We start from the raw sequence: 57,671 nt of genomic DNA on the forward strand, positions 1-57,671 counted from the left end.
CGTAGGTGTTCCCGGCCTTGGTGATCGGACCCTGGTGCCGGGACTGGCCCGAGGAGTTCTCGCTGGGCACCAGCCCGAGGTAGGAGCCGATGGACGAACCGGTGAACCGGGTCCAGTCCCCGATCTCCACGGCCAGCCCGAACGCGGTCGTCATCTGGATGCCGCGCAGGCACATCAACGCCTCAATCACCGGGGAGTAGCCGGACGCCGCGGCCGTGGCCGCGACCTGCTTATCGATGCGCGCAAGGTGCCCGGCGAGCAGCTCGGCCTGCTCGAGATCGGCCTGATAGGTGAACTGCAGCGCCGGTTCCCCGAAGTGCTGGCGGTGCAGCCACAGGCTGTGTTCCTTCGTCCACCGGGTGTCCTTGGGGTAGCGGATGCCGTGGCGCAGCAGGACGGCGTTCACGTGCTGGCGGGCGTGCGCGAGGTCGCTGGCCGTGCCCGAGCGCAGCCGGGACAGGTCCCGCAACGCTTCTTCCTCCACGTCCGGGATCCGCACCTCGGTCACCGAGCCCACCGCGAGCATCTCGGCCAGCACCCGGGCATCCCGCCGATCGGTTTTAATGCGGTCCCCGGGAGCGCGCAGCAGTTTCGAGGACGCCGCGACCACACAGTTGATGCCCGCTGCCCGCAGGTACCGGGCAAGGACGAACCCGGTAGGGCCGGACTCGTAGACGACCTTGACGCCCGGGCCGAACCGGCGGACCCATTGCAGCACCATCGCAGGGTCAGCAGCCATGGTGTGGGTGTTGATCTCACCCGTGCCCGGGTTCAGCGCGTGGCCCACCACGTTGACCGCGTGAACATCCAGACCAATGAAAGTATGCTCGAACATAGCCGGGACCTCCCAAACCTCACATGTGGCACTACCATTGCACTCCCCGGGGAGCCGTCAGGCCAAGGGAGCCGTCAATGGCAACCCACGGCCCTGTGAAACAGAAGGCCCCGGCCCCCATACCCGCTTGCCCTCACGTTCCCCGTCCGGGATAGAGGACATCACCGCCGGGGTTCCAGGCCCCCGCAGCGCCGCCCTCCTCGCGGGAGTCAACGCATCACACCAAGCCGGCGCTGCGGGACCGCCCCGGCGATAATGGCCCCGGCCCGGACGGGCAGGATCTGCCTTCACTTCATATCCTCTAGCCCTTGCGGCTGCGCATCGCCACTACCTCTTCGGCCACCGCCAACAATTGACGGGCCGATTCGTCCCAGTTGAATTCGGCCGCGCGTTCCACTGAACGGCGGGAGCGCGCTTGCCACAGCTCCTCGTCTTCAAGGGCCCTGACGGCCGCAGCAAATTCGGCGGGCGAATCCGGGTGCACATAGCTCACGGCATCCGCACCGACCTCGCGGAAGATGGGAATGTCGCTGGCGATCACGGGAGTGCCAAGTGCCATGGCCTCAACCAGGGGCAGCCCATAACCTTCCGCCTTGGATAGGCTGACCAGGGCAGTGGCGCGGATCAACAGGGAATCGTACTCGGCATCCGTGACGCCGTTGTGGAATTCGACCCGGGCACCCGGCGGCACCAGGGGCTCGAGCTCGGCACGGCGCTGGGGGGTGATCCTGCTCAGAAGATGCAGCGTGAATCCGGGCAAGTCAGACATGCCCTGGATCATTGTCTCCACGTTTTTGTACGGCATGAACGAGCCCATGTAGAGCAGGGACTTCTCGGCGCCGCCCTCCGGATCGCGCGGCGTCTGGCCTGGTTGTGGTGCGTTGCCCACGATCCGCACAGGCCGGCGGGTCAAATTGAACTTCGCCATGAGCGACTCAGTGGTGTGGCTGATGGTGGCTACGACGTCCGCCCGATTAAGCAGCAGGCGCTGCGGCCAGTAGGCCTTGTGGTAGAGCCGCCACAGCAACCGGACGGGTGCCGGCAGGAAGCCCGGAGGGGCCGGGTGCTCATAGTAGATGAGGTCGTGCAGGGTCAGGACCAAGCCATACTTCCGGCCCAGGGTTCCCATGGTCTGCATAGGGCAAACCACCACGTCGGCGCCGAGCTTGTTCACTTCGCGCGCCACGAATAGTTCGCGCGGCGACAGCGGGCTGCTGATGAGCACGTAGCGGACGTCCGGAAGGAGCGCCAACTGGCGTTTGTCGCTGATCAGCATGGTGACATCCGCGATCTTGGACGTCGCCGCTATGAGGCTCGAACCGTAGCGGCTGATGCCGTCGTGATGGTCCGTGCGGGTGAAGCGGGCGTCGATGACGATTTTCACGCGGGGTGTTCCTCCAGGAAGCTGCGGATGGCGGCGGCGGCCGGCGCCGGTGTCTCGTAATGGATCAAATGCCCGACGTCGGGAATCACTACCAGCGCGCCGTCGGGCAAGAGCTCCAGCAGTTTGTGCTGGTCCCGGAGCAGCGCGATCTCATCCTTTTCGCCGGCGACCAGCAACACCGGAAGGTCCAGTTGGCTGGCGACCTCGGCTACATGGCTGGACACGGAGGCCCGGAAGGACTCCAGAAGGCTGGCGCGGTCGGCGAAGGCGGAGAAGTACGCATCGTGCTGCCCATGGACGAAGGCACGGAGTTCCTTGTCGCGGGTCTTGGCCATGGTGGCGCTCATGACGCGAACAATCAGGCGGCTGCGCAAGACGGCGAGTCCCAGCCTGCGCGGGAGCTTGGCAGAGACCTGGTAGTACATGACTGCCAGCTTGGTCATGAGGCCCTTTGGCCCCTCGAGCGCGGGGGCCGCGATGGGATTAACCAGGATCAGTGGACGGATCGCACCCGGGTTCGAGGCGGCGAAGTGGCTGGCGACGATGGATCCGAAGGAATGACCGAGCAAAACCGTGTCCGGCCCCAGACCCAGGGCCGCCATGAAGCCGGTGATGAATTTTCCATAGCGTTCCACCGTGTGGGGGTCTCCGGCAAAAGGTTCCGAATTGCCGAAGCCTGGAAGGTCCGGCATGATGATCCGCATCTCGGGCAAATGGTCTGCCACCCGGAGCAGGCCGTGGTGGTCGCCGCGGAAACCATGGATGACCAGGATGGTTCGTGTGGTCGCTGTCGCGGCGACCGGTTCGTAGCACCAATACGCGACGTTGCTGCCGTCAAGATCGATGTCCGAGGCGCTGGTCCGGGACGCCAGGGCCTTGCTGAAGAACTCCCGTGGGGAGGCTGGGGTGGGTTCGGGGGAGTGGGTGTCCACTTGTTCCATTCGAGGGGTCCTAGTTGACATTGTCCGGGTGTGACCCGGTGCGGTGGTGGCGTTCGAGGGTGGCAAGGCCGTCCATGTCTTCGGTGTCAAGCTCGAAGGCGAAGACATTGAAGTTCTCCTGGATGCGTGCCGGGGTGCTCGCTTTGGGAATCACGATGTTCCCCAGCTGGAGGTGCCAGCGGATGATGATTTGTGCTGGCGTCTTGCCATACTTGTCCGCCAGCGCGCGCACGGCTGGATCCTGGAGGACCTGTCCGCGCCCCAACGGGCTCCAGGCCTCGGTGCGGATACGCAATTGCTCGTGCAGGATCCGGAGCTTTGGCTGCTGCAGCCATGGGTGCAGTTCAATCTGGTTCACAGCGGGAACCACTTCGGCTTTCTGCATCAGCGATTCGAGGTGGGCCGGCTGGAAATTGGAAACTCCGATCGCGCGCACGCGGCCTTCACGGTACAGGGTCTCCATGGCCCGGTAGCTCTCCTGGAACAGGCCGCGGCCGGCGCAAGGCCAGTGGATCAGGTACAGATCGACGTAGTCCAGGCCGAGATTGGCCATGGAGTTATCGAAAGCCCGGAGAGTGGAGTCATAGCCGTGATCGTCGTTCCAGAGCTTCGTCGTGACAAAGACGTCTTCGCGCGAGAGCGAGTGCGTGCCCTCCCCGGAGCCTCCGGTGGTGCCTTCCACACCGGCCGGGGGTATCACGGCGCTGCCTATGCCGCGGCCTACCCCGGTCTCGTTGCCGTACATTGCGGCGGTGTCGAAGTGCCTGTAGCCGGCGCCTAGCGCGGTGGCGACCACAGAAGTGGCGTCCGCCGGTGGCACCTTATAGAGCCCGAACCCCAACTGGTCAATCAAGACACCGTTGTTGAGACTGAGCCTAGGCGAGGGTTTCATAGCCAAGACTCTACCTACCTCGATGCCGGGAATGATTCAGGACCAGCCAAATATTCAGGACAGGCCCCCGAAGCTCACCAAGCGCTTTGCGGTGGCCTCATCCAGGATCAGATCCGTAGCCAGCCTAGCCGCCAATGCACCCCGCAGGCCGCTGATCTTGGATGCGCCCGAAACGACGCAGATGCGGCGCCGGACCTGCCTCAGTTGCTCGTGGCTTGGACCGGTGGAACGTTCGTTGAGGGTGATCCCGTCGGAAGAGCCGTCGGCACGGAAGAAGACGGTGGCAACGTCCCCCACGACGTCGGAGCTGGCCAGCAGATTCAAGTCGGATTCATCGAGGTAGCCGCCCGCGTAGACGTGGCTGGGATAGTCCGAATGGACCGACCCGACACCGAAGATCGCGATACTCATCCTCGCTTGGAGGTCGAGCACGCGTTGGACGCTGCGCTCATTCCACATGGCGGTCTTGGTGGAAGCGTGGTCGAAGAAGGCGGGCACGGGGAACTGTTCCACCCGCGCGCCATAGGCAATGCCGAAACGGCGCATGATGTCACTCGCGTAGGTGATGCCGGTAGTCTGCATGTTCCCGGCGCCATTGAGCTGCACGATAGTGCTGCCGTGTGTGATCTTGCGGGTCAAGTGCCTGCTGACGGCGCTGATGGTCGCACCCCAGGCCACGCCGATAATGGCGTTGGAATCGACAAGTGGACCGATAGTGCGTGCTGCCTGCATCGCCACCCGGTCAAGGGTTTCCGCCTCGTTCAAGGTGTCCAGGACAGGGACCACGTGTACGTCGACGCCGTAGTGGCTGCGGATCATCCGTTCCAGTTCGGGGGCGGAGTCAAGTGGACTCCGGATTTGGATCTGCACCAGTCCCGACTCGCGGGCCGAGGACAACAACCGGGAAACCGTTGAACGCGAAGTCCTAAGTTCGCGGGCGATGGCGTCCATCGTGAGGTCCTGGAGGTAGTACATCTGCGCTGCCCGGAGGGCCTCTGAATGTCGTACGCGTGGCATCTGGATTCCGTTCTGCACGTTTGTGCAAATAGCTTGATTTCATTTTCCACTCTTTCGAAGAATAGTTGTGCAAGGTGCGCCGTCAAGTGATGCAGCGCTCATACCAAAGCCCAAGGGAGCAGTTTTGGGACACACCAGCATTTCCGGTTCCGCAGCAGGATCACCACGTCGAACCTCCGCTTCGGCACTTCGCGAACGGCCGAAAGCCCAGGTGCTGATCATCGGAGGCGGGATCAACGGCGTCGGCACTTTCCGTGATCTGGCGCTGCAGGGAGTGGATGTCGCACTCGTGGAGCGCGGTGACTACTGCCAGGGCGCCAGCGGGGCTTCGTCCCACATGATCCACGGCGGTATCCGCTACCTCGAGAATGGGGAATTCCGCCTCGTGCAGGAATCCGTGGTCGAGCGCAACCGCCTCCTGAAGATCGCCCCGCACTACGTGAAGCCGTTGCAGACAACCATCCCCATCTTCAGCACCTTTTCCGGGATACTGTCCGCCCCCGCACGCTTCCTCACGCACAAGCAAGGCAAGCCGACGGAACGTGGCGCCTTCCTCATCAAGCTCGGACTGAGCATGTACGACTTCTTCTCCCGCGACGGCGGCAGCGTGCCGCGCCATCAGTTCCGCGGCAGGGGAAAGGCACTTGCGGAGTTGCCGCGGCTGCACCCCGGCATCAAATACGCAGCCACCTACTTTGACGCCTCCGTGCACAATCCAGAGCGCTTGACGCTCGATGTGCTCCAGGACGGCGAAAAGGCCGGCATCGGAAGTGACCTGCCCGGTGGCAGCGCACGCGCCAGCAACTACGTCTCCCTCGTCTCGATGGACTCTGCCTCGATGGACTCCGCCGCCGGCGCGGCCAGCGCCGTTTTGCTGCGCGATGAACTTACCGGCGAAGAATTCAGCTTCCAGGCCGACGTCATCGTCAACACCACCGGTGCCTGGGTGGACCTCACCAACAAGGCCATGGGGGCCGCGAGCCGTTTCATGGGCGGAACCAAAGGCTCCCACATTGTGCTGGATCACCCGGAACTGCTTGCGGCCTGTGGGGGCAGGGAGATCTTCTTTGAGCACACTGACGGACGGATCGTCCTGATCTATCCGCTGGGTGACCGCGTCCTGGTGGGCACCACCGACGTCGACGCCGACATGGCCCAGGACGCCGTGTGCACCGAAGCCGAGATTGACTACTTCTTCGACCTGGTGGGGCACGTCTTCCCATCTATCACGGTGGACCGCAGCCACATCGTCTACAGCTTCGCCGGGGTCCGCCCGCTGCCGCGCCACGATGATACCCAACCGGGTTTCGTGTCACGCGATTACCGCATCGAACGGAGCGAGCGTCCGGCCTCCGGTGCCGCAGCCACCCAAGGCGGCAAGCCCGGCGTCGTCCTCTCATTGATCGGCGGAAAATGGACCACCTTCCGCGCCCTCGCCGAACACCTGAGTAACGATGTCCTCCGCGAGCTGGGCATGGAACGCAAGGTGTCGACGGCGAAGCTCGCCATCGGCGGCGGCTCCGGCTTCCCGGACAGCGAGGACGGCATCCAGGACTGGGTCAAGAAGCACATGGCTCCCGGCCTCGACGCCGATCGCGTCAGCGGCTTGCTGACCCGCTACGGTACCCGTGCCGAGGATGTCATCGCGTTCCTCAAGGCGGGCGAGGACCGGAAACTGCGTTCCACGAACGAACTCAGCGTCCGGGAGTTGGAATTCATGGCTGCCAACGAACAGATCGGGCACCTCGTGGATGTCCTTATTCGCCGCACCTCGTTGGCCTTCCGCGGACTCGTGACAGGGGAGCTGCTCAACGAAATCGCCGCGGTCCTCTCCGGGCCGCTTGGCTGGGATTCGGCGCAGCATGACGCGGAAATCCAACGCGCACAGGAGGTGCTTCAACGTTTTCATGGGGTGACTGTTCACAGCCTCGTCGCATGAACGTAATGTACGTCACATCAGCTTGATTGTCCGGCCATGAAGCCGCGACACAAGGGTTGCGGTGCTCCGCTCCGCCAGGGATCACCGCAACCGGGACGGCGCTAACAGACGCCGGACCAACGGCCCCCAACAAATCTGCGGGGGCTGACAACAGAAGAAAATGAGGAGTCAAAGATGTCTCTCGGAATTGTTTTCCTTTCCGAAGTGTTCGGAACCGGAATGCTTACCCTGCTCGGTTGTGGCGTTGTGGCAAACGTCGCGCTGAAAGGCACAAAGGGTAACAACGGCGGGTTCCTGATGGTGAATTTTGGCTGGGGCATCGCTGTATTTGCTGGCGTATACGTGGCGGCTATGTCCGGCGCGCACCTGAACCCGGCCGTCACGCTTGGCCTCTTGGTTGACGGCAAGGCCGAGTTCGCCCCAGGGGTAGCCGTGAGCGCGGCGTCCACGTTCACCTACTTCGGCGGAGAACTGACCGGCGCCTTCCTCGGCGCCATCTTCGCGTGGCTCGCCCACAAGCAGCACTTCGACGCCGAGCCGCTGGCAGCAAGCAAACTCGCGGTGTTCTCCACGGGTCCGGCTATCCGCTCATACCCCTGGAACCTCGTAACAGAAATCATCGGCACTTTTGTGCTTGTCTTCGTGATCCTGACATTCGGCGGCACTCCGTCCGGCCTCGGACCGCTCGCAGTGGCCCTGCTCGTCGTAGGTATCGGCGCGTCCCTTGGCGGGCCCACGGGCTATGCCATCAACCCGGCCCGTGACCTCGGTCCGCGCATCGCCCACGCCATCCTGCCAATCAAGGGCAAGGGCTCCAGCGACTGGGCATACTCGTGGGTTCCCGTGGTCGGACCGCTCCTGGGCGGAACCATCGCGGGCCTGGTTGCCCACTCAGTGCCGATCATGGCGACCATCGCCAAGTAGTACTCCGCTCAACACCTATCCCGCATCCACACCCAAGCAATCAGACAAGGACGTCAAAATGTCGCAATACGTCATCGCCATTGACCAGGGAACCACCAGCTCGCGCGCCATCGTTTTCGACCACTCGGGAAACATCGTTTCCTCCGGCCAGATGGAACACGAACAGATCTTCCCCCAGGCCGGATGGGTGGAGCACAACCCGGTCGAAATCTGGGACAACACCCGTGAGGTCATTGGCTCGGCGCTCTCCAAAGCGAACCTGACCCGGCATGACATCGCCGCCGTCGGCATCACGAACCAGCGCGAAACCGCCGTCGTGTGGGATAAGAACACGGGCGAACCCATCTACAACGCGATCGTCTGGCAGGACACGCGTACGCAGTCGATCGTGGACGAACTGGCCAAGGACGGTGGACCCGAGCGCTTCAAGCAGAAGGTCGGCCTGCCTTTGGCAACCTACTTCTCCGGGACCAAGATCAAGTGGATCCTGGACAACGTTGAAGGCGCGCGAGCCAAGGCTGAAGCCGGGGACCTCATCTTCGGCAACACCGACTGCTGGGTCCTGTGGAACCTGACCGGCGGCGTCGACGGCGGCGTGCACGCCACGGACGTCACCAACGCCTCGCGCACCATGTTCATGGACCTCGACACCTTGCAATGGGACCAGGACATTCTGGACGCGTTCGGCGTGCCGGCATCGATGATGCCTGCCATCAAGTCCTCTTCCGAGGTCTACGGCACCGTGCACACGTCCCAACTGCTGCGCGAGGTGCCCGTCGCGGGCATCCTCGGTGACCAACAAGCGGCAACCTTTGGCCAGGCGGCGTTCCAGGCCGGCGAAGCCAAGAACACCTACGGCACCGGCTGCTTCCTGATCTTCAACACGGGCGAGGAGATCGTCCACTCGAAGAACGGCCTCCTGACCACATTGGGCTACAAGCTGGGCGATGCCAAACCGCACTACGCGTTGGAAGGTTCCATCGCCGTCACGGGTTCGCTGATCCAGTGGCTGCGCGACAACCTTGGCATGATCAGCTCAGCTCCCGAGGTGGAGACGCTTGCGGCCGGCGTCGAGGACAACGGCGGCGTGTACATTGTTCCGGCGTTCTCCGGCCTGTTCGCCCCGTACTGGCGCGCCGACGCCCGCGGAGCCATCGTGGGACTGACCCGTTTCGCCAACAAGGGCCATATCGCCCGCGCAGCGTTGGAGGCTACTGCGTTCCAGACCCGCGAAGTGCTCGACGCCGTCAACGCGGACTCGGGCGTTCCACTGACCGAGTTGAAGGTCGACGGCGGTATGGTCGCCAATGAGGCGCTCATGCAGTTCCAGGCGGACATCCTGGGCGTCCCCGTGGTCCGTCCGAAAGTCGTGGAAACCACGGCCCTGGGTGCGGCGTACGCGGCCGGGCTCGCGGTCGGTTTCTGGAAGGACCTCGGCGAACTCAGCGCCAACTGGGGCGAGGACAAGCGCTGGGAGCCGCAGCTTCCGGCCGAAGAGCAGGAGCGGCAGATGCGCCTGTGGAAGAAGGCTGTCACGAAGTCCATGGATTGGGTAGACGAGGACGTTAAGTAAGTTCAACCGTCGGTTGAAGGAGGCCGCACTTGCCCCGCCCGTCCCCAGCTGCTCCCAACGCTCGCAAGCTCGCGTCGGGGCCCTCGCAGCTGTGGGCCCATCGCGGTGCCCACCACACCCGGGCGAAGTGCGGCCTCCCTCAACCTTCCCCTCCTTGCCGCGTCTGTTCCGTGTTTGCACACAACACATGACAAAGCGGTAAGGTGGCTTTATGCGTGCGATCCTTCTGCTTAGCTAGCCGCCCGGTAAACGTCGATTCTTAGACAACGCGAACCGAGCGGCCGCCCCTCCTTGCCGAGGGGCTTTTGTGTGTCCGGGACCTTCCGGGGCCGGAGCAGGAGGCAAAACCGTCATGGAAGAACAGAAGAGGGCAGCAGTGAGCGTTCAGCCGGAGACAGAAACCGGAGCACAGTCAACAGTGGCAGGCGAGACGCCCGAGGAGGGTGTCTACAGCTTCGCCTCGATGGAGGCCAAGTGGCCGCAGGTCTGGGAAGACCTAAAAGTCTTCACCCCTGTTGATGACGGATCCCGTGAGCGGCGCTATGTCCTGGACATGTTCCCCTACCCTTCAGGCGACCTCCACATGGGCCACGCCGAGGCTTTTGCCATGGGCGATGTGGTGGCACGCTACCTCCGGCAGAAGGGCTTCGACGTCCTGCACCCCATCGGCTGGGACTCCTTCGGCCTGCCGGCAGAAAACGCCGCCATCAAGCGCAATGCCCACCCCAGCGAGTGGACCTACGCCAACATCGACACGCAGGCTGCATCGTTCAAACGATACGCCATCTCTGCGGACTGGTCCCGCCGGCTGCATACTTCGGACCCGGAGTACTACCGCTGGACACAGTGGCTGTTCAAGCGTTTCTACGAGCGCGGTCTGGCCTACCGTAAGGATTCCCCGGTCAACTGGTGCCCGAAGGACTTGACCGTCCTGGCCAACGAACAAGTGGTCAACGGTGCTTGCGAACGCTGCGGAACCCCCGTGACCAAGAAGTCGCTCAACCAGTGGTATTTTAAGATCACTGAATACGCTGACCGCTTGCTGGATGACATGTCCGAGCTCCAGGGGCACTGGCCCGAGCGAGTGCTGGCGATGCAGCGCAACTGGATAGGCCGCTCCGAGGGTGCACACGTGCGATTCGCCATCGAAGCCACGGACGGCCGCGCCGAGCGCGGGGTCACCGTCTTCACCACCCGCCCGGACACCCTGTATGGGGCAACGTTCTTCGTTGTCGCCGCAGACGCCCACCTGGCGCTGGACCTGGTCACACCCGAACACCACGACGCCCTCATGGCCTACCGCGAAAAGGTCAAGGCCTTGTCGGACATTGAGCGCCAGTCCACTGAGCGCGAGAAGACCGGTGTGTTCACCGGCCGCTACGCAATCAACCCCCTCAACGGCGAAAAGCTGCCGGTCTGGGCCGCTGACTACGTGCTTGCCGACTACGGCACGGGCGCCATCATGGCAGTCCCTGCCCACGACCAGCGCGACCTCGATTTCGCCCGGGCCTTTAACCTGCCGGTGCGTCCGGTGCTGAACACCGGTGGGGAAGATCCCGTGGAAACCGGCATTGCGACCGCCGGCGAAGGCACCCTGATGAACTCCGGCGAACTGGACGGTCTGTCCAAGGCCGAGGCCATCCCTGCAGCCATCGACATCCTGGAAAAGCTGGGCACGGGGGAGAAGTTCGTCAACTTCCGCCTGCGAGACTGGCTCCTGAGCCGGCAGCGCTTCTGGGGTACTCCGATCCCCATCATCCACTGCGCGGAATGTGGCGAGGTGCCGGTACCGGACGATCAGCTGCCTGTGACCCTGCCTGAAAACCTGCGCGGAGAAGCGCTGTCGCCGAGGGGCACGTCTCCTCTCGCTGCGGCACTGGAATGGGTCAACGTCGAGTGCCCGAACTGCGGACGGGCCGCCGAGCGCGACACGGACACCATGGACACGTTCGTTGACTCGTCCTGGTACTTCTTGCGCTTCGTCTCCCCGCATTACACCGAGGGCCCTTTTGATCCGGCCAAGATCAACGCCTGGATGCCCGTCGGGCAATATGTCGGCGGCGTGGAGCACGCCATCCTGCACCTGCTTTACGCCCGCTTCTTCACCAAGGTCATCCACGACATGGGTTTGCTTGAAGCGGACGAGCCCTTCAGCGCCCTGCTCAACCAGGGACAGGTCCTCAACGGCGGCAAGGCCATGAGCAAGTCCCTCGGCAATGGCGTGGATCTTGGCGAGCAGCTGGACAAGTTCGGCGTCGACGCCGTTCGCCTGACCATGGTCTTCGCGTCGCCGCCCGAGGACGACGTCGACTGGGCCGACGTCTCGCCGTCGGGCTCGGCGAAGTTCCTCGCCCGTGCGTGGCGCCTTGGCAAGGACGTCGCGAGCGAACCGGGTGTCGATGTCTCCACCGGTGACCGCACCCTCCGCACCGTCACCCACCGGACCATCGCCGACGCCGCAGAGCTGTTGGACAACAACAAGTTCAACGTCGTGGTGGCCAAGCTGATGGAGCTGGTCAATGCGACCCGCAAGACCATCGATGCCGGTGCCGGTGGTGCAGATCCCGCGGTCCGTGAAGCCGCCGAGGCGGTAGCGATCATCCTGAGCCTCTTCGCGCCGTACACGGCCGAGGACCTGTGGAACCAGTTGGGCCACCCGGCCTCCGTGGCGAATGCTGGCTGGCCGTCCCATGATGCCTCCCTTCTTGTCCAGGACACTGTGACGGCTGTCGTGCAGGTTCAAGGAAAGGTCCGCGACCGCCTCGAGGTGTCGCCTGACATCAGCGAAGACGCGCTTCGCGAGCTCGCCTTGGCGAGCGAAAACGTACAGCGGGCACTCGATGGCCGTGGCATCCGCACGGTGATCGTGCGCGCGCCTAAACTGGTCAACATCGTCCCGGCCTAGCCGGGAATACGGCCGCCGGTGTTCGCCGGCGGCCGGCCAGCAGCCCAGGAGGCACCGTTGACGGACCGCGAACCACCCGCATGGTTGTGGCTCAAGGAACGTTTGGCCCGCCTGCGTCAGTCCACGACGCCGGGTCGCGCCGGAGCTGAACCGCCGCCTGCCGCCGTGCGGACCGCCGTCGTCACTGACTCGGCAGCCGCGCTGCCGGCCGAATGGGTCAAGGCGTTCGTTGCGGACGGGCGTCTCGCCGTCGTACCGATGCCTGTCATGGTGGGCGAAGAAATCTACGGCGAGGGCGAAGACGACATCACCGAGACACTGGCGCTGGCTTTAGCGGCCGGATCGTCGGTGAAGACTTCACGTCCTTCACCCGGGCAATTCGAACAGGCTTACCTCGCCGCGCAGTCTCGCGGCTTCGAGGCTGTCGTCTCCATCCATATTTCCGCCGAGTTGTCCGGCACCGTCGATGCCGCCCGGTTGGCTGCACAGCGGGTTGCAATCCCGGTGGAGGTCATTGACTCGCGCACCGTGGGAATGGCGCTAGGCATGGGTGTCCAGAGTGCTCTCGTTGCCGCAGCAGACGGCCGTTCGGCCACGGAAGTCCGTCGCTTTGCCGAGGAGCGATTGGACCACACCAAGGTCTATTTCTACGTGCCGAGCCTTGAGCAGCTAAGGCGCGGCGGACGAATCGGCACTGCTGCGTCCTTGCTCGGAACAATGCTGTCCATCAAACCGATCCTGTCGGTCGACGACGGCAAGATCGTGCCGCTTGAGAGGGTGCGTTCGGCGGCTAAGGCCGTCGCTCGGCTTGAAGAAATCGTTGCTGCGGATGTCAATTCCCGGCCTTCGGGACAATCCCGGCTGGCCGTGCACCATTTTGGAAACCTTGCAGAGGCCGAACGGCTGGCGTCGCGGCTGGGGGAGAACTGCTTGGGATGCCCGCCTGCACAGATCAGTGCCCTGCCTGCCGTTCTGGCAGCTCACGCAGGCCTCGGCGTTTTGGTGGTGGTCGTTGGGGAAAGCAGTACACCTGGCGTCGCGGCAGCCGGTTCCAGCGCGAGCAGTTCCGCGGCAGGCGAAGACCTCGCGAAGCCGTCCGCCGGCGGCGACTGAAAAGTACTGCCAACTCCGCGGACATGTCACGGCCGCGTTCGCCTTTCCCATGGTTGAGAAGATCCGAGCCAGGGCGCACGGTATTTATGAACGGCGTGCCCGTCAGGCATACATGTAGGAGAGCTTCTCGTTGTGGATGAACCCCACAGTCTTCTGCGAGTGCACACCGCTCAGGAACCGAAGAAAGTCCCGCTTGCTTCTCTCCGTCAGGCCGGGATCGACCTTTGGACCCGTCACCTTCTCGCGAAGGCGGCCACTCAGCTGGCCCCGCTCATTTTCGTACTCTTCGATGTAGCACTTCGTACTCTTGATCTGGCTCACGTTCGTTCTAACTGTGGTCGACCGTTCGACTTTATCGTGAGTGTCCGGACTTCTGGTCGACTATGTGACAGGGCGCAGCGTGGGCAGGCACGGCCCTGGTTACGGCTCCATGCCGGCGTCCCCCAGGATGTCCGAACATGTCTCTGCGGTTTGATCCATCAATTGGCGGGATCGACCCTCATCCCATTCCCACCCCGGGAGCTGCAGCCGTGTCACTGCGCTCCTCCTTGCTTGCTGAGCTATTCGGCGTTCTCGGGGCTAGCGCTGCGTGATCCCGGGTCATCACAAGGTCGTAAACGCAAAGCGGATGTGGAAGTAGTTGGTCAGCGTGCACGTCTCGGTACATGAAGCAATGTTGACGTGGCAGCAACCCCCCAACGTGCAAAGGCCAGCGGCGACCTCGTTGGGCAACGGCCGAAGATGCGTGCCGGTTTTCGCGTCACGGTAGGTACCGCATGCCAACCTAATAGCGGAAGACCCACAGGGTTCATTGGGGGCAACCCGTGGGGAGCGGATCAAGGGGTGGATCGTCGGGAGACCACCTGAAGCAACGAGTACGTGGCAGACAGGAAAGGAGAAGACATTGAACAGCATCAAAACTATAGGTAACCGGATTGTCCGGGCCATGCGTGGAAACGTGCTTGTCCGGCAAGAGCCCAGGCGCATGAAGCACTGGCGGCCGCCCAGAATCCCCGCTCTTCTCTTGAGCTCGATCGTGGGCAGCCTCGGAGTGGTGCCTGCCCACGCTGAGCCTGCCAAGCGACTATCCTCCCGGCCACCGGTCCAACGACGCCATCGCGTAAGAACCGGGCAGCCGCGGCCGGCCCGGCGACTTCCCAACGCCGGTCGGGGTTGTCCCCTCGCTCGTTCCTGGCCCAGGCCGCGACCCATCTGAGCCTCGACTTTGTTGCCGAAGCCGCGAAACGCGACGGCGGATCCTTGGCACAGATGGCATTCACCGATTATCCGGACGCGGACGGCGGCCATCACGAGCTAGTATCGACAATCGGGGCGATCATCCTAGTAGGAATCGTTGAAAACGATATACGAGAAACTCAGTGACAAAGATCGAATTCACGTATATGCTCCGATCAATTTCAATATTCAGGGGATTCGATGAAGCATTCTTCGTTGCTGAAATTCACTTTTTGCTTATTTTTCGTAGGCTTGATCACAACTTCTTGCGCGTCTGGCCCGGTCGGCAAAGCCGGCACAGCGGTACCCACTCCGCCTCCGATCAGTTCCGCAACTCCACAGGTATCCTGCGCGCCTTTTCTTCCGTCTGCTCCGTGCTCTCAATACGTCAGCATTTCGGGAACTTCGAATGGCGTCACTCTCCCGTGGGTAGCCGCTGGCGGGCTTACGGTGGAGCTGAATTCTGTGAATGGTGGACTGGAGTTCACCGCGAAAACTCCCTGCAATCCGATCAGCGGACCAGCAATGATCACAGGGAGCACTCTCATTGTTGAAAAGCTGGCGCTCGGAGCGGTTGGATGCGTCGGCGACCCCGCTGAACAGGAAAAGTGGGTTGTACAGTTCCTGAAACAGCCTATTGAAATGGCCTTTAATCAGGACACTTTGACATGGAAGGACGGAACCGACACTCTCAAATTCAAAAGCAAGTAACGACCACGCTGAGCGGATCAGCGTCCTAATTGCTGACGCCCGCTATAGCCAACCTAGCAAAATTAGATATCGATGAACTAATCAAACCTGGGGGTAAATTGAAGTTCTTATCGCTTGCTGTTCGCGCATCGGTGGCCATTTTGCTCGTCTCAACCGGAATCGGTGGTAATGCCGCGGTGGCGGCTACGACCTCGCCGGACAGCCCCTTCTGGGTCAAACGAGATCGATCGCTACGCCGAGGCTTACGGTTTCCGTGTGCTGGCCGTGAACCCTTGGTCGCTGGCCCCGCCCTAGGTGTCGAGTATGGTCCGGCGTCTGCCGGGTCTGCTGATCCCGCACCAGCGAGGGCTGGGCAACAGCCCATGGATAACAAGCATACGAGTTCCGCTGGCTAAGTCGAGGGCAACTGGGACTACGTGGATAACTCCAACGCGCTGTACCGATCCGCGTCATCGACCGCATGCTGCTGGCGAAGCTGCCTGAGACGGGGGAGAATACGACTGGCGTCGACGTAAGCCGCGAGGGCAGCGACTGCACGGTGTTCAGTCCGGACATAGGCGACGTTCCGGCGGACCTGTACGAGCCAGATGTCGACCGCACCGATACTGCTCCGATCTCCGACCTGTTGCCGACGCGTCCCCGTGTGCAACTGATCCTCCACAAGGCCTCTTGATGGTGACCTTTTCCACATAGAGTCGATGCCGCCTGCCACGGCGGGGTGGGCAGTTCTAGGCTCGATCGTATGCCACGCAGGAACGGTGCCGCCTCAGCCAACGACGCCGCGAATGCTGCGCGTCGACGGTTCACGGCCCGTCTTGGACCGCCCCTGGCTGGCGAGCATAGTGCTGAGCTGGGAGGCGCCGGACAGGTCGAACTTCAACGGGGCCACGACGGTAGGGACCCGTTACTGCCCTTACACCCGTTGCTTGAGGGCAACACTGGGACTTCCCCGTCCGGCTACTCTTCCGGTGAACCAGATTCCGGCGATTCAGGCGTCTCTGGCGAATCGTTGGCTCCTCCGCGGCTTCGTTGGCGCACGCCGAGGCGAGTGGCTGTCTTGCTGACCGTTCCATGCTTGCTGTTGCTGTTGTGGTTCGCCTGGCAGGCGTGGACGGCCCAGCCAACGGTCGAGCCCATGGTCCGCAGTTCGCTAGCTGGTGCAGCCCCACGCGTTGGTGGGAGCACCGCCCAGGATGACTCGCCCGAGTCGCGGCGCGGCCAGCTTACTGTCCACGTCGCCGGTGCCGTGAAGAACCCCGGAATCGTCACGTTGCCGGCCGGAGCACGAGTGTTTGATGCGATCGCCGCTGCCGGGGGCGCGGAGCCGGCCGCCGAACTGAACAGCCTCAACCTTGCGGCCGTAGTGCAGGACGCTGCAAAGATCCATGTTCCGCGGGCAGGGGATGCCGTTACCACCCCAGTGGCTGGAGCTGCCGGCGGGGCCGCGGGCGGAGGGGGTGGCGGGGGAACTTCGGGAAGCGGAAACTCGGGATCCGGAGCCTCTGCGGGAGGAAAGCTCAACCTCAACACCGCGACGGCGGAGGAACTCGATGCCCTGCCAAAGGTTGGTCCGGTCCTGGCCAAGCGCATCGTGGAGTGGAGGCAGCAGCACGGTCCGTTTGCGGCGGTGGAAGATCTGGACGCCGTAGACGGCGTCGGCCCGAAGATGATGGAATCCCTGCTGCCCTTGGTGACGGTCTGACATGGCCGACGATCGGGTATGAAGGGAGCCGGGCAGGCAAGCGCCGCGCGATCGACGCCGTCGGGGCGCGAGGACGCCCATGGGAACCGTAGCCGCATCGACCTGCGGCTGGTCCCGTCCGCCACACTCACGTGGGCCGTATCCCTCTCCGCTCCCTTCTTGCCGTCGTCATGGATAGCGGCCCTGTGTGCGGGCCTGTGTGTTGTCGCGGGGCTTCTGCTGGGAGGCCGGCGTCGGCGAATCCCCCAGATTCGGCAAACCGCTCCGCGGCGCCCGGAGTCGAGACGCCCGGAAGCCCGCGTGGGCGGTAACCCACGTTCGCGCTCAAGGACCGTTGCCGCCACCCTGGCCGTTGCGTGCTTGTTCGGTGCGGCCGTGGCGGCCCATGCGGCAATGGATGCGGGACCGCGCCAGGGCGGCCCCGTCGCTGAGGCCGCGGCATCCCGGGACTCCGTTGTCATCCACGTGCTAATCGTGGGAGAGCCCCGCGAACTGGGCACCGGCTCGCCTGGATCGGGACGGTGGGCAGTTCCGGCAGAAGTGATGGACATAGCAACCGATGGTCAGTTGATCCGTTCCCGCACAAGAATTCTGCTCACCGGGGGGCAGGGCTGGGATCAGGTCACAACGGGCGACGAGGTCAGAACCGCGGGGAAGCTGAAGCAGGCAAAAGCAGGGCAGTTGGAGGCCGGCGTTCTCGCGGCCGCTACACCTCCTATGAAGCCGGACGCGCGGCATGACCTCGACGCACAGCACCGCGCCAACGCACAGCCCAGGCTGGAAACGGAGGGCGTTATGCCGAAAGGTCCGGCGCAGTTGAAGAAGCAATTCGCCTCTGCTGCCGAATGGTTGCAGGGCGACGCCGCTGGTCTCTTGCCCGGAATGGTCACGGGCGACACCACCGGTCTGGACGAAAGTCTGGAAGACGCGATGAAAACCACCGGCACCACTCATCTCACGGCCGTCAGCGGCGCGAAAAGTCGCAAGGGGTATACTTCTACTCATGAAAGCGGCTATCTACACGCGAGTCAGCCAGGACCGCAACGGGCGCGGGCGTTCTGTCGAGGAACAAGAGGCCGTTTGCCGTGACCTCTGCCGACAAAACGGCTGGGAGATTGCAGGCCTGTACACCGACAATGACCGTTCGGCGTCCAGGTATGCGCGAAAGGGGCGCCCGGATTTCGAGCGGCTCATGTCCGAGCTTGACCAAGTCGACGTCATTGTCACCTGGGAAGCCAGCCGCGCTACTCGTGACCTGAACGTCTACACGCAGATGCGCGACGCATGCCGCAAGGCCGGCGTGAAATGGGCCTACAACGGGCGCGTGTACGACTTCGAGCGAACCGACGACTCGTTCACCACCGGCCTAGACATGCTCGTTGCCGAGCGCGAGTCAGGAGAGACGTCGAAGCGGGTCCAGCGGGCCGTCAGAGCTCAAGCGAACGCGGGCAAGCCGCACGGGCGGATCCCCTTCGGATACACGCGCGTCTATGCCCCAGACACAGGCAACCTCCTACGTCAGGTGCCACACCCCGAGGAGTCCAAGCTGATCACTGAGGCAGCTGACCGCGTCTTGGCGGGGGAGAGCATTTACCAGATTGCCAAGGACTTCAAGACGCGCGGTCAGTTCCGCCTGTCGGACCTCAGGATTCAGAGGCTTCTGCGGAGCCCTACCTACGCGGGAAAGCGCGTATACCGCGGCGAAGTCCTCCGCGATGCCGATTGGCCCGCGCTGATCGACCCCGAGCGGTGGGAAGCGCTCCAGGGCATCCTCGGCTCGCCCGACCGGACCAAGTTCCACGGCACCGAACCGGCGCACCTGCTGACCGGCATAGCGAAGTGTGGCGTCTGCGGCGGCCCGATTGTGCGCCTCGTGAACAGGGGCAAGTACCCGACGTACATTTGCAAGGAGCGCCACTGCGTCGGCCGCGCGCAAGGCCCGACGGACGAGACAGTCGTCGCCGTCGTGAAGAACGTCCTCACGCGCCCCGACGCGCTCCAGGCGATCCACGCCCACGCCGATCCCGGCATCAGCGACGCGGCCAACAAGGTTCAGGAGCTTGAGGCGCGGCTGGAATCCCTCTACGAGCAAGCCGCCACCGGCACGCTGAGCGCCGCGGGCCTCGCGAAGGTGGAATCATCCATCTTGAGCCAGCTCGACGCCGCACGCGGGCGCCTACGGGCGATGTCCGCACCGAAGAAACTCACGATAGCCGACCCTGCCGCGACTGCGGCACGCTGGGACAAGCTGCCAGTCCTCACACAGCGCGAGATCGTCCGCGGACTCATGGAGGTACGCATCATGCCGGCCCGTGCCCGAGGCGTCCGCTTCGACCCTCAGAGCATCGACATACAGCAGCGCTTCTAACGCCCTTGGAAAGCCCATTCCGATAACGGTTCGGTAACGATCCGAAATCATCGTGGCATACCGTGGCATGCCGTAGCATGCCGTAGCCTATCCCAGCCGCACCATGCCGCGTTTTTCTTTCCGCCAAACCTGCCGCTTACTGACAAAGGTAAGCAAAAGCGAAGAAATGGCAGGGGGGCAGGAAAATGGAAATGCAAGAGGGCAAATCCCAGGCGCTAACCGTCGCGGACGTCGCCCGAATTTACAAGTTGAGCATATGGACCGTTTATAGGCGCGTCGAGGATGGAACGCTAAAACCCTTCCGAATTGGCCGCGCGCTCCGTTTCGACGCTGAAGACGTCGCTGCCACTTTCCTTCGAGTGCGCAAGGCCGTCGAGGAATGACCATCGAGGAGTACGCCGCCCAGGTAGCCGCCCAATGGCAGCCGCTCACAGACCGGCAGCGGCTCCTTATTGCCACCGCGCTCAGCGATCAGACCCAGCGCGACGGGAGGTGACCGGATGGGCGCTACGAACGTTGCGAAGGTCTTCACCCTCTGGCGGCATCTGAGCCACCGAGACGCCCGCTTGCTCCTCTACATGGCCAATACTTCGCTCGACACCGAGCAAGGCGGGGTGGACGAAAAGGGAAAGCCGACGCTGAAGCCAAGTCGCCCTCCTCGATATTTCGGCGGATGGGAAGACGCGGCCGAAGCAATCGGGCTCGATCCCAGGGGCAAGAAGGACAGCGCGAAGGAGACATTTCGGCAGGCCGTCGCAAACCTCGTGAAGGCCGGCGCCGTCGTCTCAAGCGGCAATGCCCGGATAGGAACCCGCGCCGAATACGCCCTGGCCCTCGACCGTGACGAGACTTTCCAACCGGAAATAGTCGATTCACACGATCCCGACAAACGTCCAGTTATTCGCTGGCATCCAATAAAGAGGGCCAAGAAAACATTGCCCCTCGTGGGGCAAGAAAACATTGGAGATAGGGGCAAGAAAACATTGCCCCCTAGGAGTACTTCAGGAACCACTACAGGAATACAAGAGGAACCACTATCACCTCAGGCGAGTAAGTCACCTGCGAACGAATGGAGCACTTGGTAATGAAACAAACAAGACCACCATTGCAATACGGGCCCGAGCATTACGACCGGATCCGGAACGACGGCGCGACGCTGACTATCCGGCCGGCACGCATCGTCACGCCTGCCCACACAGCCCGCGATGGGCTCGTGCTCACCGCGGGCGGACAAGCACGTCTTGTGCTCACGCTCGAGGACGCCTACGAGCTGGCCGAATCCCTGGCCAACCAGCTCGACAGCCTTGCAGGTGTCGACGGCGCGAGGCAGATCAAGCGACACCACAGCCTCACCGCAGCGGACGGAACGCCAGAGCCAGACCTCGACGCCTACCTAGCCACCTTCACAGCAGAGGACTGACCATGGCATTCGACTACGCCCAGACACTGAGGGACGCGCAGTCCCTCATCACAGAGTCACTGCTCAACGGCAACGCTGCCGAGCTCTATGCGCAACTACTCAGCGAGCAACAGCCAGAGCACCGCGCCGAGTGGTGCCAACTCGTCAACGAGTACAACCTCGGACTCATGCGCCCAATCATGGACAACCTGTGCGGAGGGCGCGAGCGAGCCATCACCCAATGGCAGGCACAGCTCGCGAGCAACGGCGCTGATACCGGCGCGGCTGAGGCACTCCAATGGCTGCAATCCGAGGAAGACGACCGCCCGGGGGAGTGACCCAGGGCCTAAGCGCCACGAAACGGGCCCGGGTTTTTAGGCAGGGGCCAGGTGGAAGACCCCGCCCTCACCCAGAAAAACTCCACCGGCATGAATTTTCTCGTTGTAGCGTAGCGAATCGCCCGTTTGCGCAGGTCAAACCGTCCTTTTGAACCCATTTCGCGTTGTATCCACTCACCCGGCGTGCCGCGCCGCTCATTTAACTCGGGCGTGCTTTAAAATTGAATCAGCTGCAAGTTGCGGGTCGCGTTGAGGCCTGATCCGTAACTTGCCGGCACTGAATCCGCGTCGAGAGCCTGGATTCAGAAGCCGGTCGCGCGAGTCCAGCAATGGCCGCCTGGCAAGGGGTACCAGCGATCCCCGTGAAGCCAAGCCACCATTGTGAAAGGACTCTCTCAGTGGCACTCACGATTTCGCAGCTCATCGAGCGCACCAAGAACGAACGAAACGCCAAACTCAGCGCGCGCAACAGCTTCGCGGACCAACTCCGCGGCATCCTCGAGGAGGACGAAGCGGGTCGACCCGTCAACCACGGCGAACTCTCCCAGGTCCGCCACCAAATCAGCACCCTTGATCGTCAGATTGATGGGCTGAGCGACCAAATCCGCGAGTACTCGGACGAGCAGGAAGCGGACGGCGCTTACCTCCGCGCCTCGCAGCAGACCACGCCGACCCGTGCGGCCGCCGTGGCGTCCGGGGATAGCTATGAGGTCCGAGTCGGCCAGACGCGGGCTTACGACAGTGTCATCCGCACCGGGGACACCAGGGAACCGCGCATCTACGACAGTGCCACGGCCAGCCGCGGCACGTCCTTCTTTGCAGACGCTCACAATTGGTCCCGCGGCGGCGGTAACGGCGGCGCACGTGACCGCCTCGAACGCCACGCCAGCGAGGTCGAGTTCCACCGCGAAATGACCGAGCGTGCCACGTCCACCGGCTCGTTTGCCGGCCTCGTGGTCCCTCAGTACCTCGTGGATCAGGCTGCGCTCGTGCTCCGCAACGGCCGTCCGATGGCCAACGTGATCCAGCGCCTTCAGATCCCTGCTCAGGGCATGTCGTTCACGATCCCGCGCGGCACCACGGGCGCTTCGGCCGGCGTCCAGGCGTCTGAAAACTCGGCCGTCTCCTCGACGGACGAGGTCTGGGGGAATCTGTCCGTCCCGGTTGTGACCGTCGCGGGCCAGCAGGACGTGTCCCGCCAGTCCCTGGAGCGCGGCACGGGCGTTGACCAGCTCATCTACACCGACTTGGTCAAGGCCTACGCCACGGCCGTGGATGGGCAGATCCTCAGCGGCACGGGCTCGTCCGGTCAGGCGCTCGGCATCATGAACACGGGCGGTATCGGCGCGGCTACCGCGTTCGGTGCTGCGGCCGGCCCCGCGAACTTCAACCTGAAGGTAGCCGGCGCCAACAATGCCGTGTACAGCGCCGGTCAGGGCCTCGCGCCCGAGCTGCTGGTCATGCATCCGCGGCGTTGGTCCTGGCTGTGCGGCCTCGTGGACTCCTCGAACCGTCCGATTGTGCAGAGCAACCTCAATGTTGCCTTCAACACGATTGCGACGGGCGGCTTCGGCAACAAGGATCTCGCGACCGTCGAGACTCCGTTCGTAGGCGTGCACAACTCGGGGCTTCCGGTCCTGCTGGACCTGAACATTCCGACGAACGCTGGCACCCTCAATGAGGACGTCATGCTCTCTGTGGACGCCGATCAGCTCCTGCTGTGGGAGGACGGCGACGGCATGCCGCGCCAGCTTTCCTTCGAGCAGACCACGGGCGGTTCGCTGACCACGAAGCTCGTCGTGTACTCGTACATCGCGTTCACGGCCGGCCGCTACCCGGCCGCCGTCGCGAAAATCGGCGGCGTCGACACCGTCGCCGGCAACGGCCTCATCGCTCCGACCTTCTAGCAAAACCCCTCACTAGGGCGCCGTTTCCATCAAGGACGGCGCCCTAGTGGCAGGGGTAGAAAGGCGGTAACCCATGGGTGACGCTTCGATGATTTTCAACATTTTCGGGCGTGACGAGGGCGTTTCCAAGGCGTTCGACGGTATCGCCGCGAAGGCCACGGAGATGGACGCCAAGACCAAGGCTGCTTCCATCGGCATGAATGCGTCCATGGCTGCGGCTGAGGACGCCGGGAAGAAGGTAGCGGACCAGCGGGGCGTGCTGGAGATAGCGACCCGCCGTGTTGCGCTCGCTGAGGAAGCCCTCGCGGCGGTCAACAAGAATTCGGAGTCGACCTCGAAGCAGAAGATGGCGGCTGAGTCCGCTGTTCTGACTACCCGTCAGGCGATGATCAAGGCCGAGGACGCTCTCGGGAAGGCCACGGCTGACGCGGCGAAGCTGGCCGAGGAATCCGGCAAGAAGGTGGAGAAGTCCGCGAAGGACACCGCCAATGGCGTGGGCATCTCCGCTACCCAGATTGTGGGCAGCTTCAACACGATCAACAACGTCATCGGCGGTGTGACGCCCTCAGTCTCGGCCAACGTCATGAAGATGACTGCCGTCATGGGCCTGATGGGCGCGGGCGCTGCTGCTTCCTCGGCTCTCACTGGCGGTGCCCTGGCCGCCCTGCCGCTGCTGTTCGCCGGGGTTGGCGCGTTGATGGTCAAGACCGCGGCCTCAACGAACGCGGACCTCACGGCGCAGTTCACGAACGCGGGCGCGTCCATCAAGGACACCATGCTCAAGGCGTCCGAACCCATGACGACCATGTTCGGGAACATTGCGACGTCGGCCGCGGAAACCCTCAAGAGCATGGGTGGGGCCATGCATGACGCCTTCGAATCGTCGGCGCCGGCCGTTGCGACGATTTCCCAGGGGCTTCTCGGGCTGGTGCAGAACATCATGCCCGGCATGAACGCCGCACTCGCTCAAGCAGCGGGCCCCGTGATGGCGCTCTCGACCGGCCTTTCGGGTCTTGGTACGGCGCTTGGAGGTTTCTTCCAGAACCTCACTATCGGCGCGGATGGTGGGGCGGCCGGTCTGGGGAGTCTGCTGGGCATGGTGAACAACCTCCTGCCTATCCTCGGGGCGTTCCTTGGCAACATTGCCGGTCCCATGAGCGGGGCCATGGCGAGCCTTTCCATGTTCGTGGGCACGCTCGTCCAGTCGCTGCTTGGCGGATTGACGCCGGTCCTGAACGCTCTGGCGCCGGTCTTCGGGCAGCTCCTTGGGGCGATCCTGCCGATGCTGCCCGCGATAGGCGGCCTCATTGCGGCGTTCGCTCCGGTCATTACGGACATCGGCAGCCAGCTTGTGCCGATCTTCCAGCAGCTCGTGGGCGTGTTCGTCAAGCTTCTCCCGTCCGTGATTCCGCTGATTGACCCGCTGCTGAACCTGCTGTCGCCCATCGTGACGATGATCGGCCCGCTTATCCAGTTGGCGTCCGCGTTCGGTCAGGCGCTCCTGCCGGTCATCGGTGAGCTCCTGCCGGTGATCCAGGATCTACAGAACGTGCTTTCGGGCGCGCTGGGGGATGCGCTGCTATCCATCGGGAAGGCGATCATCCCGATCCTTCCCGCACTGGGCGATCTCGTGAAGGTTGTCGGCGGCGCCCTGGCCGGGGCGCTCAAGGTGATCCTGCCCCCGCTCATGCAGCTTATCGACGCCGGGCTCGGGGCGATGCTGAAAGCCATAGGTCCACTGCTGCCCATGATCGGGCAGATCCTCGCCCCGCTCCTTGGCGTCCTTGCGAAGCTCCTTGGCTCGCTCCTGACCGCGATCATGCCGCTTCTCCTGCCGCTCGTGAAGCTCCAGGGCATAATCCTGGAGGGCTTGGCGAAGGCGCTCATCTGGATTGTCAACAACGCCATTGTCCCGCTCGTCAATTGGCTCGCGGACCAGCTCGGCCCGCAGTTCAAACTGCTGGGCGACACGATTTCGTACGTCGTGAATTGGGTCAAGAACACCCTTGTTCCGTGGTTCATCCAGGCGTGGCAGACGGTGGCCGATTTCGTCAAGGGATTCATTGACGGACTGGTGAACGGCTGGAACCACTTCTGGGATGTCACAAACGATGTTTTCACCAAGGTGGGGAACTTCGTGTCCGGCACGTGGAACAACATAGTCGATGGAGTCTCGGGCGCCGTGGACAAGGTAATTGGTTTCTTCGGCGGGATCAAAGACAAGGTAGCTGGTGCGCTTTCCGGAGCTGGGGACTGGCTCCTTGACATCGGCGGCAAGATCATCGGCGGCCTGATCGGCGGGATCAAGGGTGCACTGAGCGGCCTGGGCGATGTCCTCGGCAATGTCGGACAGTTCATCAAGGACCACAAGGGGCCGGAGAGCTATGACAAGGTCATGCTGAAGCCTCACGGCGGATGGATCATGGGCGGCCTGATCGACGGGATCCAGGACTCGCTTCCAAACCTCCATGCGGTACTGGGCAACGTTACGAATATGGTTTCAGGCGCGTCGTTCAACGTGCCGGCCGGCGCCGGGACCGCCGCCAACCTTGGGGGCGCGGACCAGCTCGGGGTCATGAACGGCCGCGACACAGGGCCCAAGACCTACATTCTGCAGGTCGGTGACAAGCAGTTCAACGCCCACCTTGAAGAGGTCACTACCGGGGCTGCGGCCCGCGGGCTTGGAGGGATGCGCCGATAAGACTTGTGGCGTCAACGTCACCCACTTCCCAGTTTGAGCAATGGTGGGGAACGTGGGAGCGATGGCGGGACGAGAAAGCCCCATCCTGGGTTTTCGCTAGCAGCCCCCGCCAGCGCCACAACACAAAAGAGGCGAGGCTCCGAACACCGGAGCCTCGCCTCTTCTTTGTTTTGTCAGATCAGAAGCTCGGACACGGTCACGCCAAGCGCTTCCGCGACGTCGCCCAGCTCGCACACCATGAAGGTGTTGGGAGCCTTGAGCTTCCGGTAGAACGTCTCGCGTGGGATCCCAGCATCCCGCGCCACCTCGTTCCTGGTCTTCCCGGCCTCTTTCATAAGCCGCTTGATGTTGCCTACGACCATCCTTGTCCAGTCGAGTTCCATTAGATGCCCCTGCACAGTTCGTGGAACGTCATGCCGAGCGCGTCCGCTGCACGGATCAACTCCCGGACGTAGAAGCCCCCACGGGCCATCCTGACTTCGAAGGTGTTCCGGGAGATGCCGATTGCGCTGTAAACGGCTTTGCGGGTGAGACCATCATTGTCCATGGCGGTCTGGATGCGTGCCTTGACGACGGCCTCTGGATCACTGAGTTGTATTGTTGACATTGCCGATCCTCCAAATCGGTCACGCCCCCGGATGCCTGGCGGCATCGCGGGGGTTTTACCTCCCAGCGAGGTATATACCTAAACGATAGTCAGTGGCGCAAATTGCAGCCTCATCCTCGGGGGCTTGGTGCTTTTGGCCAGAAGCTTGCGGCTTCCCAGGAGCGCCGCGGCAATCGTGGCCCTTGTGGGCTTGGCGGCCTTTGTCATGATGGTCGGCCCGGATGCGAGCGTCCTCAGGGCAGCCGTTATGGGTGCTATCGGCCTTACAGCCCTTAGCGGCGGGCGGCGGGGCCGGAGCCTGGGCTTTCTCTGCCTCGCGATCAGTTGCCTGCTCATTCTGGATCCTTCACTTGGCATGAGCGTGGGATTCCTCTTGTCGGTCCTCGCCACGCTGGGAATTGTCCTCTTGGCAAAGCCCATCGCATCCTGGGCTCCAGCTTGGCTGCCTTCTTGGATCGCTTCGGCCATTGCCGTTCCATTGTCGGCGCAGCTCCTGTGCAGCCCGGTGATTGTTGCCCTGCAGCCACAATTCTCCAGCTACTCATTGCTGACGAACGTCGCGGCAGCTCCGTTTGTCCCACCGGTGACTATCCTGGGGACCATTGCCGTTCCGATCGTTCCGTTGGTTCCCTGGTTAGCTGCCATTCCTATGGCCATTGCCGGAGCGAGCGCGGGAATGGTGGCGGTCATCGCCCGGTTCTTCGCAGGACTTCCGGGAGCGGCACTGCCCTGGCCGGAAGGCCTGACAGGAATTGCCACCATGCTTCTGTGGTCTGTTGTGACCATCCTGCTCGTGTGGCTGGTCCTGCATCCAGCGTGGACGGGCCACACCGTGCTGGCTTTGCACCGCCGGCTATTGCTCCTCATGAAGGCTGCGGAGCCAACTGTCCGTCGCCGAAGGGCTAAGTGGCATTCCGGGGGCTCCCGGACGCCCGGCTATGGGGCCCGGGCCTTGGCGACCACTGCGCGCGACGCTGGACGTGGGAGACTGGGATCCTGCAAAAACCCTTCTGGAAGGAAGCAACATTGGCTGCTGCCCAGGTCTCCAAGGCTAAAACCTCCGCGGCAAACACCGCCAGCTGGCGGGACGTTACCCCGTCCGCCGTAGTGCTTGTCACCGGTCCTGAGGAGTACCTCGGAATCCGTGCCATGGATCGGATCCGTTCCCAAGTGCGGGCCACCGCACCTGATGTGGAAATCAGCAAGCTCAACGCTGGAAGCTACGAGTCCGGTTCCCTCGCGATGACCGTCACGCCGTCGTTGTTCGATGAGGCCAAACTCATCGAGGTCGAGGGCCTTGAGTCCATGAACGATGCCTTTCTTGCCGATGCGCTGACCTACCTCACGCATCCTGAGAATGACGTCGTGTTGGTCCTTCGTCATGGTGGGGGAGTACGAGGCAAGAAGCTTCTGGACGCCATCAAGTCCTCCGGATGGCCGGTCGTGGATTGCCAGCCCTTGAAAAAGGATGCCGAGAAAACAGCATTCGTCGTCTCGGAATTCAAGGCAGGCGGCCGCCGCATCGAAGCGGAAGCTGTCCAGGACCTCGTCAATGCAGTCGGTGCCAGCCTCTCGGAGCTCGCAGCAGCGTGCAGCCAGCTCATCGCGGATGCCACCGCCGCCGTGGACGCAGCCACCGTGGAGCGGTACTACGGCGGCCGCGTGGAAGCCACCGCCTTCAAGGTTGCCGACGCCGCCATGGCCGGCAACGGCCCGCAGGCCCTGACCGGCCTCCGCCATGCCCTCGCCACCGGGGTTGACCCCGTGCCGCTGGTTGCCGCCCTTGCCGCGAAGCTTCGCACCCTCGCCAAGGTCGCCGGAGCCCAGGGCTCGTCAGCACAGATCGCCAAGCAGCTTGGAATACAGCCCTGGCTCGTGGAGCAGGCGCAGCGGGACGTCCGGCGGTGGACTCCTGAAGGCCTGATCCGTTCCATCCAGGTAACGGCGGAAGCGGATGCCCAAGTAAAGGGTCTCTCGAGGGATCCGGTGTACGCGGTGGAGCACGCCGTCACCGTCATTGCCGCTTCGGCCCGGGGCCGGTAGGCGACGCGCGACACCCAGAATCCCTGTGTGTCAGCCTGTTGCGTGACACTTTTGTGGCGGGGAAGGAACCTTATGGAAATTCCGAGTCGTCCGAGCAAGTTGCATCGGTTCTCTGCTCAACAGAAGTGGGATCTGTTGCTGGAATACGACAAATGCCTGGACTGGGGTTCGAGGGTCCAATTGTGCGTCGCAAATCGGAGCCACCGCCCGGTGGCCCGTTCCGCCTCATTCATGCCGGCTTAAATAACTGAGGCCGGCACCCATTGGGCGCCGGCCTCACGTTCAGCTCAGTCGAACTGGATAAACCTTAAAGTGCGTTGACCTTTTTGGAGATCGCCGACTTGCGGTTTGCAGCGTTGTTCTTGTGAATAACGCCCTTGCTGACAGCCTTATCCAGCTTACGGCTGGCAGCAACAAGAGCCTTTGCAGCGGCATCCTTGTCCGTGGACTCAACGGCGGTGGCAACGGCGCGGATGGCCGTCTTCAGCTCAGACTTGACAGCGTTGTTACGCAGGCGAGCCTTCTCGTTGGTGAGGATGCGCTTCTTCTGGGACTTGATATTAGCCACGTGTGTGAACTCTCTTTTTAATGCGGAAATGGTCTAGAGGGTTTTCAGGTTGGCCATCGACTGAGCGGCGTGGGGATGCCTATGGCAGCCAACCATGAGTGGCCGTCGACCTGCACGGACACACAGCCATAAATATTATCAGACTCTGCGCTTTTCCGGGGATTTGCCGTCTACGCCGAGTCGTGTTGCCCATCCAGTCGCCGGGCCACCAGCTGGAAAGTGCGTTTGTCCAGGACGGCGCCCTCACGCCGGACATCCGCGGGATTGATGCGCACCACCCTGTCCACCTTGACCTCGCTGGGCCGTCCTCGGGGGTCCCAGGCGCCGGTCCCGATGTCCACGTAGTCGTCTGAGCGGCGGCCATTGTCGTGGTCTTTGCTGGTCAGCATCAGCCCCAGCAGCCACCCGCCGTCGTGCCCTATCAAAAGGACCGGCCGATCCTTGCCCTCGGAATAGTCCTCTTCGTAGGGGACCCACGACCACACGATCTCTCCGGGATCCGGTTTGCCATCAGGGTTGGGGGAGTACCGCGGAGAGACCTTGCCCCGGAAGTCCCCCGGATAGGGCCGGGAAAGCTGCCCGACGCCGGCCGCCGCGTTCCGGGGGCGGTTCGCCTCCGCTGACGCCCGGCTTTTCGGGCGTTGGCGAGTGCCTGTGCCAGCTGAGGCTCCGACGATCCGTCGAAGGTAGCCCAGGGAGCCTTTCAGTAGTCTGCCAAGCAAATGTGTGTCCGATGCCATGGCACCACCGTACTTTCCATTGACATCCTGCGTCGCCCGCAACGCAACAGCGCCTGATCGGAGTGCACAACCGGCGTCGTGTTCATGGGAGACTATAAGTTCAGATATGCGGCATCGGCCGGATTGGTCCAGATCAGTCCGGGGTTCGGCCGTGTGAGTGTCAACAGTAAGGACCCTGCGTGTCTCCCATGGCCCGCACCGCACCGGTGCCCGCCGCGACAGATCCGGCCATCATCCGGAACTTCTGCATCATCGCCCACATCGACCACGGTAAATCCACCTTGGCCGACCGCATGTTGCAGTACACCGGCGTCGTTAAATCCCGCGACATGAAGGCCCAATATCTGGACCGCATGGATATCGAACGCGAGCGTGGCATCACCATCAAGTCCCAGGCGGTCCGCATGCCCTGGGAACTTGACGGCACCAGCTACGCCTTGAACATGATCGATACCCCTGGCCACGTTGACTTCACTTATGAGGTCTCCCGCTCCCTCGCGGCCTGTGAAGGTGCAGTCCTCTTGGTGGACGCGGCGCAGGGCATCGAGGCCCAAACCCTGGCCAACCTCTACCTGGCGATGGAAAACAACCTCACCATCATTCCGGTGCTCAACAAGATCGACCTCCCGGCCGCCCAGCCCGAAAAGTACGCGGCGGAACTCGCCAACCTGATCGGCGGCGACCCCGAGGACGTGCTGCGCGTGTCTGGCAAGACCGGCGCCGGCGTGGAGGCCCTCCTGGACAAGATCGTCCGCGATTTACCGGCGCCCGTTGGCGACCCCAAAGCCCCGGCGCGCGCCATGATTTTTGATTCTGTATATGACACGTATCGCGGCGTGGTCACCTATGTCCGCGTGGTGGACGGCATGCTGCACCCGCGCGAGCGGATCCAGATGATGTCCACCCGTGCCACACACGAACTGCTGGAAATCGGTGTCAGCTCGCCGGAACCCACTCCCTCCAAGGGTCTGGGCGTCGGCGAGGTCGGCTACCTGATCACGGGCGTGAAAGACGTCCGCCAATCGAAGGTGGGCGATACCGTAACCAACCTGGCCAAGCCCGCTGCGCAATCCCTGGCCGGTTATGCCGACGCCAAGCCCATGGTCTTCTCCGGCTTGTATCCCTTGGACGGCACGGACTATCCGGTGCTCCGGGATGCCCTCGAGAAGCTGATGCTCAACGACGCAGCGCTCGTTTACGAACCGGAGACTTCGGCCGCCCTGGGCTTCGGTTTCCGTGTGGGCTTCCTTGGCCTGCTGCACTTGGAAATCACCCGTGAGCGCCTCGAGCGCGAGTACAACCTCGACCTCATCTCCACCGCTCCCAACGTTGAGTATGAGGTCACGCTGGAAGACAAGCGTGTCCTTCACGTCACCAACCCCAGCGAATACCCCACGGGCAAGATCTCGGAGGTCCGTGAGCCGATGGTGTCCGCCACCATCCTGGCGCCCAATGAGTTTGTCGGCGCCATCATGGAATTGTGCCAGAGCCGCCGTGGGGTCATGGGCGGCATGGACTACCTCTCCGAGGACCGTGTAGAGATCCGATACCGATTGCCGCTTGCCGAAATTGTCTTCGACTTTTTCGACATCCTTAAGTCCAAGACCCGTGGCTACGGTTCGTTGGACTGGAAGGCGGACGGCGAGCAAGTTGCCGATCTGGTCAAAGTTGACATCATGCTCCAAGGCGAGCAGGTTGACGCCTTCAGCGCCATCACCCACCGTGACAAGGCCTACGCCTATGGGGTCATGATGACCGGCAAGCTGCGCGAACTCATTCCGCGCCAGCAGTTCGAGGTGCCCATCCAGGCTGCCATCGGCTCACGCATCATTGCCCGCGAAAGCATCCGCGCCATCCGCAAGGACGTCCTTGCCAAGTGCTACGGCGGTGACATCACCCGTAAGCGCAAGCTTCTGGAAAAGCAGAAGGAAGGCAAGAAGCGCATGAAGATGGTGGGCCGCGTGGAGGTTCCACAGGAAGCGTTCATCGCAGCCCTTACCACCGACGAATCCAAGGACAAGGCCAAGAAGTAATGGGGCTGTTCGCCCAAAACGCTGCGGGACGCGCACTTGGGGGACGGGCACACGGAGGATCGTGTGCCTAGTGTCCTTCCCCTCGGAGACCCGGCACCTGCGGACGGCCTCCTGCCGCCGCAGGTGCTTGACGGTGTCGAGTCACGCAAGTTTGGACTGTACGTCCATATACCTTTCTGTGCCGTGCGCTGCGGATACTGCGACTTCAACACCTATACCGCCACCGAGCTTGGGGGCGGCGCATCCCAGGACGCCTACGCATCGACTGCGATTGCGGAAGTGGAGTTCGCCGTCCGGGCCATGGGCGCCTCCGGACTCCCGCACCGGCCCTTGAGCACGGTGTTCTTCGGCGGAGGCACGCCGACCCTGCTGCCTGCTGAAGACCTGGCACGCATCCTGACGGCCGCCGTCGGGCACTGGGGCCTGGAAGCGGGCGCCGAAGTCACCACTGAAGCGAACCCGGACTCTGTGACGCCCGAGTCCCTCCAACTGCTCGCCGACGCCGGGTTTACGCGGATTTCCTTTGGCATGCAGTCGGCGGTCCCTCACGTGCTCAAGGTCCTGGACCGCACGCACACACCCAGCAGGGTCCCCTTGGTGGTCCAATGGGCCCGCGACGCCGGCCTTGCCGTGAGTCTCGACCTGATCTACGGCACTCCAGGCGAGTCGATGGCCGATTGGCAGACTTCCCTTGAGACTGCTCTGTCCTACGACCCGGACCACATCAGCGCCTACGCATTGATCGTGGAAGAAGGCACCAAGCTGGCCGCCCAGATCCGGCGCGGAGAAGTACCCGGAATCGACGACGACGACCACGCCGCCAAATACGAACTCGCCGATCAGCTGATCAGCGCCGCCGGGCTCGAGTGGTATGAGGTCAGCAACTGGTCCCGCACACCCGAACAGGCGTGCAAACACAACCTTGCCTACTGGCGGGGAGATGACTGGTGGGGCATCGGACCCGGCGCGCATTCCCACATGGGCGGCGTCCGCTGGTGGAACGTCAAACACCCCACGGCTTACGCAAACAGGCTCGGTCAAGGCGTCTCTCCTGCCGCTGGGCGCGAAACCCTCGACGCCGGAACCCGGGAAGTGGAACGCATCATGTTGGAGGCGCGCCTCGGCACGGGGCTCCAGGTAGACGCCCTCGACAAGGTGGGCCGCCATGCCGTGGCGGGCCTCATTGCCGACGGCCTGGTTGAGCCTGCGGCGGCCTTTCAAGGGCGGCTGGTACTGACGCTCAAGGGGCGGCTACTGGCTGACGCGGTGGTGCGCCGCATCCTCCCGGAGTAGCCCGCCGGCATCGCGGGCACGGGCTGGCGCGAGCACTCGTGGGCCGGGGGAACAGCCGCTACTTGATCCAGCGCAGGTTGAAGCGGTAGCGGTGCGGTTGTCCGTGGTTGACGCGGATGCCGGCAGATACAGAGAAGCACGTGACAGCAACCCAGATTGCCGTGGCCAGAACTGCGAACAAGTTTCCAACCACCGGGAGCAAGACCAGAATGTTGGCGAGCACTGCGGCAATCGTTGGAGGCAAAGTGAAGTTCAGCGCCTCTTTGGATTCCTGTGCCGTGAAGGGGCCACGTTCGCGGAAAATCAGGTAGATCAGGAGCGAGGGCACACAGCCGAGGATCCCGCCGAAGTGCGCCAGGGTTGCCCACTGCCGGTCTTCCGAGGCGGTCAAGGGCAGCGCGTTGGCAGGAACGCCGTGGTACTGGGACTGGCCCGAGGCGCCGTCCCCATCGTCAGGAGCGTTGTCTGCCACAGTTTCTTCCTTCGAGTATCTATCGGTGCAGTGTTGCTGTCCCAGAATACTTGCTTAGCGCGCGATCAGCGGACCAACCCCGGGACCCAAAGTGGCGGAAACCGTACAGAGGCCGCTGCCAAAGCGAACCGAAAGCTGCAAGGAGCCGTCAGGGTACGGTCAGGAAGTCGATCACTTCTTCCACCCGTCCCAGCAGGGAGGCCTCCAGGTCCGCGTAGCTGTGGACGGCGCCGAGAAGCTTCTGCCAGCCTAGCCCGACGTCCTCGGCTGTCTCGTGCGGCCACCCGAACGACTTCAGGATGCCGGTCTTCCAATCGGTCCCGCGGGCGATGATGGGCCATTGCTGGATCCCCAGAACCCTGGGACGGATGGCCTGCCAGACGTCCACATAGGGGTGGCCCACGATCAGCACGTTTCCTGCAGCACCGACCAGTGTCATGGCATCGGCGGCAATCCGCGACTCTTTCGAATCCGGCACCAGATGGTCCACCAGGACTCCGAGCCTGCGGCCCGGGCCGGGAGAGAACTCGGCAATCGCCGCCTTGAGATCGTCAACGCCATGCAAGGGTTCGACGACGATTCCCTCCACCCGGAGGTCATCTCCCCAGACCTTCTCCACGAGTTCGGCGTCGTGTTTGCCTTCCACCCAGATCCGGCTTGCCTTGGCGACTTGCGCGCGTTGGCCGGCCACCCTGAGGGATCCCGAAGCGGTCCTGCCCGCTTGCCCGGCGACCGCTCCGGCGGCGGCGCGTGGCGCCGGCGGCAGAAGTTTCACCGGCTGTCCGTCGAGCAGGAATCCAAAGCCGAGCCGGAACGACTTGTTCTTTCCCCGGCGGTCCTCCAGCACCACAATGTGCATGCCCCCGGCCTTTTCGACCCTGGTCACGGCCCCGACCCAACCGGACTGCACGTCTTCGAGGACCATTCCGCGTTCAACGGGCACCTCGGGGAGTTGCCGCTTGGCAGGCGAGGAGAGGTCTTGCGGGCCCCAATTGTCGTAAGACACGGTCTTCACACCACTTTGCGCTAGGGGATCAATGACGGCCCTGGACGTTCCGCCGGACCGCGCGGGAATCGTGTTCGCCGCGAGCGGTACCAATGCTAACAACGTGGTGGCTCATACTAGACTTGTTAGCACTTGGGCATGTTGAGTGCTAATTGTTGAATTTCAGGTCGCTGAGTAGTAGCTGTTCAGCACTGGCTGTTGAATGGAGGTGGGCAGTGAGCGAACCACGCAAGCTTGAAGTGTTGCGCGCCATCGTGGAGGACTACGTTCACTCCCGCGAGCCCGTCGGATCAAAGGCCCTGGTCGAACGCCACCATTTGGGAGTGTCGAGCGCCACCATCCGCAACGACATGGCCCTTTTGGAAGAAGAAGGACTCATCGCCGCACCGCACACCAGTGCCGGCCGGATCCCCACGGACAAGGGCTACCGCCTGTTCGTCGACCGTATATCCCAGGTCAAACCGCTTTCAGCCGCCGAGCGGCGGGCCATCCACTCGCTGCTTGAGGGACCCGACGACGTCGAGGACATCCTTGAGCGCACGGTTCGGCTCCTGTCCCAACTGACCAACCAGGTCGCCGTCGTGCAGTACCCGCACCTTAGCCGCGCCCGCGTACGGCACATTGAGTTTGTGCTGCTGGCTCCGCGCCAGGTCCTGGTAGTACTTATCGCCGATACCGGCAAAGTGGAACAGGGCGTGGTGCACGCAGGGGCCGATGCCACGGACGAAGATGTCATGGCCTTGCGTGCACGTTTCCTTGGAAGCATTGCCGGCTCGCAGCTTGACCTCATGCCGCAGGTCCTGCCGTCCGTGGTTGCCCTCTGCCCGCCAACGATTCGAGGCCTTGCCGGTGTCCTCGCCCATGGCCTGGAAAGGCTGGCCGACAGAAGCCGGGACGAACGCATGGTCATGGCAGGCACAGCAAACCTGGCCCGCTCCAACGTGGATTTCCCTCTCAGCATCGGGCCGGTCCTGGAGGCTCTCGAGGAACAGGTGGTCATGTTGCGCCTACTCTCGGACATGGCCGAAGACCCTCGGGGAGTCACCGTGAGCATCGGCCGCGAGAACCCCTACGACGGTCTCTCCGAAGCGTCGGTGGTCGCCACCGGCTACGGTCCGGGCAGCAGGGCCAAGATCGGCATTCTTGGTCCTACCCGGATGGACTATCCCAACACAATGGCGGCCGTCCGCGCCGTCGCACGCTACCTTTCCCGCATTCTGGGCGGCTGACAGCCCGGCCGGAAACCGTCTCGCATGAAACGCAGTGTAACCATAAAACAAGGAAGAGATACCGACTTTGAGCAGCCACTATGACGTTCTGGGCGTCTCACCGGAAGCAACCGGCGAGGAGATCAAGAAGGCCTACCGCAAGCTCGCCCGCAAGCTGCATCCCGATGTGAACCCCGGAGAAGGCGCCGCCGAGGAATTCAAAGCCGTAACCCACGCCTACGAGGTCCTCTCCGACCCCCAGAAGCGCCGCGTGTATGACGCCACGGGCAACGAGAACGGCACCGACAACGGCTTCGGCGGAGGTTACGCAGGCCAGGGATTCGCGTTCCAGGACATCTTCGACACCTTCTTCGGCGGGGGTGGCGGTGGCATGCAGGGACCGGCATCGCGCATGCGCCGCGGCCAGGACGCGCTGATCAGTGTCCGCATCGATTTGCGCGAGGCCGTCTTCGGCGTCAACAAGAAGCTTGAAGTGGATACTGCGGTCGTTTGTCCCACGTGCGAGGGCTCATGCTGCCGAGCGGGCACCCACCCGGAGCGCTGCGACATCTGCGGCGGCTCGGGTCAGGTCCAGCGCGCAGTCCGCTCCATCCTCGGCCAGGTCATGACTTCCGCGCCGTGTGGTTCATGTGAAGGTTTCGGATCGATCATCAAGGATCCGTGCAATGAGTGCAGCGGACAGGGCCGCATCCGCAGCCGCCGTTCGCTAACCGTCAAAGTGCCTGGCGGCGTGGCGACCGGAACGCGCATCCAGTTGTCATCCCAGGGCGAAGCAGGGCCGGCCGGCGGTCCTTCCGGCGATCTCTACGTGGAGATCCGGGTCAACGCCGATTCCACCTATATACGCGAGGGCGACGACCTTCACGCGACCCTGAGCGTTCCCATGACGGCCGCGGCACTGGGAACCGAGCTGCAGCTGGATACGTTTGACGGGCCCCAGGAGATCGACGTCAAGGCCGGCACCCAGTCCGGCGAAGTCATCACCATGCGCGGACTGGGCGTCACCCATCTCCGCGGATATGGCCGAGGTGACCTCAAGGTACACCTGCACGTTGAGACGCCCGGAAAGATCGACGCCGAACAGGAACACCTGCTTCGCCAACTGGCCAAGTTGCGGGGAGAGCAGTTCACGGAGGGGAAGCTCGTAGCCAGCGGCGGTATGTTCGCGAAATGGCGGGACAAGCTCGGTAACCTGTAGCGGTGAGCAACCCCGTATTTTTCACGGCCGCCGGAACGCTTGACGGGCTCGGGCCAGGTGACAGGTTCGTGCTGGACGGCGCCGAGGCAAGGCATGCCGTCACCGTCAAGCGTTTGGAAGTCGGTGAAGCGGTCGACATTGCCGACGGCGCCGGAAAGCGGCTTACGGGAACTGTGACCGCATCCGGACAAGGAAGCCTGGAAGTTCTTGCATCTGACGTCCTGGAGGAGCGCCGGCCGATGGTGCGCCTCGTTTTGGTCCAGGCCCTCGCCAAGGGCGACCGCGATGAGCTCGCCGTCGAGACGGCAACGGAACTCGGGATCGACGCCGTGGTGCCCTGGCAGGCGGAACGTTCCATTGTCCGTTGGAAGGGGGAGCGGGCCGCCAAGGCCCTCGCGAAGTGGCAATCGGTGGCTACCGCAGCGGCGAAACAGGCGCGGCGCGCGTGGATCCCGGAAGTGCGTGCCGCCGTCGACGGCTCCGGCTTGGCGGCGGCCGTTGCCGCTGCTGATCTGGCGATCATCCTGCACGAGGACGCAAAGCGCCCGCTGAGGGATGTCTTGGAGAAGTGGCAGGATCAGCTTTCCGGCGGGGACCCCGGAGCAGGGCGCGAAGTGCTGCTCATCGTGGGGCCGGAGGGCGGCATCTCGCCGCGCGAAGTGACCAAGCTGAGCGACGTCGGCGCTGTCACCGCCCTCTTGGGGCACCATGTACTTCGCTCATCGACGGCGGGCCCGGCCGCCGTCGTACTGGCCAGCGACATTCTGGGGCGCTGGTAGAGCGGCACGTGCGCTGCCGCGCTGCCTAGGCAGCCCCTCGAGTAGTTCGCGGTGCATGTAGCAGATCAGCGGACGCTGAAAGAACGGGTATCGGTGGCGACGTCGGCGTCGCCGGGACCTACCATGGAAACGCGCAACTCGTAGCGGCCGGCTCCGAGGCCCACCGTGAAGTTGAAGGTGCCGCCTTGTCCCGGCACGGTCGAAGCAGTGGTCTGACCGGACAGGTATGAAGTCTTCTCGCCGCTTGAGTTCTCGCGGAGGATCTGCCAATGCAGTTTCTTCGAAGTGTCGGTACTACGCCCGTTGAACTTGACTGGGCCGGCAGGCAGGGTCAGGTCCTCCTGCGGTTCAATGATCCAAACGGGTGCCACCATAGTTGCGTCCCGGACCATCGGATCACCCAGCTTGACCTGACCGAACGCCATGTAGTCCGTGTGCCCGTCCACCAGGATGGTCACCTTGATCAGCTGACCGGAGTCGATCAAGCCCGAGCTCGCCGCAGCAGCGGTAGCGGTGTAGACGAGTTGCTGGACCGCTCGCTGCGCCATTCCGGCGTCGAGGTTGGAATTGAACGCGTCGCGGGAAACGTCGACCGTGACCACGTTCTTGCCGGAAATCGACGTCGCAAGGTTGCTCGGATTTTGCCATGGCGTGAAGAAATCGTGATCCAACGGCTTCTGGGACATCATGATCCGCAGGGCGGTAGTGATGGGGTTCTCGTTGCCTGGGTTGTCACGAAATTCGCGGTACAGGAAGATATCCGTGTCGCTTCGGCCGATCCAGTACACCGGAATCTTGTTTGACGCCTGGGTTGTCTCGAGCGGCGCATTGGTGGCAGGCGCCGCCTGCAGGGCAGCGGTCGGGTTGGGGACAGGCGTAGTTGATCCCTGACCCGAACGGTCGGCAACGCAACCCGAAAGAAACAGGGCAGCAGTCAGCGCGGTCACAAGCATGGCGGAACGTCTCCGGATGCGTGTGCCCTCTGGAATGCCGGCTGGCCTGGTAATGGTGGATTCCTGCTCGTGTTCGGCCGCTGTGGTGCGGGGGAGTCATGCGCCCGAGGACCGGGCGCGGGGCATTTTTGCCCATAAATCAGCTTGTCATAGTCCCCGCAGCCCTTGCTGGCGTTTCCATACTCCGGCGCCAACTGCAATGCGATTGATACGAGGTCGATACGGAGTTGATACCAAAGTGGCCTGAAATCGGCTGTCCGCAGCCCTCCCAAGCATGGTCTGGAACCACCCTCGAGACTGGCTGGCGTAGGATTGAAAGCAATCCGAGGCCCGTGATCCTGCGCCCATCCAGCGAACGGACATCGGAGCAAAATCGATGGACATAACCAAGCCGGAGGAGCACAGGCCGCCAGGCCAGCACTATGACAGAATCATTGAACGGGCGGCCCAGGGCCGGCAGCGTTGACACAGGCCCGGCCGAGTTCCCACACTCTGTCCCAGGCGCCCGGACGGAAGTTGTCGTCTTCGACAACTCTGATCAGATGGTTCAGACCCTCGGCAGCCATGACGAGGCACTGCGCTATATAGAAGCCCAGTTCCCCGGCGTCGACTTTCATGTGCGTGGCAACGAGCTATCCTTCAGCGGACCGTCCGGCGATGTTCCCCGGATCATGCGGCTCCTGGAGGAAGTCCGGGGTTTGGTCGGCAAGGGGACGGTTATCACCCCGGACGTACTCCAACAGCTCGTTTCCCTGCTGCGGAGCCAGTCACTCCAGAGTCCTGTGGAAGTGCTGACCCACAACATCCTTTCCAGCCGCGGACGCACCATTCGCCCAAAAACCCTGAACCAGAAGAGCTACGTTGACGCCATAGACGACAACACGGTGATCTTCGGGATCGGCCCGGCGGGCACCGGCAAGACGTACCTGGCGATGGCGAAGGCCGTGCAGGCACTGCAGCTTAAGGAAGTCAGCCGCATCATCCTCACGCGGCCCGCCGTCGAGGCAGGGGAGCGCCTCGGATTCCTCCCTGGAACGCTGAGTGACAAGATCGATCCATATCTGCGTCCTTTGTACGACGCTTTGCACGACATGATGGACCCGGAGTCGATCCCGCGCCTCATGGCTGCCGGAACTATTGAAGTGGCGCCGCTTGCGTACATGCGCGGCCGCACGCTCAACGATGCTTTCATCATTCTTGATGAGGCCCAGAACACCACTGCGGAACAGATGAAGATGTTCCTCACGAGGCTTGGCTTCGGTTCCAAGATGGTAGTCACGGGGGACATCACCCAGGTGGATCTACCTTTTGGAGCCACCTCCGGCCTGCGTATCGTCCGGGAAATCCTCACTGGGATCGACGGCGTGAACTTCACGATGTTGGACGCTTCCGACGTCGTCAGGCACCGGCTGGTGGCCGACATTGTGTCCGCCTACAGCATTTGGGACGAAAAGCACCGGGTGCGGGCACAGCACGCGGCGGCGCGTGAGAAACGGGGAGAACGCCGATGAGCATCGAGGTCAACAACGAGTCCGGCGTCCAGGTGGACGAGGCACAACTGGTGACGCTTTCGCGTTTCATCTTTGAGCGGCTCTACATCCACCCCCAAGCTGAACTTTCCATCCTGCTCGTAGACGAAGCTGCCATGGAAAAGCTCCACATCGAGCTCATGGACGAGCCCGGCGCAACCGATGTCCTTTCCGTTCCCATGGATGAGCTAACACCGGGAACGCCAGGCAAACCGACGCCACAGGGCATGCTGGGCGACATCGCCATCTGCCCGCAAGTGGCCGAGGTCCAGGCGCGCGATGCGGGCCATTCAACCCAGGATGAAATGCTCCTGCTTTGCACGCATGGAATCCTCCACCTCCTCGGTTTCGACCACGCTGAGCCGGAAGAGAAGGAAGAAATGTTCGGCCTGCAGCGTGAGCTGCTGTCCGAGTTCCTCGGCAAGGACGCCCCCATGGAGACCATGCAGTGACCTCACTCATCCTGGTCGGCATGGCGTTGGTGTTCCTCAGCTTCGTCGCCTTGCTGACTGCGGCGGAGGCTGCCTTTACCTTCCTGCCGCGGCACGAGGCAGAGCACGCCATCGTCAATAGCCGGGGGACTTCCCTTCGTAACATCCTCGCCCAACCTGTTGCCCACATACGGGCACTGCGATTCTGGCGGGTCTGGTTCGAGATGGCGGCAGCAGTGGCTGTCGCAGTGGTCATGCACAGTCTCCTCGACAACGTTTGGCTCGCCGGATTGGCGGCGACGGGCATCATGGCCGTCATCGGGTTCGTCTTGGTGGGCGTCTCTCCTCGTCAGCTCGGTCGCGCCAACTCAGGCGGCGTGGTGCGCTTCTCGGCCCCCCTCATCAGGTTCCTCTGCTGGATCCTGGGGCCCATTCCCGGCTGGCTCGTAGCGATCGGCAGCGCGGTGGCGCCTGGTGCTCCCAGCGGCGATGAAGCGTTCTTCAGCGAGGAAGAATTCCGTGAGCTCGTCGACAGGGCCACGGAATCGGACATGATCGAGGACAGCGAGGCCGAACTCATCCAGTCGGTCTTCGACTTCGGCGACACTTTGGTCCGCTCTGTGATGGTCCCTCGAACGGACATTGTGAGCATCGAGTCGGGCTCCAGCCTGGAGCAGGCCATGGCCTTGTTCCTGCGCTCCGGCTACTCGAGGATTCCGGTTATCGGCGAGAATGCTGATCAGATCCGCGGGATTCTTTATCTGAAGGACGTCGCTGCCGCATTGCACCGTCCGGAACAGCCTTCGGTACGTCCGGACGTGGACGCGATAGCCCGCGAGGCCCGTTTCGTTCCGGAGTCCAAGCCCGTCAGCGACCTCCTCAGCGAGCTTCAGCAAGAGTCCACGCACGTGGCTGTGGTCATTGACGAGTACGGCGGCACGGCGGGACTGGTGACGCTGGAGGACCTCATTGAGGAAATCGTGGGGGAGATCGTGGATGAATACGACTCCAACGATGCGGAGGTCACCGACCTGGGTGATGGCACGTTCCGTGTCAGTTCACGGATGAGCATCGACGATCTCGGTGAACTTTTCGACATTGACCTCGACGACGACGAAGTGGACACCGTGGGCGGCCTCCTGGCCAAGACCTTGGGCAAGGTGCCGATCGTAGGCAGTGCGGTGAAGGTGGACGGGATCTCCTTGAAAGCCGATAGGCTTGAAGGCCGGCGAAACCGGGTCAGCCATATCATTGCGGCAGCCATTCCAAAAGAAGACACTGACCTTGAAGACCTTCTCGACGAGGCCGACACAACGCAACAGGGAGTTCCACGTGAGCAAGCACAATAAGAAGTTCGACGCCGATCAGGACTTCGGCGGCTTCCACGCAGGCTTCTCCGTTCTCGTGGGCCGTCCGAATGCCGGCAAGTCGACCCTCACCAACGCTCTGGTTGGCCAGAAGGTTGCCATCACTTCGGCAAAGCCGCAGACCACCCGGCACACGATCCGCGGCATTGTCCACCGGGAGGACGCACAGCTCATCCTCGTGGACACACCGGGTTTGCACCGCCCACGGACCCTTCTTGGCAAGCGCCTCAACGATCTCGTGGCGGACACGCTCTCGGAAGTGGATGCCATTGGGTTTTGCTTGCCGGCGAACGAGAAGATCGGTCCCGGTGACAAGTACATTGCTGCGCAGCTCGCTGCCGTTGGACGCAAGCCGATCATCGCGCTTGTCACCAAGACCGACCTCGTGGATCGTCAGGCCCTGACTGAGCAGCTCCTTGCAGTCGCGGCACTGGGGCGCGAAGTGCTCGGCGAGCAAGGCTGGGCGGACATCGTTCCGGTTTCCGCAACCGACGGCTTCCAGGTCAACACCGTTGCCGACGTCCTCATTGGGCACATGCCCCCTTCCCCGCCTCTTTACCCGGACGGTGAACTCACGGATGAACCTGAGGCCATCATGGTCGCCGAGCTCATTCGCGAAGCCGCCTTGGAGGGTGTCCGGGACGAACTCCCACACTCCCTTGCTGTGGTGGTGGAGGAAATCCTGCCCCGCGAAGGCCGCTCCGAAGACAATCCGCTCCTTGATGTGCGGGTCAATCTCTACGTTGAGCGCCCGTCCCAAAAGGCCATCATCATAGGCAAGGCCGGAAGCCGCTTGCGGGAGGTCGGAACCAATGCCCGCAAGGGGATCGAAGCGCTCCTCGGAACCAAGATCTATCTCGACCTGCACGTCAAGGTAGCCAAGGATTGGCAGCGCGATCCAAAGCAACTCGTGAAGCTGGGGTTCTAGCCACTGGGGATTTTCCCAGTTTGGGCCCGTAAAATGGTCCGAATCCCATTTTCCGAGGAAAGGTTGAGCGCGTAGTGCGACGTCGCGATGCACGCGTGCAGGAGCCCGGCACCATTGGTCCGCCCGGCGCTGCACGCCACGGGGAAGCCCCCGGCACCCCCCGCCACATGAATGCTCCTAAGGGGCTCCCGCTCTGGCTCAAGATCACCGCAGTGTCGGTGTCCGTGCTCCTCGTCGCCGGCATCGCTTTCGCCGCTTACTGGGTTATCCGGTTGCAGTCGAACATCAGCAAGGCACCTTTGTCGGCTGGCGCCACGAGAACCGAAGCCGCGGCCAACGATGCCACGGACCGCTTGCAGATCCTCATCCTCGGTTCCGACACCCGCGACGGGAAAAACTCGCAATACGGTTCCTCACAGGACTCCACAGGCTACGGTCAATCAGATGTCATGATGCTTCTGGACATCTCGGCGGACAACAAGAGGGTGAGCCTCACCAGCTTTCCCCGGGATCTCTTGGTGACTGTCCCGAAGTGCACTGACCCCAAAACCAACACGGTTTATGAAGCCCACTCCAACGTCATGATCAACTCGGCCATGGCTGAGGCCGGCATCGGTTGCGCGGTGGACACCGTGAACAAGCTCACCGGGCTGGAAATCGACCACTTCATGATGGCTGACTTCAACGCCGTCAAGGAATTGTCCAAGGCTGTGGGCGGAGTGGACGTATGCGTGAGTGATGCCGTCTACGACCCCGATTCCGGACTCCGACTCCCCAAGGGGACGTCGAAAGTCGAAGGCGAGCAGGCCCTCGCCTTCCTGAGGACCCGCCACGGTTTTGGCGATGGAAGCGACCTCGGACGTATCCAAGCACAGCAAGGGTTCCTTTCCTCCCTGACCCGCAAGGTCAAGGCTGACGGCACGCTCAGCAATCCGCAGAGCCTGCTTTCGATCGCCGACGTCGTGACCAAGAACCTCACTGTGGATAACGGCCTGGCATCCGTCCAGTCTCTCCTGACGATCGGGAGCCGCCTCAAAGACATTGACCTGTCCAAGGTGGCCTTCGTGTCGGTTCCAACCCAGCCCGCCGCCGTCGACGTCAACAGGCTCGAACTGGTCCAACCACAGGCCACGCAGTTGTTTGCGGCCATGCGGGCGAACTTGGACCTGACCAACCCGGGCGCCACGGCGGTTCCGTCTCCGAGTGCCTCGCCTGCCCCGACGGCCTCCTCAGGGGCTCCTTCAACGCCGCCTGCCGGTTCTCCAGCCGCCCCTGCCTACAACAAGGCCCGCCAAGCAGTGACTGTAGCCGACGGTTCGGGCGTTGCGTCACGGGGCCAGGAACTCGCGGCGGCACTCATTGGCGGCGGGTTCACCAAGGCCGGCCATTTCCTGGCCGCGGCTGCATCCAAGACGGTTGTCTACTACGGGACCGGCTATGCCGACGTTGCGCCGGACGTTGCCAGCGTGTTGGGCATTCCCGCCGCACAGATCGAGCCGTCTCCGGGCATCGTCGGAATCCAAGTGTATGTGGGCTCCGACTTCACAACGGGAACAAACTTTGGAATGGTGTCCGTTCCGGCCGACGTCGTCAAGCAGACTGCAGGCGACGTAAAGTGCCAGGCCGTCAACCCCGCCCTCATCGCCCGGTAGCGCGACAAAGCGAAGGGAGCGTTGACCACTGCTTGTGGTCAACGCTCCCTTCTGTTTCGTATTGCTTCTTACCAGATACTGACGCGGTCCTCAGGCGACAACCACATCCCGTCCCCGGATTCCACCGCGAACGCCTCATGAAATGAGTCCAGGTTCTTGGCGATGGCGTTAGTGCGGAACTCGTTGGGGGAGTGCGGGTCCGTAGCGACGCGCCGGATGGCTTCCTCGGGCCGGATGACCTGGCGCCAGCCGGCAGCCCAGGACATGAAGAAACGCTGCTGGCCGGTAAGGCCCTCCAAGACGGGCGGTTCCGCACCGTCAAGGCTCAGCAAGTAAGCCTTGTATGCGATGGTCAGGCCTCCCAGGTCGCCGATGTTTTCGCCCAGCGTGAGCTTCCCGTTGACCTTATGCTCAGGAGCCGCATACGGTGCAAGGGCGTCAAATTGGGCCACGAGCTTGGCCGCCAGTCCTTCGAATGCCTTACGGTCTTCCTCGCCCCACCAATTCCGCAGCGCTCCGCTTCCATCAAACTGGGAGCCCTGGTCGTCGAAGCCGTGGCCGATCTCATGTCCGATGATTGCGCCGATGCCGCCGTAGTTGACGGCGTCGTCAGCCTCTGCCGTGAAGAAGGGTGGCTGCAGGATCGCCGCGGGGAAAACAATCTCGTTCAGCATCGGGTGGTAGTAGGCGTTCACGGTCTGCGGGGTCATGAGCCACTTGTTCAGATCAACCGGCTTGCCGATCTCATCAAGGTGGCGGTCGACGTCGGCGTTGTGCGCCCGCTCGACGTTCCCCAGAAGATCAGTCGGGTCGATGCCGACGGCGGAGTAATCGATCCACTTGTCCGGGAAACCAATCTTGGGGCGGAAAGCCGCGAGCTTCTTCAGTGCTTCCGCCTTGGTGTCCTCGCCCATCCAGTCGAGGGCGGTGATGCTCTGGCGGTAAGCCTCGATCAGCTTAGCGACCAGCGTCTGCATCCTGGCCTTGTAACCCTCGGGGAAGTGGCGCTCCACATAGATCTGTCCCGCTGCCTCTCCGAGGGCGGCTTCGACGACGGCGACGCCACGCTTCCAGCGGTCCTTGTTCTGCGGCGTGCCGCTCAGGGTGGTGCCGTAGAAATCGAAGTTTGCATCGACGAAGGCTGACGACAGATAGGGGGCAGCGGCGTTGAGCACGCGCAAAGCCAACCATTCCTGCCAGGTGGCAAGAGGCTCAGACTCGACAAGGGCGGCCGCACCGGTGAAGAAATCCGGAGTGCTCACCACCAGTTCGGTGAATTTGTCGCCCTCAATCCGGGCGGCGTCGAACCATGCGTCCAGGTAGGGGAACAGTTCACGTCCCTGATCAGCAGTCTTGAGGTTGTATGTCTTTTGCGGATCGCGAAGCGTGACGTTATCCCAGTGGTGCGAGGCAAGGGCCTTTTCGAAGGCGACGATGCGCTCGGCCGCTGCGTCGGCATCGGGAATACCTGCCAAGCCGAAGAGTTTGGCGACGTACTTGCCGTAGGCACTGACGATCGGTTGGAACTTCTCGTCCCGGTAGTAGGACTCGTCTGGAAGGCCAAGTCCGCCTTGGCCGATGTACAGCAGGACCCGATCCGGATTCCCGGCGTCGGGCGCTGGGTAGATGGAGAAGAGACCGGAAACATCCGAGCGGAACAGCCGCCCGGACAATGCGACAACCTCGGTGGGCGCAGCAGTGGCAAAGACCTCATCGATCCGGGCGCGAATCGGTTCCATGCCCTTGGCTTCGGCAGCGTCCTCGTCCATGAAGCTGTTATAGAGCTCACCGACTTTGCGCTCGATTCCACTGGCGTCCTCGCCCTTCGCGGCCGCCTCTTCGATGATCGCTTTGACTGCCAGTTCGGCGCCATCGCGCAGCGCGGTGAAAGTTCCCTCTAGCGGACGGTCGTCCGGAATGACCGTGGCCTTCAGCCACGCACCGTTGACGTGCTGGTAGAGATCGTCCTGCGGCCGAACGCTTTCATCGATGTTGGACAGTGTGATCCCCGACTGTGGCACAAGAACTCCTTCGGACGACGAGCGGATCCGGCTCACCACCGTAACCGCGTCTGCATAGTGGACGTTGCTTCAGGTATTGCATTGTCATCATACGCACCCGTGTTACTGTGAAATGGTGCGTGCAGGAATGCTTCTCCTTAGCTGCCGCGGCGGGGCCTTGAAAGCGAATATTCGCTAGGCCAACCCTCGCTGCGGAGTTAGCTGTGCCCGGCCAATCTTCCTTCAAGATTAAGAGAAAAGGCCCTAAGTCATGCGCAACGCACAAAAGCCCTCCGGAATGCCGATCCACCGGTACCTGCCTTTCCAGGACCAGATCAAGGTCGAGCTGGCAGACCGCACCTGGCCGGACAAAGTCATCACCAAGGCCCCGCGCTGGTGCGCCGTGGACCTCCGTGACGGCAACCAGGCCCTGATCGACCCCATGAGCCCGGCCCGCAAGCTGAAGATGTTCCAGCTGCTAGTCAAGATGGGCTACAAGGAAATCGAGGTCGGCTTCCCATCTGCATCGCAGACCGACTTCGACTTCGTGCGGCAGCTCATCGAAGGCGGCCACATTCCGGATGACGTTTCCATCCAGGTCCTGACCCAGGCGCGCGAACATCTCATTGAACGCACCTACGAGTCCCTCGTGGGCGCCAAGCAGGCCATCGTCCACCTGTACAACTCCACCTCGGTTCTCCAGCGCCGCGTCGTGTTCAACCAGGACCAGGACGGGATTCTGGATATTGCCCTGCAGGGCGCTCGCTTGTGCAAGAAGTACGAGGAAACCCTCACGGACACCCATATCACCTACGAGTACTCGCCAGAGTCCTTCACGGGGACCGAGCTCGAGTACGCAGCGCGGGTTTGCAACGCAATTGCCGACGTTTTTGAAGCGTCTGCGGACAAGCAAGTCATCATCAACCTGCCTGCCACCGTCGAAATGGCCACCCCCAACGTTTACGCCGACTCCATCGAATGGATGCACCGGAACCTGCATCCCCGTGACGGCATCATCATCTCCCTCCACCCCCACAACGATCGCGGCACGGGCGTCGCGGCGGCAGAGTTGGGCTACCTGGCAGGCGCCGACCGCATCGAGGGCTGCTTGTTCGGCAACGGTGAGCGTACCGGCAACGTGGACCTTGTAACCCTGGGCTTGAACATGTTCGTGCAAGGCGTCGATCCAATGATCGACTTCTCGGACATCGACGAAGTCCGTAGGACCGTGGAGTACTGCAACCAGCTGCCCGTGCCCGAGCGCTCCCCGTATGGCGGCGATCTCGTGTTCACGGCATTTTCCGGTTCGCACCAGGACGCCATCAAAAAGGGTTTCGAAGCCCTTGAGAAGGAGGCCGCGGCCGCCGGCAAGGCCGTTGACGACTTCACCTGGCAGGTTCCTTACCTGCCGATCGATCCCAAGGACCTGGGTCGCAGCTACGAGGCCGTCATCCGCGTCAACTCGCAGTCCGGCAAGGGCGGTGTGGCGTACCTGCTCAAGAACGAGCACAGCCTGGATCTGCCGCGACGGGCACAAATCGAATTCTCCGGCGTCATCCAGCACCGCACCGACACCGTAGGCGGCGAAGTCAGCGGAGCCCAGCTGTGGGCGATGTTCCAGGACGAGTACCTGCCGGCCAGCACGGCCGATGGCCAGTGGGGACGCTATTCGCTGGGCGCCATCCGCACGGAGACCGATGAATCCGGCGAGCTTACCCTGCATGCAGCCCTGCGCATTGACGGCACGGTTGTTCAGCGAACCGGTACGGGCAACGGACCGATCGCGGCCATGCTGGACATCTTGCGTCAAGACGGCGTGGACGTCCGCGTCCTGGACTACACGGAACATGCCCTTTCCGAAGGTGGCAGCGCCTCCGCCGCCGCGTATGTGGAATGCGCCGTTGGCGAGCGGGTCCTCTGGGGTGTCGGCATCGATCCGAACACGAGCACCGCTGCGCTGAAGGCAGTCATCTCTGCTGTCAATCGCGCCATTAGGGCTGTCCGGGCATAGCCATTTGCCGCGCGGCACCGTCAACACGGTGCCGCACGGCTCCGCCGGACCCGAGAAGGCCCGGTGTGGTGCGAAGATTAACTGTGGCCAATCCTTCTTCGTTCGCAGCGCGGTCCTATCGGGACGATGCCGTTGTGCTGCGCACCCACAAACTGGGCGAAGCGGACCGCATCATCACTCTGCTGACAAAGCACCACGGCCAGGTTCGCGCGGTGGCAAAGGGGGTGCGGCGGACCAGTAGCCGGTTCGGGGCCCGGCTGGAACCCTTCATGGTGGCAGACCTCCAACTGGTGTCCGGCCGCACCCTGGACATCGTCACCCAGGCGGTCGCCAAAGGAGCCTATGGGAGTTCGATTGCCGCCGATTATTCCCGGTACACGGCTGCTGCGGCCATGACGGAAACCGCAGAGAAGCTGACGGACGCCGACGTCGATTCGGGAACCGCGCAATACAACCTCCTTGTGGGGGCTCTTGCCTCGCTGAGCCGTTCCGACCACCCGCCGGAACTCATTCTTGACTCATACCTACTTCGCGCTTTGGCCACCGGCGGCTGGGCGCCCAGCTTCACGGACTGTGCCCGCTGTGGCGCGGCCGGTCCGCACACCGCCTTCTCCGCTCCCTTGGGCGGAATGATCTGCGGTAACTGCCGCCCCCCTGGTTCGCCGGCACCGGCACCCGAGACCGTGGTCCTGTTGGGCGCGTTGCTGACGGGGGACTGGGCGACGGCGGACGTGTCCGAGAGCCTGAATCGCCGGGAGGCAGCCGGTTTGGTGGCGAGCTACCTGCAATGGCATCTTGAACGAGCATTGAAGTCCCTCAAACATGTGGAGCGAAGCTGACAGTGGCACTCGGAAAAAAGAAGACGGCAACTGCGCGGAGGACCCCGGTCAAGGCCCCGTACCAACATCCCTCGGGGGCCAGGCCACCGGCCATACCCGCCGAGCTGGTCCCGCAGCACGTGGCCATCGTCATGGATGGCAATGGCCGCTGGGCAAACCAACGCGGCCTGCCGCGCATCGAGGGCCACAAGGCCGGGGAACCGGCGCTGTTGGATGTGATGGCCGGCGCCATCGAACTCGGCATCAAGTACGTCAGTGTGTACGCTTTCTCCACCGAAAACTGGCGCCGTTCTCCCGAAGAAGTGCGTTTTCTCATGGGATTTAACAAAGACGTGCTACGTCGGCAGCGCAACCAGCTCGACGAGTGGGGGGTGCGGATTCGTTGGGCAGGCCGACGTCCCAGGCTATGGGGTTCCGTTATCAAGGAGCTTGAGGAAGCCGAGGATTACACTCGCGGCAACGACACGTGCACGTTGACCATGTGTGTTAATTACGGCGGCCGCGCCGAAATCGCCGACGCCGTCGCAGCTATCGCCCGGGACGTTGCCGACGGACGCCTGAAACCCGGCTCTGTCAACGAGAAGACCATCCAGAAGTACCTTGATGAACCGGATCTTCCGGACGTCGACTTGTTCCTGCGTAGTTCCGGAGAGCAGCGGCTGTCCAACTTCCTCTTGTGGCAATCGGCCTACGCAGAATTCGTGTTCATGGATACGCTGTGGCCCGACGTCGACCGCAGGACCTTGTGGGACGCCGTCGAGATCTATGCCAAACGGGACCGCCGGTACGGTGGCGCAGTGGACGCTGCCGCATCGCGCTGACAATTAACACGAGTGCGCCGCAAAAATCCGGTCAGTCCGGATAAGAAGCCAACCAGATAGCGACGTCCCTGTAGGCCTGCTGCCGGACCGTGCGCCGTGACAAGAACACATCATGGAGAGCGCCCGGATAGCGGAACACGGCTGTCCGCCGTCCAAGTCCCAGGGCCCGGCGGGCAGTCTGCTCAACATCGATCACGGCGTCGACGCGCATGAGCTCCGCGCTCCACTCCGACTGGATGCGGGTGCGTCCCGAAAGCAGCACGAGCACCGGAGCATCGATATTGAGTTTGCGTTCGACGGCGGCGTGTCCCGCCAGGACTGCCTTCGTCCACCCCGACCGTATCGGGAACGAAGTTCGCGGCCGCCATTCCGGATCAAGGGTCCATTCCCCGTGGGCCAGGTTGCTCACGCTTTCCCAGTAGGCCGGCATCTCCGGAAATCGGAACGGCCGCTTGGGGTCCGTGCGTGCAAACGGTTCCACCAAATGCATCGCGATGCTGCGGATCAGGCTACTCCCCTGAAGCTCCAGCCACGGCGAATTCAACGTCAGGGTGGCAATGCGGCCAGGGTTCCGGTCAGCCCACAGTGCCGCAATCAGGCCACCCAGGGAATGGGCCAGCAGGTGGACGGTAGGCACCTCCGCGCTGCCGGTTATTTCGGCAATGTCCTGGTGTATCGAAAGCAGCGCGGCATCGATATCTTCGTCGTATACCGACAGATCGGTGGTGTAGCCGGGAGTTTGCCCCGGCCGTAGGCTGCGTCCGAACTTGCGTAAGTCAAGCGCATAGAAATGAAATCCGGAGGCACCCAGGAACTCCGCCAGTTCTGTCTGCATGAAGTAGTCGGCCCAGCCGTGGAGGTACAGCACCACCCTCGGCGGGCCCTCCGTGACGGGAACTTCCCTCCGGCGTCGGCGTCTGGTGAAGGCCGTCAAAGCATCGAGAAGTCCGTGTGGCGCCGAATGGGCTGGCACCGGACGGACGTGTCGGACAAGGGTGGCGCAAACCGGACCTTCTTCGTCGGGTGGAAGTTCCAGTTCCAGGGCCTCGAAACCACCGCCCAGAAAATCCTGTTGCCATACCGGCACACCCAGCTCCGTGGTCATGGCGCTTCCCCTGGCTGTCCGTGTTCCTCGCCGGCCAGATGCTCCGGCGGCAGGCCGCTCGAAATGTACCCGTTAATCCAGCGAGCCAGCCGGGCGTAGGCATCGGCGCGCACCGGGCCCGCCGAAAGGAAGACGTCGTGAAGGCCGCCTTCCACCCGTTCCAAAGTGACGGTGCGGCCAAGGGTCATGGCACGGACAGCCATGGTGTTCACGTCCAGGACTGCATCTGAACGCCTCATGGACTCCTGCCAGATCATGCCGTTCGCGCTCGCTCCGGAGATCAGCACGAGGATGGGGATGTCAATTCTCAGCCCGCGGGCCACCCTCGTGTGTCCGCTAAGGACAGCGCTGAGCCATCCTGCCCGCATGGGGAAGGCCAAGGGCGGCCGGTATTTGGGGTCGACGAGCCATTCGCCCTCGGCTGAGCTGCTGATGCTGCGATAGTAGAACCCGCGTTCGGGCAAGCGCAGGATTGTCGTGGGGCGGAAGCGCGCAAGCGGCTTCACCATGGTCTGGGCTGCACGGCGGACTAATGAACTTCCGTGCATTTCAAGCCACGGGCTGTTGAGCACCAGGTACTGGACGGAACCGGGGTGGCGGCTGACCCACAAGGCGGCCACGAGGCCTCCGGTGGAATGTCCCATGAGGGTCAACGAACGGGGTACCTCCCCGAGAGGGTCGCCGGAGCGGATCATGTCGATGGCTTTGCCTATCTCGGCATCGTAGTCATCTAGATGCTCCACGTAGCCACCCGGGGTGTCCGTCTGCAGGCTCCGGCCGTGGTTGTGCATGTCAAGTGCGTAGAAGTGGAAACCTTGTCCGGTCCAGAACTCTGCCAGGGCGACGTTGAAGAAGTAGTCACTCCAGCCGTGCAGGAAAAGGATGGAACCGTTGGCGGCCGGTGGGCGATCGCCACGTCCCGCACCCTCGTGAGGGACGTGCCGAACCAGTGTTGCACGCCGGACCACCCCGTCAGGTCCTGCCGCCTCGAATGCACAACTTTCGAAGTCCGCGCCGAGGATGTCGGTCTGCCACTCCATGGGAACAGCTTAGACACTCGCCGCGGCATCGCGCCCTGCTGCGCGCCCGGAGAACAGGCAGCCTCCAAGGAAGGTTCCTTCCAATGCCCGGTAGCCGTGGATTCCGCCGCCGCCGAAGCCAGCGGCCTCTCCTGCCGCGTACAATCCCGGGACCGGCGCTCCGGACTTGTCAAGGACGCGTGAACAAAGGTCCGTCTGTAGCCCGCCAAGGCTCTTGCGCGTCAGCACGGAGAGCCGAACGGCCAGAAGCGGGCCGTGCTTCGGGTCGGTGAGCCGGTGCGGAGGGGCCACACGCATGATCTTGTCGGTGGCGAACCTCCGCGCCGCCCTGACAGCGGCGAGCTGTGGGTCCTTGCCCAGCCCGCTCGCCACTTGCTGGTCCCGATCGCGGATGAGGTCATCGAGCTGGCCAGGATCTATCAGGGGCGAACCCGTCAGCGAGTTCATTTTTCCAGCCAGTTCGGTGGGCGTTCCAGCCTGCAGGAAATCCACGCCACGGTCCAGGAAGCTGCGCAACGGGGAATCACTGGCAGGACTGAGCCGGGAGGCCAGGAGCCGGATGTCCTTGCCTGTGAGATCCGGATTCTGTTCTGAACCTGACAAGGCGAATTCCTTCAGTGCGATGGTCCGGTTGCATACGAACCACGAATGTCCGTGTCCGCCCGCCAGGATATGCCTGAGGGCACCCAAGGAATCGAAGCCCGGAAAGAGCGGCGCGGGCAGCTGCCGTCCCTTCGCATCAATCCACAGCGACGACGGACCGGCGAGGATGCGGATGCCATGCGAAGGCCACACGGGGGAGTGGTTGTGGATGCCTTCGGGGTAGTGCCACATGCGGTCACCATTGATGAGCCCTCCGCCGGCGGCAGCAGCGGCAGCGAGGAACTCGCCATCGACGGAGGCCGGTACGCCGCTCAGCATATGTTCCGGCGCAGTTCTGTCGGGCCATTGCCGCCTCACCATCGTATGGTTTCCACCAATTCCGCCGGTGGTGACGATGACGGCTCCGGCAGTCGCTTCAAATCTCCCGACGACGGTCCGCGACGACGCTTCGCCGCGTCCGGCGCCGGACGCCTCAAGGATCTCGCCGCTGACCCCGGTGACGCGGCCCGCCGTCGTCGTTAGTTCCGTGGCGCGATGCCGGAAGTGGAGGGATACCCTGCCCCGGGCAACGCCCTCGCTCACCTTTTCCAGGAACGGTTGAACGACGCCGGGGCCCGTGCCCCAGGTGACGTGGAACCGCGGGACTGTGTTGCCATGGCCTTGGGGGCCATAGCCGCCGCGCTCGGCCCACTGCACCAGAGGAAAGAGCCGGACGCCGAGCGATCTCAGCCACCGGCGCTTCTCACCTGAGGCGAAATCTACATAGGCCTCCGCCCAAAGCCGGGCCCAGGAGTCCTCCGGCCTGTCAAAGGCCGCGGATGCGAACCAGTCGCCCAAGGCAAGTTCGGCGCTGTCCCTGACGCCCAGCCTTCGCTGTTCGGGAGAGTTGACCAGGAACAGTCCACCGAAAGACCAATGTGCCTGTCCGCCCACGGAGGCTGCGGGTTCCTGGTCCACCACAGCAACCCGTTTCCCGAGTGCGTAGGCTTGGGCGGCGGCCACGAGCCCCGACAGTCCCGCGCCAATGACGAGAACGTCGGCTTGAATGGTTGCCTTGGAGTGAACTCCATCACGTGGATTACCGGGCATTCGTACATGCTACCGCCCGGTAACCGCTCCGGTTTGGTGCGCCGCCCGTAAACCGGAAAACTAGGAACATGCGCGTTTACCCAACATTCTTCAAGCTGGCCTTCTCCTGGATGGATGCCGAAAAAGCCCACAAGATCGGCTTCCAGGCGATCCGCTTTGCACAGCGCTCGGGAGCGGGGCGCGTTCTGGCCAAAGTGACGGCACCGCACCCCTCGCTGCGCACGGATGCTTTCGGTCTGACATTCCCTTCCCCGTTCGGCCTTGCTGCCGGTTTCGACAAGGAGGGCCGCGGAATCGAGGCCCTCGCGGAATTGGGCTTCGGCCACGTGGAAGTAGGCACCATCACGGGCCAGGCCCAGCCGGGCAATGAAAAGCCACGGCTTTTCCGCCTCATCGAGGACAAGGCCGTGATCAACCGCATGGGATTCAACAACGACGGCGCCGCGGCCGTGGCGCCGCGCCTCAAGGCTGCGAGGGCGGCCCTGCAGCGCACGCATGCCGGCGTTCGCCCCGTGATCGGTGTCAACATCGGCAAGACCAAGGTTGTCGACCTCGACAACGCGGTTGAGGACTATCTGGTCAGCGCCCGGAGCCTGGCGCCCGCTGCCGACTATCTTGTGGTCAACGTCAGCTCGCCGAACACTCCCGGCCTGCGCCTGCTCCAGAACGTCGAGACCCTCCGCCCGCTGCTGCGCGCCGTCGGCGACGCCGCCGACGAATCCGCTGGCCGCCATGTCCCCCTGCTGGTCAAGATCGCCCCGGACCTCAGCGACGACGACATTGACGACGTCGCCCGCCTCGCCCTGGACCTCAAGCTCGATGGCATCATTGCCACCAACACCACCATCGGGCGGGAAGGCCTCGTTTCCGAACCGGGCAAGGTGGCGGCCTGCGGCGCCGGCGGGCTCTCCGGTGCGCCCCTCAAGGAGCGGTCGCTCGAGGTACTGCGCCGGCTGAAGGCCGCGGTAGGGGAGGGCCTGGTGCTCGTCGCCGTCGGCGGGGTCCAGTCCGCAGCCGACGTCCAGGAAAGGCTCGACGCCGGGGCCACCCTGGTGCAGGGGTACACCGCATTCCTTTACGAAGGTCCGTTCTGGGCCGCCGGAATCAATAGGGCCCTTGCGAAGCACCGCCGCTAGCCGGCCCTCGATCGCCAAATCCGGACAAGCAGAAAGACCCTGGAACAGCTGTTCCAGGGTCTTTCTGCTTGTTGGACTCGTGTCCTTGACGGCTTGGGCCCTAAGAGGGGTACTGGCCACGCTGGACCTGCGGCTTCGGAAGGCGCAGACGGCGGAATTGCAGGGAGCGCATGCTGCCGTACCAGACAGTTCCACGCTCGACTTCGCCGAACTTCTGCGTCAGTCCCTTGCGCAGCTTGCGGGAAAGGATGAACACGTCCGCGAAGACCGCCAGGAACATGACCCAGAACCCGATCAAGATATAGCTGAGGGCATCGCTTCCCGACGGAATGACGAAGGAGATCACTACGAACAGCAGCGCTCCGAACATCAGGTACTCGCCGAGGCTGAAACGGGCATCGACGTAGTCACGGGCGAAACGCTTTTGGGGTCCCTTGTCGCGTAGCGGCAGGTATTTTTCGTCACCGGTATCCAGCGCCTGACGCATTTTCAGGCGCTGGTCCTGCACCGCGACGCGCTCGGCTTCCTTGGAGGCCTTGCGGTCGGTTGGCACCAAGGGGCGCTTACGAGCCGCTTCCTGTTCTTTGCGCTTGGGTGTGGGTGCGCCCTTACCAGCACCTGCACCTTTCGCGGCGGCATCGGCGGCAAACTGGTCTACTGAGTCTTGAGCGCTCGGCTCATCCTTTTTACGTCCAAACACCCCTACAGAATACCCCGCAGGAACCGCCCTAAAGTCGACGCGACGTGGCACCCTGCGAATGAGTCCGCCACGCCGTCGATACCGGTTCCCCACCATCACTCCCGGCGGTAGTGTTTTCGCCATGACTTCAATGAATGCGGAGGTCCCGCAGACCTTTTCCGGCGGTTCCGGCACGATCAATGTCGATGCGCTCAAGTCCGCCGTCGAATCTTCTTTTGATGAGACCATGGCGCGTTTGAAAGCGCTCGTCGCCATCCCGGGTATTGCCTGGCCAAGTTTCGACCCCGCGGAACTCGAGCGCAGTGCCGAGGCAGTTGCGGCGCTGGTCCGCGAGTCGGGCTTCGCCGATGTCCAGATTCTGCGTTGCGACAAGACGGACGGCACTCCGGGAGGACCTGCCATCGTTGCGCGCCGCGTTGCAGCGCCAGGCAAGCCGACCATCCTCCTGTACGCGCACCACGATGTGCAGCCGCCCGGCGACGTGAGCCTGTGGGATACCGAGCCGTTCGTGGCCCAGGAACGAGAAGGCCGCCTTTATGGCCGCGGCGCGGCCGACGACAAGGCGGGAATCATGGCCCATTTGGGCGCCTACGCCGCTGTAACCCAAGTGCTGGGGGATGATTTTGGTCTCGGCGTCACCCTGTTCTTCGAGGGCGAGGAGGAAGCGGGCTCGCCAACCTTCCGTACGTTCCTCGAGACACACCGTGATCTCCTCGAGGCGAATGTCATCGTCGTGGCTGACTCCAGCAACTGGAAGGTCGGCGTTCCAGCCCTGACAACCAGTCTTCGCGGCCTGGTGGACGGCACCTTCGAGGTGCGGGTCCTGGACCACGCCGTGCACTCCGGCATGTTCGGTGGTCCTGTATTGGATGCACCGACCCTCTTGTCCCGCCTGATCGCAACCTTGCACGACGACGACGGCAGCGTGGCCATCGAGGGCTTGGTGGCCAAGGATGGCGTGGTAGAGGACGTTGACGTGGAACAGTACCGCGCGGATGCCTCTGTGCTTGACGGTGTCCAGCTTGCCGGCAGCGGCAGCATCGCCTCTCGGCTCTGGACCAAGCCTGCCTTGTCCATCATCGGGATCGACGCACCCGCCGTCGACGTCGCATCCAACACGCTGCTCCCCTCAGCGCGGGCGAAGTTCAGCCTGCGCTTAGCTCCCGGTCAAGATCCGGATGCCGCCATGGACGCGATGGGCCGGCACCTGGCGGCCCACGCGCCGTTCGGAGCGAAAGTGACGTTCGTGCCGGGGGAGCGAGGGAACGCCTTCTCTACCGACACCGGCTCGGCTGCGGCCCGGATCGCGATGTGGGCGCTGGGTGAAGCCTGGGGTGTGCCGGCCGTCGAAATGGGGATCGGTGGATCCATACCGTTCATCGCGGACCTGACCGAAACCTACCCCGATGTCCAAATCCTCGTGACCGGTGTAGAGGATCCGGATTCCCGGGCGCACAGCGCCAACGAATCACTTCACATAGGTGACTTCCATAACGCCGTCCTGGCCGAGGCATTGATGCTCGCGCGCCTTAACGCGGAAGGCCTCTGACACTCCAGATCCCGAAGGTGTCCATATGAATCACCAGAGGAACAAGATCCACGCCGGGAACAAGG

At 63.1% G+C, this 57,671-nt stretch carries 52 protein-coding genes; 32 read left to right on the top strand and 20 right to left on the bottom strand.

The features are described from left to right. From OOZ51_RS02495 to OOZ51_RS02515, 5 genes are all read right to left on the bottom strand, one after another. The coding region (locus tag OOZ51_RS02495; RefSeq protein ID WP_265977319.1) for an IS110 family RNA-guided transposase at nucleotides 1-835 on the bottom strand (835 nt) is incomplete at its 3' end. Nucleotides 836-1,136: 301 nt separating this feature from the next. Then, nucleotides 1,137-2,219, bottom strand: coding sequence for a glycosyltransferase family 4 protein (locus OOZ51_RS02500; protein ID WP_265977320.1), 1,083 nt, complete (start codon nucleotides 2,217-2,219; stop codon nucleotides 1,137-1,139). Continuing rightward, nucleotides 2,216-3,160, bottom strand: coding sequence for an alpha/beta fold hydrolase (locus OOZ51_RS02505; RefSeq protein WP_265977321.1), 945 nt, complete (start codon nucleotides 3,158-3,160; stop codon nucleotides 2,216-2,218). Before OOZ51_RS02505 ends, OOZ51_RS02500 begins: the two co-directional genes overlap by 4 nt. A gap of 10 nt (nucleotides 3,161-3,170) precedes the next feature. Further along, entirely contained in the window at nucleotides 3,171-4,052 is an 882-nt protein-coding gene (locus OOZ51_RS02510; protein WP_265977322.1) for an aldo/keto reductase, read from the bottom strand. A gap of 54 nt (nucleotides 4,053-4,106) precedes the next feature. Next, the gene (locus OOZ51_RS02515) at nucleotides 4,107-5,069 is read right to left on the bottom strand and encodes a sugar-binding transcriptional regulator (RefSeq protein ID WP_265977323.1); all 963 of its coding nucleotides are present in this window, start codon (nucleotides 5,067-5,069) and stop codon (nucleotides 4,107-4,109) included. 124 nt (nucleotides 5,070-5,193) lie between these two features. On the opposite strand from OOZ51_RS02515, the gene OOZ51_RS02520 reads away from it, so the two are divergent. From OOZ51_RS02520 to OOZ51_RS02540, 5 genes are all read left to right on the top strand, one after another. After that, complete coding sequence (locus OOZ51_RS02520) at nucleotides 5,194-7,008, top strand: glycerol-3-phosphate dehydrogenase/oxidase (RefSeq protein WP_265977324.1); 1,815 nt, start codon at nucleotides 5,194-5,196, stop codon at nucleotides 7,006-7,008. Between the two features lie 174 nt (nucleotides 7,009-7,182). Then, nucleotides 7,183-7,932 carry an MIP/aquaporin family protein gene (locus OOZ51_RS02525; RefSeq protein WP_184735076.1) on the top strand — a complete coding sequence of 250 codons (750 nt, stop codon included), beginning with the start codon at nucleotides 7,183-7,185 and terminating at the stop codon, nucleotides 7,930-7,932. Between the two features lie 58 nt (nucleotides 7,933-7,990). Then, nucleotides 7,991-9,505, top strand: a complete 1,515-nt coding sequence (glpK, locus tag OOZ51_RS02530) for a glycerol kinase GlpK (RefSeq protein WP_265977325.1) — start codon at nucleotides 7,991-7,993, stop codon at nucleotides 9,503-9,505. A 376-nt stretch (nucleotides 9,506-9,881) separates the two neighbouring features. Further along, nucleotides 9,882-12,410: a leucine--tRNA ligase gene (leuS, locus tag OOZ51_RS02535; RefSeq protein WP_265977638.1), complete on the top strand. Its 2,529-nt coding sequence runs from the start codon at nucleotides 9,882-9,884 to the stop codon at nucleotides 12,408-12,410. A 57-nt stretch (nucleotides 12,411-12,467) separates the two neighbouring features. Then, nucleotides 12,468-13,523, top strand: a complete 1,056-nt coding sequence (locus OOZ51_RS02540) for a DegV family protein (protein ID WP_265977326.1) — start codon at nucleotides 12,468-12,470, stop codon at nucleotides 13,521-13,523. A 102-nt stretch (nucleotides 13,524-13,625) separates the two neighbouring features. On the opposite strand, the gene OOZ51_RS02545 is transcribed toward OOZ51_RS02540, so the two are convergent. Next, entirely contained in the window at nucleotides 13,626-13,844 is a 219-nt protein-coding gene (locus tag OOZ51_RS02545; protein ID WP_265977327.1) for a hypothetical protein, read from the bottom strand. A 1,365-nt stretch (nucleotides 13,845-15,209) separates the two neighbouring features. On the opposite strand from OOZ51_RS02545, the gene OOZ51_RS02550 reads away from it, so the two are divergent. Next, nucleotides 15,210-15,470, top strand: a complete 261-nt coding sequence (locus tag OOZ51_RS02550) for an META domain-containing protein (RefSeq protein ID WP_265977328.1) — start codon at nucleotides 15,210-15,212, stop codon at nucleotides 15,468-15,470. 412 nt (nucleotides 15,471-15,882) lie between these two features. Here OOZ51_RS02550 and OOZ51_RS02555 read toward each other — a convergent pair whose 3' ends face one another. Then, nucleotides 15,883-16,131 carry a hypothetical protein gene (locus tag OOZ51_RS02555; protein WP_265977329.1) on the bottom strand — a complete coding sequence of 83 codons (249 nt, stop codon included), beginning with the start codon at nucleotides 16,129-16,131 and terminating at the stop codon, nucleotides 15,883-15,885. Nucleotides 16,132-16,212: 81 nt separating this feature from the next. On the opposite strand from OOZ51_RS02555, the gene OOZ51_RS02560 reads away from it, so the two are divergent. Then, on the top strand, nucleotides 16,213-17,172 hold the full coding sequence (locus tag OOZ51_RS02560) for a ComEA family DNA-binding protein (protein ID WP_265977330.1): 960 nt from the start codon (nucleotides 16,213-16,215) through the stop codon (nucleotides 17,170-17,172). 324 nt (nucleotides 17,173-17,496) lie between these two features. On the opposite strand, the gene OOZ51_RS02565 is transcribed toward OOZ51_RS02560, so the two are convergent. Then, complete coding sequence (locus OOZ51_RS02565; RefSeq protein ID WP_265977331.1) at nucleotides 17,497-17,637, bottom strand: hypothetical protein; 141 nt, start codon at nucleotides 17,635-17,637, stop codon at nucleotides 17,497-17,499. Nucleotides 17,638-17,715: 78 nt separating this feature from the next. Between OOZ51_RS02565 and OOZ51_RS02570 the strand changes: the two genes are divergently transcribed. From OOZ51_RS02570 to OOZ51_RS02605, 8 genes are all read left to right on the top strand, one after another. Further along, nucleotides 17,716-18,261, top strand: a complete 546-nt coding sequence (locus OOZ51_RS02570) for a ComEC/Rec2 family competence protein (RefSeq protein WP_265977332.1) — start codon at nucleotides 17,716-17,718, stop codon at nucleotides 18,259-18,261. Continuing rightward, nucleotides 18,176-19,540, top strand: a complete 1,365-nt coding sequence (locus OOZ51_RS02575) for a recombinase family protein (RefSeq protein ID WP_265977333.1) — start codon at nucleotides 18,176-18,178, stop codon at nucleotides 19,538-19,540. Before OOZ51_RS02570 ends, OOZ51_RS02575 begins: the two co-directional genes overlap by 86 nt. A 191-nt stretch (nucleotides 19,541-19,731) precedes the next feature. Continuing rightward, a complete protein-coding gene (locus tag OOZ51_RS02580; protein ID WP_265977334.1) occupies nucleotides 19,732-19,923 on the top strand; it encodes a helix-turn-helix domain-containing protein in 192 nt (63 codons plus the stop codon). A gap of 117 nt (nucleotides 19,924-20,040) precedes the next feature. Beyond that, on the top strand, nucleotides 20,041-20,625 hold the full coding sequence (locus OOZ51_RS02585) for a hypothetical protein (RefSeq protein ID WP_265977335.1): 585 nt from the start codon (nucleotides 20,041-20,043) through the stop codon (nucleotides 20,623-20,625). Beyond that, the gene (locus tag OOZ51_RS02590; protein WP_265977336.1) at nucleotides 20,625-20,960 is read left to right on the top strand and encodes a hypothetical protein; all 336 of its coding nucleotides are present in this window, start codon (nucleotides 20,625-20,627) and stop codon (nucleotides 20,958-20,960) included. Before OOZ51_RS02585 ends, OOZ51_RS02590 begins: the two co-directional genes overlap by 1 nt. Before the next feature lie 2 nt (nucleotides 20,961-20,962). Next, nucleotides 20,963-21,277 carry a hypothetical protein gene (locus OOZ51_RS02595; protein WP_265977337.1) on the top strand — a complete coding sequence of 105 codons (315 nt, stop codon included), beginning with the start codon at nucleotides 20,963-20,965 and terminating at the stop codon, nucleotides 21,275-21,277. Between the two features lie 398 nt (nucleotides 21,278-21,675). Then, on the top strand, nucleotides 21,676-23,184 hold the full coding sequence (locus OOZ51_RS02600; protein ID WP_265977338.1) for a phage major capsid protein: 1,509 nt from the start codon (nucleotides 21,676-21,678) through the stop codon (nucleotides 23,182-23,184). A 73-nt stretch (nucleotides 23,185-23,257) separates the two neighbouring features. After that, on the top strand, nucleotides 23,258-25,885 hold the full coding sequence (locus OOZ51_RS02605) for a phage tail protein (protein WP_265977339.1): 2,628 nt from the start codon (nucleotides 23,258-23,260) through the stop codon (nucleotides 25,883-25,885). A 173-nt stretch (nucleotides 25,886-26,058) separates the two neighbouring features. On the opposite strand, the gene OOZ51_RS02610 is transcribed toward OOZ51_RS02605, so the two are convergent. Both OOZ51_RS02610 and OOZ51_RS02615 read right to left on the bottom strand, forming a co-directional pair. Further along, a complete protein-coding gene (locus OOZ51_RS02610; protein ID WP_265977340.1) occupies nucleotides 26,059-26,268 on the bottom strand; it encodes a helix-turn-helix domain-containing protein in 210 nt (69 codons plus the stop codon). Next, nucleotides 26,268-26,492, bottom strand: coding sequence for a hypothetical protein (locus OOZ51_RS02615; protein ID WP_265977341.1), 225 nt, complete (start codon nucleotides 26,490-26,492; stop codon nucleotides 26,268-26,270). The genes OOZ51_RS02610 and OOZ51_RS02615 overlap by 1 nt, the downstream gene beginning before the upstream one ends. An 85-nt stretch (nucleotides 26,493-26,577) precedes the next feature. Between OOZ51_RS02615 and OOZ51_RS02620 the strand changes: the two genes are divergently transcribed. Beyond that, complete coding sequence (locus OOZ51_RS02620; protein ID WP_265977640.1) at nucleotides 26,578-27,600, top strand: ComEC/Rec2 family competence protein; 1,023 nt, start codon at nucleotides 26,578-26,580, stop codon at nucleotides 27,598-27,600. Then, complete coding sequence (gene holA / locus OOZ51_RS02625; protein WP_265977342.1) at nucleotides 27,519-28,535, top strand: DNA polymerase III subunit delta; 1,017 nt, start codon at nucleotides 27,519-27,521, stop codon at nucleotides 28,533-28,535. Before OOZ51_RS02620 ends, holA begins: the two co-directional genes overlap by 82 nt. Nucleotides 28,536-28,842: 307 nt before the next feature. On the opposite strand, the gene rpsT is transcribed toward holA, so the two are convergent. Then, nucleotides 28,843-29,103 (bottom strand): 30S ribosomal protein S20, encoded by a 261-nt coding sequence (gene rpsT, locus OOZ51_RS02630; protein ID WP_028267110.1) that lies wholly within the window; start codon nucleotides 29,101-29,103, stop codon nucleotides 28,843-28,845. A 170-nt stretch (nucleotides 29,104-29,273) separates the two neighbouring features. Then, nucleotides 29,274-29,843 carry a type II toxin-antitoxin system PemK/MazF family toxin gene (locus OOZ51_RS02635; protein WP_265977343.1) on the bottom strand — a complete coding sequence of 190 codons (570 nt, stop codon included), beginning with the start codon at nucleotides 29,841-29,843 and terminating at the stop codon, nucleotides 29,274-29,276. A 179-nt stretch (nucleotides 29,844-30,022) separates the two neighbouring features. On the opposite strand from OOZ51_RS02635, the gene lepA reads away from it, so the two are divergent. Together lepA and hemW are read left to right on the top strand one after the other, a co-directional pair. Further along, nucleotides 30,023-31,876: a translation elongation factor 4 gene (lepA, locus tag OOZ51_RS02640; RefSeq protein ID WP_265977344.1), complete on the top strand. Its 1,854-nt coding sequence runs from the start codon at nucleotides 30,023-30,025 to the stop codon at nucleotides 31,874-31,876. A gap of 63 nt (nucleotides 31,877-31,939) precedes the next feature. Beyond that, nucleotides 31,940-33,169, top strand: coding sequence for a radical SAM family heme chaperone HemW (hemW, locus tag OOZ51_RS02645; RefSeq protein WP_265977345.1), 1,230 nt, complete (start codon nucleotides 31,940-31,942; stop codon nucleotides 33,167-33,169). A 58-nt stretch (nucleotides 33,170-33,227) separates the two neighbouring features. On the opposite strand, the gene OOZ51_RS02650 is transcribed toward hemW, so the two are convergent. Continuing rightward, on the bottom strand, nucleotides 33,228-33,641 hold the full coding sequence (locus tag OOZ51_RS02650; protein ID WP_265977346.1) for a DUF4870 domain-containing protein: 414 nt from the start codon (nucleotides 33,639-33,641) through the stop codon (nucleotides 33,228-33,230). A gap of 148 nt (nucleotides 33,642-33,789) precedes the next feature. Then, nucleotides 33,790-34,647: a DUF3097 domain-containing protein gene (locus OOZ51_RS02655; RefSeq protein WP_265977347.1), complete on the bottom strand. Its 858-nt coding sequence runs from the start codon at nucleotides 34,645-34,647 to the stop codon at nucleotides 33,790-33,792. A gap of 215 nt (nucleotides 34,648-34,862) precedes the next feature. Here OOZ51_RS02655 and hrcA point away from each other — a divergent pair, with 215 nt between their 5' ends. The 3 genes from hrcA to OOZ51_RS02670 all read left to right on the top strand — a co-directional run bounded on the left by hrcA (nucleotide 34,863) and on the right by OOZ51_RS02670 (nucleotide 37,853). Continuing rightward, nucleotides 34,863-35,876 (top strand): heat-inducible transcriptional repressor HrcA, encoded by a 1,014-nt coding sequence (hrcA, locus tag OOZ51_RS02660; RefSeq protein WP_265977348.1) that lies wholly within the window; start codon nucleotides 34,863-34,865, stop codon nucleotides 35,874-35,876. A gap of 67 nt (nucleotides 35,877-35,943) precedes the next feature. Next, nucleotides 35,944-37,074 (top strand): molecular chaperone DnaJ, encoded by a 1,131-nt coding sequence (gene dnaJ / locus OOZ51_RS02665; protein WP_265977349.1) that lies wholly within the window; start codon nucleotides 35,944-35,946, stop codon nucleotides 37,072-37,074. Between the two features lie 2 nt (nucleotides 37,075-37,076). After that, nucleotides 37,077-37,853 (top strand): 16S rRNA (uracil(1498)-N(3))-methyltransferase, encoded by a 777-nt coding sequence (locus OOZ51_RS02670; RefSeq protein ID WP_265977350.1) that lies wholly within the window; start codon nucleotides 37,077-37,079, stop codon nucleotides 37,851-37,853. Between the two features lie 65 nt (nucleotides 37,854-37,918). On the opposite strand, the gene OOZ51_RS02675 is transcribed toward OOZ51_RS02670, so the two are convergent. After that, nucleotides 37,919-38,806 carry a GerMN domain-containing protein gene (locus tag OOZ51_RS02675; protein WP_265977351.1) on the bottom strand — a complete coding sequence of 296 codons (888 nt, stop codon included), beginning with the start codon at nucleotides 38,804-38,806 and terminating at the stop codon, nucleotides 37,919-37,921. Nucleotides 38,807-39,228: 422 nt separating this feature from the next. On the opposite strand from OOZ51_RS02675, the gene OOZ51_RS02680 reads away from it, so the two are divergent. From OOZ51_RS02680 to OOZ51_RS02700, 5 genes are all read left to right on the top strand, one after another. Continuing rightward, nucleotides 39,229-40,317, top strand: a complete 1,089-nt coding sequence (locus OOZ51_RS02680) for a PhoH family protein (protein WP_265977352.1) — start codon at nucleotides 39,229-39,231, stop codon at nucleotides 40,315-40,317. Beyond that, entirely contained in the window at nucleotides 40,314-40,787 is a 474-nt protein-coding gene (ybeY, locus tag OOZ51_RS02685) for an rRNA maturation RNase YbeY (RefSeq protein WP_265977353.1), read from the top strand. Before OOZ51_RS02680 ends, ybeY begins: the two co-directional genes overlap by 4 nt. Then, entirely contained in the window at nucleotides 40,784-42,115 is a 1,332-nt protein-coding gene (locus tag OOZ51_RS02690) for a hemolysin family protein (protein WP_265977354.1), read from the top strand. The genes ybeY and OOZ51_RS02690 overlap by 4 nt, the downstream gene beginning before the upstream one ends. After that, the gene (gene era / locus OOZ51_RS02695; protein WP_265977355.1) at nucleotides 42,099-43,061 is read left to right on the top strand and encodes a GTPase Era; all 963 of its coding nucleotides are present in this window, start codon (nucleotides 42,099-42,101) and stop codon (nucleotides 43,059-43,061) included. Before OOZ51_RS02690 ends, era begins: the two co-directional genes overlap by 17 nt. Before the next feature lie 74 nt (nucleotides 43,062-43,135). Continuing rightward, complete coding sequence (locus tag OOZ51_RS02700; protein WP_265977356.1) at nucleotides 43,136-44,713, top strand: LCP family protein; 1,578 nt, start codon at nucleotides 43,136-43,138, stop codon at nucleotides 44,711-44,713. A gap of 68 nt (nucleotides 44,714-44,781) precedes the next feature. On the opposite strand, the gene OOZ51_RS02705 is transcribed toward OOZ51_RS02700, so the two are convergent. Then, nucleotides 44,782-46,734, bottom strand: coding sequence for a M13 family metallopeptidase (locus OOZ51_RS02705; protein ID WP_265977357.1), 1,953 nt, complete (start codon nucleotides 46,732-46,734; stop codon nucleotides 44,782-44,784). A gap of 250 nt (nucleotides 46,735-46,984) precedes the next feature. On the opposite strand from OOZ51_RS02705, the gene leuA reads away from it, so the two are divergent. From leuA to OOZ51_RS02720, 3 genes are all read left to right on the top strand, one after another. Then, entirely contained in the window at nucleotides 46,985-48,724 is a 1,740-nt protein-coding gene (leuA, locus tag OOZ51_RS02710; protein ID WP_265977358.1) for a 2-isopropylmalate synthase, read from the top strand. 83 nt (nucleotides 48,725-48,807) lie between these two features. Beyond that, on the top strand, nucleotides 48,808-49,563 hold the full coding sequence (recO, locus tag OOZ51_RS02715; protein ID WP_265977359.1) for a DNA repair protein RecO: 756 nt from the start codon (nucleotides 48,808-48,810) through the stop codon (nucleotides 49,561-49,563). A gap of 2 nt (nucleotides 49,564-49,565) precedes the next feature. Further along, nucleotides 49,566-50,384, top strand: a complete 819-nt coding sequence (locus OOZ51_RS02720; RefSeq protein ID WP_265977360.1) for an isoprenyl transferase — start codon at nucleotides 49,566-49,568, stop codon at nucleotides 50,382-50,384. Nucleotides 50,385-50,415: 31 nt separating this feature from the next. Here OOZ51_RS02720 and OOZ51_RS02725 read toward each other — a convergent pair whose 3' ends face one another. Genes OOZ51_RS02725 through OOZ51_RS02735 form a run of 3 tightly spaced genes read right to left on the bottom strand, consistent with a single transcriptional unit; the run spans nucleotide 50,416 to nucleotide 54,221 of the window. After that, nucleotides 50,416-51,489 (bottom strand): alpha/beta hydrolase, encoded by a 1,074-nt coding sequence (locus tag OOZ51_RS02725; protein ID WP_265977361.1) that lies wholly within the window; start codon nucleotides 51,487-51,489, stop codon nucleotides 50,416-50,418. Then, complete coding sequence (locus OOZ51_RS02730) at nucleotides 51,486-52,529, bottom strand: alpha/beta hydrolase (protein ID WP_265977362.1); 1,044 nt, start codon at nucleotides 52,527-52,529, stop codon at nucleotides 51,486-51,488. Before OOZ51_RS02730 ends, OOZ51_RS02725 begins: the two co-directional genes overlap by 4 nt. Before the next feature lie 9 nt (nucleotides 52,530-52,538). Beyond that, complete coding sequence (locus tag OOZ51_RS02735) at nucleotides 52,539-54,221, bottom strand: FAD-binding dehydrogenase (RefSeq protein WP_265977363.1); 1,683 nt, start codon at nucleotides 54,219-54,221, stop codon at nucleotides 52,539-52,541. Nucleotides 54,222-54,289: 68 nt separating this feature from the next. Here OOZ51_RS02735 and OOZ51_RS02740 point away from each other — a divergent pair, with 68 nt between their 5' ends. Continuing rightward, complete coding sequence (locus OOZ51_RS02740; protein WP_265977364.1) at nucleotides 54,290-55,357, top strand: quinone-dependent dihydroorotate dehydrogenase; 1,068 nt, start codon at nucleotides 54,290-54,292, stop codon at nucleotides 55,355-55,357. Between the two features lie 100 nt (nucleotides 55,358-55,457). On the opposite strand, the gene OOZ51_RS02745 is transcribed toward OOZ51_RS02740, so the two are convergent. Beyond that, the gene (locus OOZ51_RS02745; RefSeq protein ID WP_265977365.1) at nucleotides 55,458-56,057 is read right to left on the bottom strand and encodes a DUF3043 domain-containing protein; all 600 of its coding nucleotides are present in this window, start codon (nucleotides 56,055-56,057) and stop codon (nucleotides 55,458-55,460) included. A gap of 121 nt (nucleotides 56,058-56,178) precedes the next feature. Here OOZ51_RS02745 and OOZ51_RS02750 point away from each other — a divergent pair, with 121 nt between their 5' ends. After that, nucleotides 56,179-57,606, top strand: a complete 1,428-nt coding sequence (locus OOZ51_RS02750; RefSeq protein ID WP_265977366.1) for a dipeptidase — start codon at nucleotides 56,179-56,181, stop codon at nucleotides 57,604-57,606. The last annotated feature ends 65 nt before the right edge of the window (nucleotides 57,607-57,671 follow it).

The organism is Arthrobacter rhizophilus (assembly GCF_026241105.1).
Taxonomy (GTDB): Bacteria; Actinomycetota; Actinomycetes; order Actinomycetales; family Micrococcaceae; genus Arthrobacter.

Bases quoted from the DNA above. Each gene is read 5' to 3' on its own strand.
- OOZ51_RS02725 (WP_265977361.1), bottom strand. From the start codon at position 51,489: ATGACCACGGAGCTGGGTGTGCCGGTATGGCAACAGGATTTTCTGGGC.
- OOZ51_RS02595 (WP_265977337.1), top strand. From the start codon at position 20,963: ATGGCATTCGACTACGCCCAGACACTGAGGGACGCGCAGTCCCTCATC.
- OOZ51_RS02525 (WP_184735076.1), top strand. From the start codon at position 7,183: ATGTCTCTCGGAATTGTTTTCCTTTCCGAAGTGTTCGGAACCGGAATG.
- ybeY (WP_265977353.1), top strand. From the start codon at position 40,314: ATGAGCATCGAGGTCAACAACGAGTCCGGCGTCCAGGTGGACGAGGCA.
- OOZ51_RS02570 (WP_265977332.1), top strand. From the start codon at position 17,716: ATGGACATAGCAACCGATGGTCAGTTGATCCGTTCCCGCACAAGAATT.
- OOZ51_RS02575 (WP_265977333.1), top strand. From the start codon at position 18,176: ATGAAAGCGGCTATCTACACGCGAGTCAGCCAGGACCGCAACGGGCGC.
- OOZ51_RS02740 (WP_265977364.1), top strand. From the start codon at position 54,290: ATGCGCGTTTACCCAACATTCTTCAAGCTGGCCTTCTCCTGGATGGAT.
- OOZ51_RS02675 (WP_265977351.1), bottom strand. From the start codon at position 38,806: ATGCTTGTGACCGCGCTGACTGCTGCCCTGTTTCTTTCGGGTTGCGTT.
- OOZ51_RS02680 (WP_265977352.1), top strand. From the start codon at position 39,229: ATGACAGAATCATTGAACGGGCGGCCCAGGGCCGGCAGCGTTGACACA.
- OOZ51_RS02635 (WP_265977343.1), bottom strand. From the start codon at position 29,843: ATGGCATCGGACACACATTTGCTTGGCAGACTACTGAAAGGCTCCCTG.
- glpK (WP_265977325.1), top strand. From the start codon at position 7,991: ATGTCGCAATACGTCATCGCCATTGACCAGGGAACCACCAGCTCGCGC.
- OOZ51_RS02750 (WP_265977366.1), top strand. From the start codon at position 56,179: ATGACTTCAATGAATGCGGAGGTCCCGCAGACCTTTTCCGGCGGTTCC.
- leuA (WP_265977358.1), top strand. From the start codon at position 46,985: ATGCGCAACGCACAAAAGCCCTCCGGAATGCCGATCCACCGGTACCTG.
- OOZ51_RS02585 (WP_265977335.1), top strand. From the start codon at position 20,041: ATGGGCGCTACGAACGTTGCGAAGGTCTTCACCCTCTGGCGGCATCTG.
- OOZ51_RS02605 (WP_265977339.1), top strand. From the start codon at position 23,258: ATGGGTGACGCTTCGATGATTTTCAACATTTTCGGGCGTGACGAGGGC.
- OOZ51_RS02560 (WP_265977330.1), top strand. From the start codon at position 16,213: ATGCCACGCAGGAACGGTGCCGCCTCAGCCAACGACGCCGCGAATGCT.
- OOZ51_RS02730 (WP_265977362.1), bottom strand. From the start codon at position 52,529: ATGGAGTGGCAGACCGACATCCTCGGCGCGGACTTCGAAAGTTGTGCA.
- OOZ51_RS02505 (WP_265977321.1), bottom strand. From the start codon at position 3,160: ATGGAACAAGTGGACACCCACTCCCCCGAACCCACCCCAGCCTCCCCA.
- OOZ51_RS02515 (WP_265977323.1), bottom strand. From the start codon at position 5,069: ATGCCACGCGTACGACATTCAGAGGCCCTCCGGGCAGCGCAGATGTAC.
- OOZ51_RS02615 (WP_265977341.1), bottom strand. From the start codon at position 26,492: ATGTCAACAATACAACTCAGTGATCCAGAGGCCGTCGTCAAGGCACGC.
- OOZ51_RS02735 (WP_265977363.1), bottom strand. From the start codon at position 54,221: ATGCCCGGTAATCCACGTGATGGAGTTCACTCCAAGGCAACCATTCAA.
- OOZ51_RS02580 (WP_265977334.1), top strand. From the start codon at position 19,732: ATGCAAGAGGGCAAATCCCAGGCGCTAACCGTCGCGGACGTCGCCCGA.
- OOZ51_RS02510 (WP_265977322.1), bottom strand. From the start codon at position 4,052: ATGAAACCCTCGCCTAGGCTCAGTCTCAACAACGGTGTCTTGATTGAC.
- OOZ51_RS02610 (WP_265977340.1), bottom strand. From the start codon at position 26,268: ATGGAACTCGACTGGACAAGGATGGTCGTAGGCAACATCAAGCGGCTT.
- OOZ51_RS02590 (WP_265977336.1), top strand. From the start codon at position 20,625: ATGAAACAAACAAGACCACCATTGCAATACGGGCCCGAGCATTACGAC.